Genomic DNA, 56,835 nt, shown 5'->3' with positions numbered 1-56,835 from the left:
GCACGGGGCTGGCGGGCCCGGTGGTGGAGGCGGGCGGGGCGCTGTGGGGATTCGTGGCGCCGGCGGTCGCGGGGGGTGTGTCGTTGCTGGTTTTGCTGGCCACGGGGCGGGTACTCGCAGTTCCCGCCGGGAGTGGGGTTGTTGCGGCTTCATCGGAAAATGATCCAAACCGTGCTGCCGAACCCCGTTTCAGTTCAGGGGATCGGGCGTAATGTTCAGTCATGGACCGCCGCATTTTCGGGCTGGAGAACGAGTACGGCGTCACATGTACGTTCAGGGGACAGCGCCGGCTGTCTCCCGACGAGGTGGCGCGGTACCTCTTCCGCCGTGTCGTGTCATGGGGCCGAAGCAGCAATGTCTTTCTGCGGAACGGCGCCCGCCTCTATCTCGACGTGGGTTCGCATCCGGAATACGCGACACCGGAATGTGACAACGTGACCGAGTTGGTCACCCACGACAAGGCCGGCGAGCGCATTCTCGAGGGACTCCTGGTGGACGCGGAGCGACGCCTGCACGAGGAAGGAATCGCGGGCGACGTCTACCTCTTCAAGAACAACACGGACTCGGCGGGCAACTCTTATGGTTGTCACGAGAACTATCTGGTCGCGCGGCACGGGGAGTTCTCCCGGCTCGCGGACATCCTGATTCCGTTCCTGGTGACCCGGCAGCTGCTGTGCGGCGCGGGCAAGGTGCTGCAGACGCCCCGTGGGGCGGTCTACTGCGTCAGCCAGCGGGCCGAGCACATCTGGGAGGGCGTGTCGTCGGCGACGACGCGTTCGCGGCCCATCATCAACACCCGCGACGAGCCGCACGCGGACGCCGAGCGCTATCGCCGTCTGCATGTCATCGTGGGCGACTCGAACATGTCCGAGACGACCATGCTGCTGAAGGTCGGGGCGACCGACCTGGTGCTGCGCATGATCGAGGCGGGCACGGTGATGCGGGACCTGACGCTGGAGAACCCGATCCGGGCGATCCGGGAGGTCAGCCACGACATCACGGGCCGCCGCAAGGTCCGTCTGGCCAGCGGCCGGGAGGCCTCCGCGCTGGAGGTGCAGCGGGAGTACTACGAGAAGGCCGTGGACTTCGTCGAGCGCCGGGGTGTCCGCACGGGCACCGTGGAGCAGGTCCTGGAACTGTGGGGCCGCACGCTGGACGCGATCGAGGCGGAGGACCTCGACCGGATCGGCACCGAGATCGACTGGGTCATGAAGTACAAGCTCATCGAGCGGTACCGGGCCAAGCACAACATGACGATGTCGCATCCGCGCGTGGCGCAGATAGACCTCGCCTACCACGACATCCACCGGCGTCGTGGGCTGTACTACCTGCTGGAGCGCAAGGGCCAGGCGGCGCGGATCTGCAACGACTTGAAGATCTTCGAGGGCAAGTCGGTGCCCCCGCAGACCACTCGGGCGCGGTTGCGCGGTGACTTCATCCGTCGTGCGCAGGAGCAGCGCCGGGACTTCACCGTGGACTGGGTGCACCTGAAGCTGAACGACCAGGCGCAGCGCACGGTGTTGTGCAAGGACCCGTTCCGTTCGGTGGACGACCGGGTGGAGAAGCTGATCGCCGGCATGTGAGGGATGCGTTCCGCGCGTGTTCCGCGCGCGGAACGGAACGCAACACGGGCACCGTACGTTTCCCGTACGGTGCCCGTCTCGCGTCGTAGAGTTGCGCGCACGCCATCAGAAGATCGACCGATTACGAGGCTTTCATCGTGCGCCGACGCTCCCTCATCCTTGCCGCCGTACCCGCGGGACTGGTCACGCTCGCCGGGTGCGGCGACGACAAGTCCGACACGAGCAAGGCGAGCGACAGCGCGTCGCCCTCCGCGGGAGCCACGTCCGCGGCTCCCCCGCCGAAGATCGTGGACGGTCCGCTGCCGGCCATCACGGCGGGGGTGAAGTTCGGTGAGAAGCCGACGGTCGCCAAGGGCACCGGTGAGCCCTCCAGCCAGCTGGCGGTGAAGACGGTGATCGCGGGCAGCGGGAAGACCGTCGCGGAGAACGACTACATCCAGGCCCACTGTCTCGGTCAGATCTGGGACAGCGGGAAGATTCTCCTCAACTCCTACGACTCCAAGAAGATGCAGTTCACCCGGCTCGCCAAGGGCGGCAACCTCGAGGGCTGGACGTATGCGCTGACGGGGAAGAAGACCGGCAGCCGGGTGCTGTTCTCGGTGCCGCCGGCCTGGGGTTTCGGCAAGGAGGGCAACACGCAGGCGGGCATCACGGGCACCGACACCCTGGTGTTCGTGTTCGACATCCAGAACACGTTCAACTCGACGGCCTCGGCCAAGGGCAAGGACGTGCCGCAGAACGACGCCGGGGTGCCCAAGGTCGGCACGAACACCGACGGCAAGGCGCCCTCGATCGAGATCCCCAAGTCGAAGGCGCCGACGAAGCTGGTGTCGAACTACGTGATCGAGGGGGACGGCGCGGAGCTCGCGGCGGGCGACACCGTGCTGGTGCAGTACAAGGGCGTCGTCTGGGACACGGGCAAGGAGTTCGACTCGACGTACCGCAGCAACGCGCTGACGTCGTTCTCGCTGCAGCAGGTGGTCCCGGGCTGGGCGCAGGGTCTGACGGGCAAGAAGGTGGGCAGCCGCGTCGTCATCGTCATTCCGCCGTTGCTGGGTTACGGCGACAACCCGCCGAGTGGCAGCGGCATCGAGAAGGACTCCACGATGGTCTTCTCGGTGGACGTCATCGCCAAGGCGTGAGGCCGCCGTCCAAGGTGTAAGACTGTCCGTGTTGTTGCTTTTCCGTGAGACGTGCAGGAGCCAGTGACGTGAGCATTGACAAGCCCGAGATCGACTTCCCCGGTGGCGAGCCCCCGGCGGACCTCGAGATCAAGGACATCTGGGAGGGCGACGGCGAGGTCGCGCAGGCCGGCCACAACGTCAGCGTCCACTACGTGGGCGTCGCCTTCAGCACCGGTGAGGAGTTCGACGCCAGCTGGAACCGCGGCACGCCGTTCCGGTTCCCGCTCGGCGGCGGTCGCGTCATCAAGGGCTGGGACCAGGGCGTGCAGGGCATGAAGGTCGGCGGCCGTCGTCAGCTGACGATCCCGGCCCACCTCGCCTACGGCAACCAGAGCCCGACCCCGGCGATCAAGCCGGGCGAGACGCTGATCTTCGTGGTGGACCTGCTCGGGGTCTGACCCCGGCGCGCGACCGGTCGGCGTCGATCATGGCGCGACCGGTGTCGATCATCCGGGGCCCATGCCTGCCCGGGCATGGGCCCTCGGCTTTTGTCCGGGCACCGCGGGGCGGTACGGTCGTCGATCGTAAGCACCATAGGGGAGGCGAAGGGCGTCGATGGCCATTGCCAAGGCCGAGCGGCTGATGAACCTCGCGCTGTGTCTGCTCGGGACGCGCAGGCCGCTCAGCAAGCGCGAGCTGCGCGACTCCATCGAGGCCTACGTCGAGACCTTCCGGTCGGGGCACGGCGGGCCGGCGTCGGAGGACTCCTTCAACCGGATGTTCGAGCGGGACAAGGACGATCTCCGTGAGCTCGGGCTGGTCATCGAGACCGTGGAGAGCCTGGACGGCGAGATCGGCTATCTGGCCCGCCGGGACAGCAACCGGCTGCCGCCGATCACCCTGGACGCCGAGGAGGCCGCGGCCCTGGGCCTGGCCGCCAAGGTGTGGCAGCAGGCCCGGCTCGCGGGGGCGGCCAGCGGCGCTCTGCAGAAGCTGCGCGCCGCGGGACTGCCCGAGGACGTCGACCCCTACGAGGCCCACAGCGCGCTGGAGCCCCGGATTCCCGTGCACGAGGCCGCGTTCGAGCCGCTGATGCTGGCCTGCCGCGACCGGCGGCCGGTGGCGTTCGACTACCGCAAGGCGACCGCGGCGCATCCGGAGCCGCGGCATGTCGAGCCGTGGGCGCTGGAGTGCTGGCGCGGGCACTGGTATCTGGCCGGCTTCGACCGTGACCGGGGGGCCGAGCGGGTCTTCCGGCTGTCGCGGATCACCGGCAAGGTGCGCTCGCGCGGGGCGCGTTTCACCGCGCAGGTCCCCGACGTGGTCACCGTGCGCGAGACCGTCGCCAGCTGGGCGGGGGAGACCGCCGACCGCAGCGCCCTGATCCGGCTGCGGACGGACGCCGGATATCCGTTGCGGGCCAAGGCCACCGCGGTGCGGGAACTCGGGGACGGCTGGGACGAGTTGGAGATTCCGTACGGGCACGGGCTGGACGCCTGGCTGGTGGAGTTCGGGCCGGACGTGGTGGTGCTGGAGCCGGCCGAGCTGCGGGCGGACGTCGTGGACCGGCTACGGGCCGTGGCCAAGGGCTGAGGGGGAGCGAGCAACACAGTGGCAGGCAAACCGGTCAGGCCCACGAACGCGATCGACCAGACCCGGCGGATGCTCTCCCTGGTGACGTACCTGCGGGAGCGCCCCGGCGCGCGCATCGAGGACGTGGCACGCGCCTTCGGCATCACCGAGGACGAGCTGGTCTCCGACCTGGACGTGCTGCCCATGTGCGGCACCAGCTTCCGGGGCGGCGACCTCCTCGACATCGACACCGACGGTGAGCGCATCTGGTGGCACAACCCGGCCGCCCTCGGCGCGGACGCCGCCGAGCCGCTGCGGCTGGCCGCCGACGAGGCGACCGCGCTGCTGGTGGCGGCGCGGGCGGTGGCGACGCTGCCCGGTCTGCGCGAGGGCGACCGGCAGGCCCTGCTGCGCGCCACGGCGAAGGTGGAGACCGCCGCGGGCGAGGCGGCCGGAGCCAGCTCCCGTCTGTCGGTGACGTTCGAGTCCGAGGGCGGGGTCTTCGCCGACGTCGACCGGGCGATCTCGGAGCGGCGCCGGCTGTGGATCCGCTACTACTCGCCCGCGCGTGACCAGGTCACCGAGCGTGAGATCGACCCGATCCGCCTGGTCAGCGTGGGGCACACGTACGTGGAGGCCTGGTGCCGCCGCTCGGAGGCGCGCCGCACCTTCCGGCTGGACCGGGTGGCCGAGATCAGGATTCTCGACGAGCCGTCGGCGCCGCCGGAGATCGAGCTGCGCGACCTGTCCGAGGGGCTGGTGCAGCCGTCCGCGGAGGACCCGGAAGTCGTCGTCGAGGTCGGCCCCGGGGGCCGCTGGGTCGCCGAGTACTACCCGCACGACAGCGCGGACGACCTTCCCGACGGCGGGCTGCGCATCACCCTGCGCACGCCCGACCCGGCCTCGCTGCGGCGGCTGGCCCTGCGGCTCGGGCGTGACGGGCGGATCGTGTCCCCGCCGGACCTCGCCGACAGCGCCCGCCGGGCCGCCCGAGAGGCGCTGGCGGCGTACGACGGGTTCGAGGCGGCGGGTGGGGCAGCCGCCCCGGCGGCCGCGCAGGGGGAGCGACAGCAGGGCGACGGTCTGGTCGACGGGCGGGAGCAGGGGCTTTGAGCGAGTCGGTGACGTCCGGGGTGCGGGCGCCGTCGGTGGCGTCCGCGTTCGCGGGGATGCGCAGTGTGGCGCCCGTCAGGTTCCGGGCCGGCTGCCCGGACTGCCGGGGCCTGTTCGAGCTGACCGCGAGCGCGCTGCGGCTCGCGATCGGCGCCTCCAGCCGTACCACCTTCTACTCGTTCACCTGCCCCGACTGCGGGGCGGCCGTGCGCAAGCCGGCCGGTGAGCGCATCGTCGAGCTGCTCACCGGCGGCGGGGTCAGGACCCTGCGCCTGCAGACCCCGTAGCGGGGTCTAGGCTCGGCCCCATGTTCTGGCCGATGTGCGCGGTTGCGTTGGGTTTTGCGGGTCTCGCCGTTCTGGCGGTGTTCGCCGTGCGGGTCTTTCTCGAGGCGCGGCGTCTGGGCCGGCAGGTCGCGGAGTCCGCCCGCCGTATCGACCGGGCCGCCCAGGACCTGGAGCGGGCGGCGGTGAGCGCGGCGCGCGCCGTGGACACCCTGTGACCCAGCGACCCGGCGCCCCTGTGACCCGGCGCCCCGGCGCCCCGGCGGCCCTGTGACCCAGCCGCCCGGTGACCGCGTGACGCATTTCCGCGCTGGTCGGCGCGGCGGGCTGTGGTCGTTCTGTGAGTCCCGGGGCGAATGCGTTTTGGGCCACTTCGCCCTCCCGCGCCGACGGGGGAGGCAGGTACGCTGCTGATCGCGGCTCGGATAACGAGGCCCGGACCGCGCACCGGGAGTAGGCACAGGGATTGCCTCACGTTTACCCCTGAGCGTTACGATCGCTGTCAACACGATCGTTCGGACAGTTGTCCGACCGGTCGGACGGCAACCACCCCCGCAGCCTCGGTGAGAAGGTAAAGACTTATGTTCGGAAGGCTCGGCGCCCCCGAGATCATTCTCATCCTCGTCGTCGTCATCCTGCTGTTCGGCGCCAAGAAGCTTCCCGACATGGCGCGGTCGCTCGGCAAGTCCGCTCGCATCCTCAAGAGCGAGGCCAAGGCGATGAAGGAAGACGGCAACAGCACGGCCACCCCGGCCGGCCCGCCCCACAACGACGAGCAGCCCCCGGCTCAGCGCACCATCCAGGCCTCTCCCGGTGACGTGACCAGCTCCCGTCCGGTCACCGAGCCGACGGACACGACCAAGCGCTGACGCAGGGCCGGTGACCTCCGGCCCGCCGCACGAGATGGGAACGTGGGTTGCTGAAGTCTGCCCGCAAAGAGGAGATGGACCCCGAGGGGCGGATGCCCCTCGCGGATCACCTTCGTGAGCTCCGCAACCGGCTCGCGAAGGCGATGCTGGCCATCGTCGTCGTGACGATCGTGGCCGCCTTCTTCTACAAGAACATCATCGAGTTCTTCACGAACCCGATCCTGCATGCCGTGGGGTGCGACTCCAGTTTCGCGGAGCTGGCGCACCAGCGCAGCGGCACCTGCGCCCGCATCGTGCTGAACGGTCTGCTCACGCCGTTCACGCTCGCCCTGAAGGTCTCCCTGATGGCCGGCGTGATCTTCGCTTCGCCGGTCTGGCTGTACCAGTTGTGGGCCTTCGTCGCGCCGGGCCTGCACAAGCACGAGCGCAAGTACGCCTACGCGTTCGTCGGCACGGGCGTTCCGCTGTTCCTCGGCGGAGCGTTCTTCGCGTACAAGACGCTGCCGACCATGGCCAAGGTGCTGCTCCAGTTCTCGCCCGCGGACCTGGACAACCAGCTGCCGCTGGACGACCTGCTCGATCTGATCGTGCGCATGGTGCTGGTCTTCGGCCTCTCGTTCGAGCTGCCGCTGCTCCTGGTGATGCTCAACCTGACCGGAGTGCTCACCGGCACGCGCATGCTCGGCTGGTGGCGCGGAATGATCATCGGCATCACGGTGTTCGCCGCGGTCGCCACGCCCAGCACCGACCCGCTGACCATGCTGGCGCTCGCCGGTCCGATCTGGGTCCTCTACTTCTGCGCGACCGCCTTCTCCCTGCTCAACGACCGCCGCAAGAGCCGTCGCGACGCCATGGGACCGGCCGACGACGAAGCCTCCGACCTGGACCTCACCCCCGAGGACCTCGGCGAGGTCGAGACGGTCACCGCGAGCCGGTCGCTGCCGGAGCAGTCGACCACGGACCGCGTCAACGGTTATGACGACGTGACCTGACAGGCGACGGAGAGCTCTTAGGGTCAAGCTCGTGACCAGCGAGATCACCCTCTTCGTCAACCCCGCGGCGGGCCGCGGCCGGGGCGCTCGCGCAGCGCGGCCGGCCGCTTCCGCGTTGCGGGCGGCCGGCTTCCGCGTGCGCACGGTCGTCGGCGAGGACGCCGGGGACGCCCTGGCCCGCGCGCGGGCCGCCGTCGCGGACGGCACCGGCGCCCTGATCGCCGTCGGCGGCGACGGACTGGCCCATCTCGCGCTCCAGGCCGTCGCCGGCACCCGCACGCCGTTGGGCCTGGTCGCCGCCGGCACCGGCAACGACTTCGCCCGCGTCCTCGGCCTGCCCGTGGGCGACCCGGCCGCCGCCGGACGACTGATCGCCGAGGCCCTCAAGGCGGACCGCATCCGCGACGTCGACCTCGGCCGGGCCGGTGAACGCTGGTTCGGCACCGTCCTCGCCTCCGGCTTCGACTCCCGCGTCAACGACCGCGGCAACCGCATGCGCTGGCCCACCGGACGCGCCCGGTACGACCTGGCGATGCTCGTCGAACTGGCCGCCCTGCGCCCCTTCCCGTACCGGATCACGCTCGACGACGGCCCGGTCCTGGAGGTCGAGGCGACCCTGGTCGCCGTCGGCAACGGTCCGTCCTACGGCGGCGGTATGCGGATCTGCCCCGGCGCCGACCTCGCCGACGGGCTGTTCGACGTCACCGTGGTCGGGGACTGCAGCCGCACGACGCTGCTGCGGGTCTTCCCGAAGGTGTACCGCGGCACGCACGTGGAACGCCCCGAGGTCACCGTGCACCGGGCGGCGAAGGTCGAGATCGCCGCCGAAGGGGTCTCGGGGTACGCGGACGGGGAGCGGCTCGGGCAGCTGCCGCTGACCGCGCGGTGCGTGCCGGGCGCGGTCCGGGTCGTCGGGCTCCGGAGCGGGCGAGCCGTGCCCCTGTGAGCTGGGCGTACCGAGGTTCGACGGCGGCCGATCCGGATAATGATCGTCCTGTTGTCGGTGTGGCCCGGTACGCTCGAAAGCACGATGACAGAGGATCTCTCCCCGGCCGAGCGGTACGAGGCAGCACGCAAGCGCGCTGTCGAGCAGGCCACCTCGCTCGCGTCCTTCCGCGAGATGTACGACTTCGGTCTCGACCCCTTCCAGATCGAGGCCTGCCAGGCGCTCGAGGCGGGCAAGGGCGTCCTGGTCGCCGCGCCCACCGGTTCCGGCAAGACGATCGTGGGCGAGTTCGCCGTCCACCTCGCTCTTCAGCAGGGCAAGAAGTGCTTCTACACGACGCCCATCAAGGCGCTGTCCAACCAGAAGTACTCCGACCTGTGCCGCCGCTACGGCAGTGACAAGGTCGGTCTGCTCACCGGCGACAACAGCGTCAACTCCGACGCCCCGGTGGTCGTGATGACCACCGAGGTGCTGCGGAACATGCTGTACGCCGGTTCGCAGACCCTGCTCGGCCTCGGGTACGTGGTGATGGACGAGGTGCACTACCTCTCCGACCGCTTCCGGGGCGCCGTGTGGGAGGAGGTGATCATCCACCTCCCCGAGTCGGTCACCCTGGTCTCCCTGTCGGCGACCGTGTCCAACGCGGAGGAGTTCGGCGACTGGCTGGACACCGTGCGCGGCGACACCGAGGTGATCGTCTCCGAGCACCGGCCCGTGCCGTTGTTCCAGCACGTCCTCGCCGGCCGGCGGATGTACGACCTGTTCGAGGAGGGCGAGGGACACCGCAGGGCGGTCAACCCCGACCTCGCCCGCCTGGCCCGGATGGAGGCCTCCAGACCGTCGTACCAGGACCGCAGGCGCGGCCGGAACGTGCGCGAGGCCGACCGCGAGCGGGAGCGCCGGCAGCGCTCGCGGGTGTGGACGCCGGGGCGGCCGGAGGTCATCGAGCGGCTCGACGCCGAAGGGCTGCTGCCCGCCATCACGTTCATCTTCAGCCGGGCCGCCTGCGAGGCCGCGGTCCAGCAGTGCCTGTACGCCGGGCTGCGGCTGAACGACGAGGAGTCGCGCGCCGAGGTCCGAGCCCTGGTCGAGGAGCGGACCTCCGCCATCCCCCACGAGGACCTGCACGTCCTCGGCTACTACGAATGGCTTGAGGGCCTGGAGCGGGGCATCGCCGCCCACCACGCGGGCATGCTTCCCTCCTTCAAGGAGGTCGTCGAGGAGCTGTTCGTGCGCGGCCTGGTCAAGGCCGTCTTCGCGACCGAGACGCTCGCCCTGGGCATCAACATGCCGGCCCGTTCGGTCGTCCTGGAGAAGCTCGTCAAGTGGAACGGTGAGCAGCACGCCGACATCACCCCCGGCGAGTACACCCAGCTCACCGGGCGCGCGGGCCGCCGTGGCATCGACGTCGAGGGCCACGCCGTCGTGCTGTGGCAGCGCGCCATGAACCCCGACCACCTGGCCGGGCTGGCGGGCACCCGCACCTATCCGCTGCGCTCCAGCTTCAAGCCGTCGTACAACATGGCGGTCAACCTCGTCGAGCAGTTCGGGCGGCACCGCTCGCGCGAGCTGCTGGAGACGTCGTTCGCGCAGTTCCAGGCCGACCGTTCGGTGGTCGGGATCTCCCGGCAGGTGCAGCGCAACGAGGAGGGCCTGGAGGGCTACCAGGCCTCCATGACCTGCCACCTCGGCGACTTCGAGGAGTATGCGCGGCTGCGCCGCGACCTCAAGGACCGCGAGACGGAGCTGGCCAAGCAGGGCGCGGCCCAGCGGCGCGCCGAGGCCGCCGTGGCCCTGGAGAAGCTCAAGCCGGGTGACGTCATCCACGTGCCCACCGGCAAGTACGCGGGGCTGGCGCTGGTGCTCGACCCGGGGCTTCCGGCCGGGCGGGCCAACGGCCATCGCGGCTTCGATCAGCACGACGGGCCGCGCCCGCTGGTCCTGACCGCCGAGCGGCAGGTCAAGCGGCTCGCGTCGATGGACTTCCCGGTGCCGGTCGAGGCGCTGGACCGGATGCGGATCCCCAAGACGTTCAACGCGCGCTCGCCGCAGTCCCGCCGCGACCTGGCTTCAGCGCTGCGCACCAAGGCCGGGCACATTCCGCCGGAGCGGGCCCGCAAGCAGCGCTCCCAGGCCGCCGACGACCGGGAGATCGCCCGACTGCGCACCGCGATCCGGGCGCACCCCTGCCACGGCTGCACCGACCGGGAGGACCACGCCCGCTGGGCCGAGCGCTACCACCGGCTGCTGCGCGACACCTCGCAGCTGGAGCGCCGCATCGAAGGGCGCACCAACACCATCGCCCGTACCTTCGACCGGATCGTGGCGCTGCTGACCGAGCTGGACTATCTGCGCGGCAACGAGGTCACCGAGCACGGCAAGCGGCTCGCCCGGCTCTACGGCGAACTCGATCTGCTCGCCAGCGAATGCCTGCGCGCCGGCGTGTGGGAGGGGCTGGCCCCCGCCGAACTCGCCGCCTGCGTCTCGGCGTTGGTCTACGAGTCGAGGGTCGCCGACGACGCGATGGCTCCGAAGCTGCCCTCCGGCAAGGCGAAGGCAGCGCTCGGCGAGATGGTCCGGATCTGGGGGCGGCTGGACGCGCTCGAGGAGGACTTCCGGATCAGCCAGACCGAGGGCGTGGGACAGCGCGAACCCGACCTCGGGTTCGCCTGGTCCGCCTACATGTGGGCTTCCGGCAAGGGCCTCGACGAGGTGCTGCGCGAGGCGGAGATGCCGGCCGGCGACTTCGTGCGCTGGTGCAAGCAGGTCATCGATGTGCTGGGGCAGATCTCGGCGGCTTCTCCTGCGGAGGGCTCTACCGTGGCGAAGGCGGCGCGCAAGGCTGTCGATCAGCTGCTGCGGGGAGTTGTGGCCTATTCGTCGGTGGGGTGAGCGGGGTCGGCGGGTGCGGGTAGTTTGTGGCTGGTCGCGCAGTTCCCCGCGCCCCTGAGGGTGTTTGCCCCGGGCCCTGGATGGTGGGGTGCCCGGGGTTTCGGAGTGCGCAGTTCCCCGCGCCCCTGAGGGCGTTGCGCTCGCGCCCCTTGAGGGCGCTGCCCTCCCGCGCCTGAGGGCGTTGCGCTCGCGCCCCTGAGGGGTACTGGCCGCGCGTCCCTGAGGGGGCTGGCGTCGCGTCCCTGGACGGCAGTGCCCTCGGCGGGTTCGGAGGCGGTGGGGGCTCAGTCCTGGTGCTGGTTCAGGTAGGCGCGCCAGCTGCCGTGTGGGGTGATGTCCTCGGCGTCTGTCAGTGCGCTCGGCTCGCACAGGAACCCGGGGACTCTGCTGCCGTCCGCCAGGTGCACGCTGCCCAGTGTCATCGGGCGGGGGAGTGAGGCCAGCAGGCGGCCCAGGCCTTCCGCGGGCAGGCGCCACACCTCGGCCTCGACGGCCGCGCCCCCCTCGCCCACGTGCTCGAGGCCGGGTTTCGGCGGTGAGGTGCGCAGGGCGTGCAGGCGGTAGACCGGGGCGGTCGTGGTCGTGACGTCGAGCCGGGCGCCCAGCGCCAGCAGCTGCGGGTTCAGCGGCTGGCCCGTCAGATGGGCGCCCACCACGGCCAGTCGGGTCTCCGGCTGGAGCAGGGCGGCGATCCGGGCCAGCCGCTCGTCCGTGTGCGCAGGCCCGACGAGCATCACACCGAACGGAAGGCCGTTCACCTCGCCGGCCGGCGCCGCCACCGCCGCCAGGTCGAAGAGGTTCGTGGAGTTGGTGAAACGGCCCAGCCGGGCGTTGGCGCCCAACGGGTCGGCGGCGACCTCCGCGAGGGTGGGGTGTCCGGGGGCGGTGGGCAGCAGCAGGGCGTCCGCGTCGGCCAGTTCGGCCAGGGCCCGGGTGCGCAGGGCCGCCAGCCGGTCCTGGTCGGCGAACAGCCGGTGGGCGGGAATGTCGCGGGCGCCGCCGATGATGGCGGCGACCGTGGGATCGAGGCCCGCCCCGCCCTCGGCCTTCGCCTTGTCGACGAAGGCGCCCACGGCGGTGTAGCGCTCGGCCACGAAGGCGCCCTCGTACAGCATGGCCGCGGCTGCGGTGAAGGGGGTCAGGTCCAGGGGGCGGAGTTCGGCGCCGGCCGCCGCCAGCTGCCGGGCCGCCGCCTCGTACGCCTCGCCCCAGCCCTCGTCCAGCTCGCCGAGCTGCGCGCGCGGCGGGACCGCGATCCGCCAGGGGCCGGGCGCCCGCCCGGGGAGGGCGGGCACGGGGCCGGCGACCATGTGCGCCAAGGCCTGCTCGGCCTCCGCGAGGGTGCGGGCGAACACCGTCACACAGTCCAGGGACGCGCAGGCCGGGACGACGCCCTTCGTCGGCACCAGGCCGCGGGTCGGCTTCAGTCCGACGATGCCGTTGAAGGCGGCCGGCACCCGGCCCGAGCCGGCGGTGTCCGTGCCGAGCGCGAGGTCGACGATGCCGAGGGCGACCGCGACGGCCGAGCCGGAGCTGGAGCCGCCGCTGATACGGGCCGGATCCCATGCGTTGCGGACCGCGCCGTACGGGGAGCGGGTCCCCACCAGACCGGTCGCGAACTGGTCCAGGTTCGTCGTGCCGAGCAGCAGCGCGCCGGCCGCGCGCAGACCGGCCACCGCCGGGGCGTCCTCGGCGGGCTCGTAGGCGTACGCCGGGCAGCCGGCGGTGGTGGGCAGGCCGGCCGCGTCGATGTTGCCCTTGACGGCGAAGAGCCGTCCGGCGAGGGGGAGCCGGTCTCCGGCGGCGACGCGTTCGTCGATCGCGCGGGCCTCCGCCTCGGCCTCCTCCCGGGGGCGCAGACCGATCCAGATCTCGGGTCGGTCCACGGCCTCCACGCGGTCGTAGGCGTCGCGGACCCGACGGAGCGTCGTCGACATGGGGGTTCCTCTCAGTTCGCGGCCGGGGCCAGGACGACCAGCGCCGTCCCCGCCTCCACCTGGTCGCCGGGCCGGGCCAGCACCTGCGCCACCACGGCGTCGACCGGCGCGTGCACCCTGGACTCCATCTTCATCGCCTCCAGGGCGAGCAGCGGCTGACCCGCGCTCACCTCGTCCCCGGGCGAGACGTTCACCTGCCACACGGACGCCGCGAACTCCGCCTCGACCAGCCGGCCGCCCGCGGGGACGGTCACCTCGGCGGGGGATGCGGGCGTCGTCGTCACCGCGTCCGCCCGGGCGAACTCGCCCGCCGCCTCCCACGCGTCGCGCTCGGTCGAGAACGCCGCCTGCTGCCCCGCTCTGAACGCGGCGATGGAGTCGGCGTGTTCGGCGAGGAACGACCGGTACGCGGCGAGCGAGAACGTGCCCTCCTCGATGCGCGGGACGAACCGGCCCGAGGTGATGTCGGCGCGCAGTTCCAGCAGTTCGTCCGCGTCGACCGGGTACCAGCGGATCCGGTCGAAGAAGCGCAGCAGCCAGGGCGAGCCGGGTGCGAACGCCCCGCGCTGCTGCCACGGCGACCACACCTGGGTCGTCCGGCCCACGAACTGGTAGCCGCCGGGACCCTCCATGCCGTAGACGCACAGGTACGCGCCGCCGATGCCCACCGAGTTCTCGGCCGTCCAGGTGCGCGCCGGGTTGTACTTCGTCGTCACCAGCCGGTGGCGGGGGTCGAGCGGGGTGGCCACGGGCGCGCCCAGGTAGACGTCGCCGAGGCCCAGGACGAGGTACTCCGCGGCGAAGACCGTGTCGTAGACGTCCGCAGGCGTGCCGAGGCCGTTGACGCGGCGGATGAACTCGATGTTCCAGGGGCACCAGGGGGCGTCGTCGCGGACGCCCGCCATGTAGCGCGCGATGGCCTCCCGGGTCGCCGGGTCGTCCCAGGAGAGCGGCAGGTGCACGGTGCGGGAGGGCACGACCAGCTCGTCCGTGGGCGGCAGCGCGGTCACCGTCCGCCTTACGGCCGCGAGGAGTTCGGGCAGTGGGAGACGGGCCGGGTCGGTCCGGATCTGCAGGGAGCGGATGCCCGGGGTGAGGTCGGTGACGCCGTCCGGGCCGGCCTGCGAAACCGCCTCCATCAGGGCGTGCACCCGCATCCGCAGGGCCAGGTCCAGCTGCATCGGGCCGAACTCGACCAGCAGGTTGTCGTCGCCGCTGCGCCGGTACGTCACGTCGCCGTCCCGGGCCAGTACACCGCCGTCGACGATCGTGGCGCGCGGTGCGCCGTGCACGTCCACCGGCCGGAAGCGGACCGTGTCGCCGGGGCGCAGCTGGCCGAGCTTCCAGCGCTCGGAGCTCAGGACCGTCGCCGGGCACACGAACCCGCCGAGCGAGGGCCCGTCCGGTCCGAGGAGCACCGGCATGTCGCCGGTGTAGTCGACGGCGCCGACGGAGTACGGCGTGTCGTGGATGTTGGACGGGTGCAGGCCGGCCTCGCCGCCGTCGGTGCGGGCCCACCGCGGCTTGGGTCCGATCAGACGCACGCCGGTGCGGGCCGAGTTGAAGTGGACCTTCCACTCGGCGGCGTAGAAGTCGCGGATGTCGTCCTCGGTGAAGAACTCCGGTGCGGCGTGGGGGCCTTCGACGGCGCCGACGTCCCAGACGGAGCCGAAGGACGGCCGGTCCGTGACCGGTGAGCCCTCGGCGGTCGTCCCGCCGTGCAGGACGTCCCCCGTCCGCAGCGCCCGTCCGCCGTGACCGCCGAACCCGCCCAGGGTGAAGGTGCTCGCGCTGCCCAGGAAGGCGGGGACGTCCAGGCCGCCCGCGAACAGGACGTAGGTGCGCAGCCCGTGTCCGTCCGGCGCGCCGACCTCCAGCAGGGAGCCGGCGGGCACGGTCACCGGTTCCCACTGGGAGACCGCGGCGCCGTCCACGGTGACGGTCGCGGGCGCGCCCGTCACACAGACGGTCGTGGCGTGGCTGAACCGCAGCGCCGGACCGTTCAGGGTGCACTCCAGGCCGGGGGCGCCCTCGGGGTTGCCGAGCGCCCGGTTGCCGAGGCGGAACGAACGGTCGTCCATCGGGCCGGACGGGGGGACGCCCACCTGCCAGTGACCGGTGCGGCCGGGCCAGTCCTGGACGGTGGTGAGGGTGCCGCCGGAGACCACCTCGACGCGCGGGGTGGGGTCGTGCACCTCGGCGAGGGTCGCCGTCGAGTGCGTGGCCGTGACCAGGCGGTCGTCGGCCAGCGCCGCCCGCACCAGCCCCAGGTTGGTCTCGATGCCGTCGACGCGGGTGCGGGCCAGGGCTGCGTCGAGGCGCCGAAGGGCCTGTGTGCGGTCCGGGCCGTGCACGACGACCTTCGCGAGCATCGGGTCGTACGACGTCGTCACCTCGGTGCCGGTCTCCACCCAGCCGTCGACGCGCACGCCCTCGGGGAACTCCACCCGGGTCAGCAGGCCGGCGCTGGGCCGGTGTCCGCGGCTCGGGTCCTCCGCGTAGAGGCGGGCCTCGACGGCGTGGCCGCGCGGCGGTCCGGGGTCACGGACGACGCCCTCCTCGCCGCGCGCCAGTCGCAGCATCCAGCCGACGAGGTCGACGCCGTAGATCTCCTCGGTGACCGGATGCTCCACCTGCAGACGGGTGTTGACCTCGAGGAAGTACGCCTCCTCGCGGGCCGCGTCGTAGACGTACTCGACGGTGCCGGCGGAGCGGTAGCGGACGGAGGCGCACAGGTCGCGGGCGCCGGCGGCGAGCCGTGCGCGCACGTGGTCCGGGATGCCCGGCGCCGGGGCCTCCTCCAGGACCTTCTGGTTGCGGCGCTGCAGTGAGCAGTCGCGGTCGCCGAGGACGACGACGCCGCCCTCGCCGTCGCCGAACACCTGGACCTCGACGTGGCGGGCGTCGCCGACGAGCCGTTCCAGGAAGACGCCGGCGGTGGAGAAGGAGGCCGCCGCGACGCGCTGGACGCGCTCCCAGGCATCGGCGAGCTCATCGGGACCGGAGCAGGCCGACATGCCGATCCCGCCGCCGCCCCCGGTCGCCTTCAGCATCACCGGATAGCCGATGACCTGGGCCTTCTCCTGTGCCTCGGTCAGCGAGGCGAGCAGTTCCGTGCCCGGCGCCAACGGCACCCCGGCCGCCTTCGCCGCCGCCCGGGCGGTGTGCTTGGCGCCGAACAGTTCCAGTTGCTCGGGCGTCGGGCCGACGAAGACGATGCCGGCGTCGGCGCAGCGGCGGGCGAAGGAGGCGTCCTCGGAGAGGAAGCCGTACCCCGGGTGGATGGCGCCGGCCCCGGTGTCCTTGGCGGCCCGCAGGACCAGGTCGGCGTCGAGGTAGGACTCCTTCGCGGGGGCCGGCCCGAGCCGCACCGCCTCGTCGGCGAGCCGGACGTGCGGCGCCGAGCGGTCGGGGTCGGAGTACACCGCGACCGTGCGCAGGCCGAGTTCGCGGGCGGTGCGGATGATGCGGACGGCTATCTCACCGCGGTTGGCGACCAGCACCGTGTCGAAGGTCATGCGCCGGCCGCCTCGGTGATCGTCATCTCCACCGCCGTCGGCTCGAAGCCGTTGCAGGGGTTGTTGATCTGCGGGCAGTTGGAGACCAGGACCAGCACGTCCCGTTCGGCGCGCAGCGAGAGGGACAGACCGGGCGCGGAGAGGCCGTCGACGATGCCGAGGGCGCCGTCCTTCTCGACGGGCACGTTCATGTACCAGTTGATGTTGGAGACCAGGTCCCGTTTGCCGAGGCCGTGCCGGGCGCCCTCGGCGAGGAAGTTGTCCACGCAGGCGTGCTGGGCGAAGGTGTGGTGGCCGTAGCGCAGGGTGTTGGACTCCTTGGAGCAGGCGCCGCCGACGGTGTCGTGGCGGCCCACCGCGTCGGCGGTCACCGTCATCAGCGGGGTGTGCTCGTTGGACATCAGCACGCTGCCCGTGGTGAGGAAGATGCCGCCCTGGGCGTGGATGGTGTCGGGGGCGCTGTAGCGCACGGAGGTGTCGTGGGCGTCGTACACGAGGAAGTCGACGGCCTGGTTGCCGTGCAGGTCGGTGATGGTGAGGCAGGCGCCGGCGGGGACGACGGACGACCAGGCGGCGCGGGCGGGAACGACGGTCTTCATGCGAGCCCCCGGGCGGTGAGGAATTCGGCGGTGTTGAGGAAGGCGCGGCGGCCCTCGGGGGTGGCGTCCCAGAGCGGGTCGCCCGGCCGCGTCGGGTCGGCCCGCCAGGCGAGGACCTCCAGCGCGGTGCTGACGTACCGCGGGCGTGGGTCGGACGGGTGCGGCACGTTGGCGATCAGGACCGTCACGTCCTGTTCGGCGCGCAGGGTGACGCTGCCGCCCGGGCCGGCCGAGCCGATGAAGTCGAGGGCGCCGTCCTCGCCGACCCGCACGCCCTGGAAGAAGGAGAGGGAGGGCGGCAGGTCGCGGGGCTCGAGGCCGTTCTTCGCGGCGGCCAGGGTGAACAGCTCCCGGCCGGCGGGGGAGGCGGACTGCGGGGCGCCGTCGCCGTAGCGCTCGGTGTTGCGCACGAGTGTGGAGGTGCCGCACAGGGCGTCGTGCCGGCCGGCCGTGTCCGCGACGACCGAGGCGAGGACGCGCCCCTGGTCGGACAGGAGCAGGACGCCCTCGCCGAGATAGGCGTTCCACTGCACCTTGACGGTGTCGGCGACGTTCAGCCGTTCCCAGGGGCGGTCGGCGGCGAACAGGAGCAGATGGGCGCAGGCGTCGCCGTGCAGGTCGGTCAGGCGCAGTTCGGTTCCGCGGGCCAGGACGCGGTGGGTGTAGTTGCCGCCCGCGACCGTCTCGGCCCACACCAGGAGTCCCGCCTCGCAGGGCGGGGCCGGCCAGTCCCGGGCCGGGACCACCGGCATGGCCTCGGCGTGTGCGCCCTCCTGGGCCCGGGCGTGGGCGCGTGCTCCGTACGTGGTCGCTGTCGCCGCCATGGCGGACCTCCGCAGCTCGGTTCCGTCACTGTCGCGTTGATTTCTGTCGCCCGACAGAAATTAGGTCCGGGGCGGGTCGCCGCCGTTGCCCTCCGGTTGCGGGCCGGTTACCGACTCCTCACCGGGGTCCGGTCGAAGATCGCCGGGTCGGGGCGTGTGCGAGGATCGAACGCATGGGGACCGACAGCGGACGTCGAGTGGGCCGGCCGCGTGCCGCGCAGCGTCCGGACAGCGGACTCTCGCCGCGCGCCGAACTTCTCGTGGCGGCCGCGGAGTTGTTCACCACGCGCGGCTACGCCGCCACCACGACCCGGGCCGTCGCCGAACGCGCGGGCATGCGCCAGGCCTCCATGTACCACTACGTCTCCGGCAAGGAGGAGCTGCTCGCGGACCTGCTGGAGTCGACGGTCGCGCCGTCGCTGACCTGCGCCCGTGAGCTGCTCGCCGACGCCGCGCGGCCGGCCGAGGAGCGGCTGTGGGAGCTGTGCCGCACCGACGTGGAGCTGCTGTGCGGAGGTCCCCACAACCTCGGCGGCCTCTATCTGCTTCCCGAGGTGCGTGCCGAACGGTTCGCCGGCTTCCATGCAGTGCGCGCCGAACTCAAGGACGCCTACCGTCGGCTGATCGCCGCGACGAAGGCGGGTGACGCGCTCGACGCGGACGAGCTCGACGTGCGCACCGACCTGGTCTTCGGGCTCATCGAGGGCGTCATCCTCGTCCGCCGGTCGGGTCCGGAGGGCTCCGCCCCGCGTTTCGCCCGCGCCACCGCGGACGCCGCCCTGCGCATCGTGCGCGACTGACGAAAGCCGTGCGCGACTGACCCTGCGGGGGGCCCGGCCTCCTCGCCCGGGCTCGCCCCGGCGCCGCGCGGCCTCGCCCGGTACCGCCCGAAGGGCGGTGCTCCCATCCGTCCCGGTGAACTGTTTCGCACGCCCGTGCGTCGCTACGCAGCGTGTTCCCATGATTGCACCGCGTGTAAATGGGCTGAGGTTACTCCACGTGCGGGAGCGGTTTCAGGCGGTTGCCGAATATGACACGGCGATGATCCGGTCGGACTAAGCTCGCCCGCGGCGCACCGAGTTGAGACGAATTCGTGCGCTTGTTCCCCGATATCCCGAAGATGACGACAGATCCCTACAGAGGGTGCCCACATGGTGAGTGTTCAGTCCCCACCCGGTCGCCGAGAACTTCCCCTTGCGCGCGTGCTGTTGCTGCCCGCGATACTGATGGCCGCGGCGACCGGTGCCGCCGTCGCCCTGGTGGCGGCGCAGGCCCGGTTCGCCGTCGGCGTCTGCGGAGGCCTCGCCACCCTTCTGGTGATCGCGGCGGGAGCCGAGTCGGTCCGTCGCGGCCGGCGACTGCGGGAACTGCGCGCGGAGCGGGACCAGCGCCTCGCGTACCTGGAACGACGCGTCGCCGACCACGCCGAGGAGAACCGCCGCCTCGCCCAGGAGCACGTGCCGAGCGCCGTGCAGTGGCTGCGCGCCGGCAATTCCCCCAGGGAGGTGATGCGCGACCTCAGCGAGAGTGATCCTTCGTTCCGTGAACTCGACGACGCCCAGCGTGCCGTGGTGCGCAGGATCCTCGACATCGTCGACCACGAGGAGTCCCTGCGCGACTCCGCCCAGCGCTCCTTCGTCAGCGTCGCCCGCCGGGTGCAGGCCATCGTCCACCAACAGGCCGCGGAGCTGCGGGAGATGGAGGAGGACCACGGCCGCAACCCCGAGGTCTTCGACGACCTGCTGCGCATCGACCACGGCACCGCGCTGATCGGGCGCCTCGCCGACTCCATCGGCGTGCTCGGCGGCGGCCGGCCCGGCCGCAACTGGCCCCAGCCGGTCCCGCTGTACAGCGTGCTGCGCGGCGCCATGTCCCGCATCCTCGAATACCGGCGTATCCAGCTGGACTCCATCGCCAAGGTCAACATCCGCGGGCTGTCCGTCGAACCGCTCATCCACGCGCTCGCCGAGCTCCTCGACAACGCCACCCGCTATTCGCCCCCGCAGAGCAAGGTGCACGTCAACGCGGTCGAGGTGCAGACCGGCATCGCCATCGAGATCGAGGACGCCGGCGTCAGCCTCAGCGAAGAGGCCCGCGCCAAGGCCGAACGCATGCTGGAGCAGGCCAAGGCGGGCGTCGACATCCAGGACGTCGGCGGCACCCCGCGCCTGGGCCTCGCGGTCGTCGGCCGTCTGTGCACCTCGTTCAACCTCCAGGTCTCGCTGCGCACCTCGGCCTACGGCGGCGTCCGGGCCGTCCTCATCGTGCCGAGCGAGATGCAGACCTCCGATCCGGCCCCCGGGTTCGCGCACGGCATCGGCGCCACCGCCGTACCGCAGATCGACCTGAGCACGATCGGCGAGGGCCCCAAGCGCCCGCCCAAGAAGCGCCGCCCCACCAACGCGCGCATCCCGGCCGGAGTCTCCCTGACCGACGACGTGCCCGAGGTCACCGAGTGGACCGAGCAGGGACTGCCCCAGCGCCGCAGCAAGACCACCATCCCGATCACCCAGCGCTACGCCGAGGCGTACGCCGCCCAGGAGGCCGCCCGCGAGGGCAAGCCCGACCCGTTCGCACGGCCCGAGCCGGAGCCGCAGCCCGCTCCGGAGAAGCGCGAGCCCGGACTGGCCTTCGAGGCCTTCTGGGAGGGCCTGAAGAAAGTCGCTCCGCCCGGCGTGCACCCCACGGACTTCACCCGCAATCCGACCGCCTACCTGCACCTGCTCGAAGACAAGGCCAAGACCGAGGCCGACGATGAAGGGGACACCACGTGATCCAGCAGCGCCAAAACTTCGACTGGCTGCTCAAGGAGCTCTACGACGGCGTTCCGGGCATCGAGATGATCGTGGTGCTGTCGGCCGACGGACTGCGCATCGCCCGCTACGCCGGTGACCCCGACGCCGCCGACCGGGTCGCCGCGGCCTGCGCCGGCCTGCAGAGCCTCGCCACCGCCGTCGGACAGGAGATCCACTCCAGCAACGGCGAGATGGACATGGTCGTCATCGACCTGAGCGGCGGCTACTTCTACATGATGTCGGCCGGCGCCAACGCCTACCTCGCGGTCCTCGCCGACGTGCGCTGCGAGGCGGGCCGGATGAGCGGCATGATGCGCGACCTGGTCGTCCGCATCGGCGCCCACCTGACCAGTCCTCCCCGGCGCGACGGGCAGAACGTATGACCCCTCCGCAACGCCGGCGGCGACAACCCCTGCCCGTACCTCCCCCGCAGCCCCTGCCGTCCCCGCAAGGCGCGGAGGCCCCGCAGGAGGGGGAGGGCAAGAACCCCGAACGGCTGTACATCATCACGGGAGCGGACGGCGAGCGAGCGCCCCTCGACCTCGTCACGCTGATCGTGGCGCGCGCCGAGACGCCGTCGTCGGCCCCGCCGGAGCAGACCGCTGTGCTGCGGATGTGCGCCGCCCCGCTCTCGGTGGCCGAGGTGTCGGCCTATCTGGGCCTGCCGTTCAGCGTGGTGACGGTGCTGCTGACCGAGATGCTGGCGGCCGAGCTCGTCCAGGCACGCGCCCCCATCGTCCGGCAGCAGCTCCCCGACCGTTCCCTTCTCGAAGCGGTGATGCATGGACTTCAACGGCTCTGACACGCTCCCCGGCCCACGGGCCGAGGACCACCTGCCGCACACCACCACCGCCGCGGCGAAGATCGTCATCGTGGGCGGCTTCGGCGTCGGCAAGACCACCATGGTCGGTTCCGTCAGCGAGATCAGGCCGCTGACCACCGAGGAGACCATGACCCAGGCGGGCATCGGGATCGACGACAACTACGGTTCCGAGACCAAGACCGCCACCACCGTGGCCATGGACTTCGGCCGCATCCGCATCACCGACCAGGTCGTGCTCTACCTCTTCGGCACCCCCGGCCAGGAGCGCTTCTGGTTCCTGTGGAACGGGCTCTTCGAAGGGGCGCTGGGCGCGGTCGTCCTGGTCGACACCCGCCGCCTCGAGGTCAGCTTCGAGGTCATGGGCCGGCTGGAGGAGGGCGGCGTGCCGTTCGTCGTCGCCGTCAACACCTTCCCCGACGGGCCCCGTTACCCCCTCGACGACCTGAGGGCCGCGCTCGATCTGCCGCCCGAGATCCCGATCGTGGAGTGCGACGTCCGACGCCGCGCCTCCAGCCGCGACGTCCTGATGACCCTCATGCGCTTCCTGCACTCCCTGGCGCTCAGCCGCAGCCTCACCTGACCCGCACGGCACCCCATCCACCGACACCGGATTCAGCACAGTTTCGGAGCGACCCCCTGTGACTCCCGAACACCCCACTCCCGCCGGCACCCCCACCGGCCCGCACGACCTCGCCCTCGACCCGCCGACCGGCTGCCCCGCGCACGTGCGCGGTCCCGGCGGACTGGCCCGCCTCTACGGCCCCGGGGCGGAGGACCTGAACGAACTGTACGAGCGACTGCGCGAGGAACACGGCCCCGTGGCGCCCGTCCTGATCCACGACGACCTGCCGATGTGGATGGTCCTCGGCCACGCCGAGAACCTGCGCATGGTGCGCACGCCCTCGCAGTTCACCAAGGACAGCCGCATCTGGTCGCAGCTGATGGACGGCAGGGTCAGGCCCGACCACCCGTTGATGCCGCACATCGCCTGGCAGCCCATCTGCGCCCACGCCGAGGGCGACGAGCACAAGCGGCTGCGGGGCGCGGTCACCGCGGCCCTGGCCACCATCGACGACCGCAGCGTGCGCCGCCACATCAACCGCTCCAGCCAGCGCCTGGTCAACCGCTTCTGCGAGAAGGGCGGGGCGGACCTGGTCGGCGACTTCGCCGAGCACCTCCCGATGGCCGTGATGTGCCACGTTCTGGGCATGCCCGACGAGTACAACGACACGATGGTGCACGCCGCCCGCGACGCCCTCAAGGGCACGGAGACCGCGGTCGCGAGCCATGAGTACGTCGTGGGGGCGCTCGGCCGGCTCACCGCCCGCCGCCGCGCCGAGCCCGAGGACGACTTCACCAGCCACCTCATCGGCCACCCCGCCGGACTCACCGACGACGAGATCAGGGAGCATCTGCGCCTGGTCCTCTTCGCGGCCTACGAGGCCACCGTCAACCTGCTCTCCAACGTGCTGCGCATGGTCCTCACCGACCCGCGTTTCCTCGCCCAGCTCAACGGCGGCCAGATGACGGTGGCGGAGGCGGTCGAGCAGTCCCTGTGGGACGAGCCCCCGTTCAGCACGATCTTCGGCTACTTCGCCAAGCAGGACACGGAGCTGGGCGGCCAGCGCATCCGCCGGGGCGACGGCCTCTTCTTCTCGCCGGCGCCCGGCAACGTGGACCCCCGGGTACGCCCCGACCTGTCCGCCCACATGCAGGGCAACCGCTCCCATCTCGCCTTCGGCAGCGGCCCGCACGAGTGCCCCGGCCAGGACATCGGCCGCGCCATCGCCGACGTCGGCGTCGACGCGCTGCTGATGCGGCTGCCGGACATCCAACTCGACTGCGACGAGGACGAGTTGCGCTGGACGACGTCCATCGCCTCGCGCCACCTGGTGGAGCTGCCGGTCCGGTTCGAGCCGAAGCCGCAGCAGGACGTCAAGCACAAGCCGAGCCACGCCCCGGTCCCGCCGCAGCGGACCATGCGTCCGGTGGGCGCCCCGCCGCCGGCCATGCCCGCGCCGGAGCCCGTCGCCGAACCGGCCGCCGCGCCAAGGCCCGCACCGCCCGCGCCGCCCGCACAGCCCGTCCCGGCCTCCCCTCAGCCGGCCGCGGCGGCCCGCAGGCCGAACGCCTGGCGCCGCTTCCTTGCCTGGTGGCGCGGCTACTGAGCCGGTCTCCCGTAACCGCCTACCGAGCGGTTTCCGGCTGTGCGGCGTCGGCCCAGCGGTCGTACGACGCCCAGGCCTGCAGCATGCGTCCGCTGCGCAGCCGGTGCTCCGTCCCCGTGACCGGATCGGTGAACTCCAGTTCCCGCGCGAGCAGTTGGAGCGGGCGCCGGAAGTCGCCGGCCGGCACGGGGGCGGCCACCTCGGGGTAGAGCGGATCCCCGAGGATCGGCACGCCGAGGGCGTTCAGATGGACGCGCAGCTGGTGCGTCTGCCCCGTCGCGGGCAGCAGTCGGTAGCGGCCGAGCTCCCGGGCGGCGCTGTGCTCGAGCAGTTCCACGCGGGTCACCGCGTTCGGCTCGCCCGCCACCTCGTAGGCGGCCAGGACCCCGCGCTCCTTGACGATCCGGCTGCGCACCGTGCGGGGCAGGACGAGAGCGGGGTCGTACGGCGCGACGGCCTCGTACACCTTGCGCACCCGGCGCTCACGGAACAGCCCCTGATAGGCGCCCCGTTCCTGCGGCCGCACCGTGAACAGCACCAGTCCGGCCGTGAGCCGGTCCAGGCGGTGCGCGGCGCCGAGCGCGGGAAGGCCCAGCTCCCGCCGCAGCCGGGCCAGCGCGGTCTCCGTGACATGGCTGCCGCGCGGGGTGGTGGCCAGGAAGTGCGGCTTGTCGACGACGACGATGTGCTCGTCGCGGTACACGATCTCCAGCGGGAACGGCACGGGCGTCTCGGCCGGCAGCTCGCGGTGGAACCACACGAACATGCCCGGCACGTACGGCGCGTCGGGGGCGATCGGCGTCCCGTCGGCGCCGACCACCAGGCCGGCCGCGAGCATTCCGTCCACGATCGGCGCGCGCGCCTCGCCGAGCCGCTCCACCAGGTGCTCCCGGACGGTGGCCCAGGCGCCCTCGCCGGGCAGCCGCACCCGCACCGGGTCGATCCCGTCGCGCTGCGGCAGGGGGGAGGGCGGGGGAGGGGTGCGGCGTCTCATCGGGGTCCAGCGTACGGCGCGGGGAGGGGCCCTGCGGGAGCCCGGGTCCGGCGCCGTGCGGTGACGGGGAAATCCGGTTGACGTCCAGCGGCTTCTTGGCAGGATGCCGATCATGCCCTACACCGCCGACCCCGTCCTGCCCGCCGGTACCCTCGCGGACGCCCCGCAGCCCGAGCTCCGCACCGGCGACGGCCTGCTGCTGCGCCCCTGGCGGGCCGGCGACGCGCCGGCCGTCCACGCCGCCTTCCAGGACCCGGCGATGCACCAGTGGCACATCCGGGCCGCCGACTCCGAGGAGGAGGTGGCGGGCTGGATCGAGGAGTGGCGGGCGTGCTGGCAGCAGGAGCGCAACGCCCAGTGGGCCGTCGTCGACGCGCACACCGACGACCTGCTGGGCCGCGTGGCGCTGCGCGGCGTCCAGCTGGCCGAGGGCGTGGCCGAGGTCGCCTACTGGACGACCAGGACGGCCCGCGGCAGGGGGGTCGCGCCACGCGCCACGACCGCCCTCACCCGGTGGGCCTTCGACGAGATCGGCTTCCACCGCCTGGAGCTGATGCACGCCACCGCCAACGAGGCCTCCTGCCGGGTCGCCGGCAAGGCGGGCTTCGCCCTGGAGGGCACCAGGCGCAGTGCGGCACTCCACCAGGACGGCTGGCACGACATGCACCTGCACGCGCGCGTACAGGGCGACTGACTCTCGGCCGCCCCGCACGCACGCGTGCACGCCCTGGGGGCGTCCTCGGGCTAAGCGTGTCCTCGGACCGCCTCCGTCTCCGGGAGCGCGGTCGCCGGGCCGGTCGTGCGGCCGCGGTACGCGCGGAAGGCGACGCCCGCCGCGACCGTCGCGGTCAGGAAGAGCACGGTGAACCACTGGAAGTACCAGTGCCCGCCCGCCGGGTCGTACACCGCGGCCCGCGGCCAGGCCAGATTGACCGTCATCAGCAGGCCGTACAGGAGCGCGAGGGCGTTCACCGGGACGCCCCAGCGGCCCAGGGAGAACAGCGGGGCGCCCGTCTCGTCCGTGCCGGCCGAGGAGAATCCGCCCCGCAGTCTGCGGACCAGCAGCGGCCCGGTGACCATCGCGTACGCCAGGTACAGCATCACGATGCAGGTGGTGCCGATGGCCAGGAAGGCGTCCGGAGACGCGAAGTTGAGCAGCAGCAGGGCGGCGGCGAGGACGCCGACGACCAGGGCGGGGGCGCTCGGCATGCCGGTGCGGGGGTTCACGCGCGAGAGGCGGGCGGAGAGAGGCAGTTGGCCGTCGCGGGCCATGGAGAACAGCATGCGGCAGGCCGCGGTCTGGATGGCGAGCGTGGCCACCGCGATCGCCACCACCACGTCGGCCAGCAGCACCTTGCCGACGCCGTCGCCGAGGCTGCTGGTGAGGACGTAGCTGAGCCCGTCGACGCCGAGGCGGCCGTCGCTGAGGCTGGGCGCGGCCAGCAGTCCGCCGAGCACGATGAGTCCGCCGAGCAGTCCTGCCGCGCCGAGTGCGGTGAGGATCGTGCGGGGCGCGGTACGCCGGGGGTGGTGGGTCTCCTCGCTCATCTCGCCCGCGCTGTCGAAGCCGATCATCACGTAGGCGGCCGTGAACGAGCCCACCGCGAGCGCCCCGAACAGCCCGGACTGGGCCGCGCCCGTGGTGTGGAAGGTGATGCCGGGGGTCCGCTCGGAGTGGGTCAGCAGCAGGACGACGATGAGGACCGCGCCGATGATCTCTGCGGTCACGCCGACCCGGTTGACCAGGGACATCACCCGGTTGTCCAGGACGTTGACGAGCGTGGTCAGCACCAGCAGGACCACGCCGAGCAGGGCGGCGTTGGCCGCGCCGTCGGGGGAGGTGGGCGCCGGGTCGTCGCCGATCAGCTGGAAACCGGACCAGATCGCGGGCAGGACCATCTGCAGCGCGAGGGCCGCAGCCGCGACCACCACGATCTGGCCGATCACCATGATCCAGCCCGCGAACCAGCCGAACGACGGCGTCGACAGCCGTGACGACCACTGGTAGATCGCGCCGGAGATCGGGTAGCGCGCCGCCAGTTCCGCGAAGCACGCGGCGACCAGCAGCTGTCCGGCCAGCACGACCGGCCACGCCCAGAAGAAGACCGGGCCGCCGAAGGCGTACCCGAAGGCGAAGAACTGGAAGACGGTCGTCAGGACGGAGATGAAGGAGAACCCGGCGGCGAACGAGGCGTACCGGCCCAGGCTGCGATGCAGTTCCTGGCGGTAGCCGAACTCGGCGAGCGATCCGTCGCCCACGTCGGGGTGGTGCGGCGGGTCGGGACGTACGTCGGTGGAAGTCGGGGTCGTCGTCACGGCGGAACCTGCCTTGGGCCCAGGGAACGGAATTCCTGTCGGGCGACAGAAATTAGGGACGGGCTGTTTCGTGCGCGTCACGCGGGCGTGTCCGGAGCGGGCCCAAGTCCTCACGTCGCTCCGGCCTCACTCGATCGCGTTACATCGCGTCTCTTGTGGGCCTGCCCGAAACACGATATGTTCGGCTACGGATATTCGTGGTCGAGGGTCATGGCCGATGCCGTGACCGCGTGGCCGAAGCCGTGAGCGAAGGCCCGAGGCCGATCGGCCGGGGGAGAGGGAGGTGATCGCCGTGGCGGGCAGGCGCCGCAAGCTCGGCAACCCGTTGGCGCTCGCCGTGCTGACGACGCTTCTGCAGAAGCCGATGCACCCCTACGAGATCGCCCAGACCCTGCGCAGTCAGGGCAAGGACACCAGCACGAAGACCAACTACGGCTCGCTCTACACGGTCGTGCAGAACCTCGAGAAGCACGGCCTCGTCGAGGTGACCGGCGTCGAGCGCCAGGGCAACCGCCCCGAGCGCACGGTGTACGGACTCACCGGGGCCGGGCGGGAGGAGATGGCCGAGTGGCTGTCCGACCTGCTCGCCGTCCCCGCCAAGGAGTACCCGATCTTCGAGACGGCCCTGTCGCTGATGGCGGCGCTGCCGCCGGACGAGGTGGAGAGGCTGCTGAAGACCCGGCTGAGCTCGCTCGAGGTGCAGTTGGCGAGCGGACGCGGCGCGCTGGCGAAGGTGTCGGAGACGGTGCCGCGGCTCTTCCTCGTGGAGGTCGAGTACCAGCTGCACATGATCCAGGCGCAGGCGGAGTGGGTCGGCGGCTTCCTCGAGGAGCTGAGCAAGGGTTCGCTGCCCGGCGTCGACGAGTGGCGGCGGTTCCACGAAACGGAGGAGCCGACCGAGTCCAGACCATGAGAGAGCAGACCCCGGAAGGCCTGTTGCAGCAGGCCCGCCGGGGTCTCGAACCCCGAGCTGAACCCGCCGAGAGGCAGTTCCAGGCGATCGAGGTGCGGCACACCCAGGATAGCCCGGCGCTTCTCCGGCGGATCAGCGAGCCATGTCCGCTCACATCCGCTCACCCAGGAGAGCATCGTCATGAGTGCTACCCGTGCGCCCGCAGTGCAGGCGCGTCGACTCGTCAAGACCTACCCGGGCGGTGTCACCGCGCTGGACGGCCTCGACGTCACCGTGGAGTCCGGCACCGTCTTCGGGCTGCTCGGCCCCAACGGCGCCGGCAAGTCCACCACCGTCAAGATCCTCACCACGCTCGCCCGCCCCGACTCGGGCTCGGCCACCGTGGCCGGCCACGACGTGCTGCGCCACCCGGACCGGGTGCGCCGGGCGATCGGCGTGGTCGCGCAGAACTCCGGCGCCGACCCGGTCGCCGGCGGCCGCGACAACCTCCGCCTCCAAGGGAGGCTCTACGGGCTGAAGGGCGCCGCCCTGGACCGCCGGGTCGACGAACTGCTCGAGCGGTTCGCGCTCACCGACGCCGCCCGTCGCCCGGTCAAGGGCTACTCCGGCGGCATGCGGCGCCGGCTCGACGTGGCCCTCGGCCTGGTGCACCGGCCCGAGGTGCTGTTCCTCGACGAGCCGACCACCGGCCTGGACCCGGAGTCCCGCGGCGCCATGTGGGACGAGATCGGCCGGCTGGCCGGCGAGGAGGGGCTGACCATCCTGCTCACCACCCACTACCTGGAGGAGGCCGACCGGCTCGCCGAACGGGTCGCGATCGTCGACCGCGGCCGGATCGTCGTCACGGGCGCCCCGGAGGCCCTCAAGGGTGAACTCCGCGGCGACGCCGTGCACGTGCGGTTGCGCGGCGAACTCGGGGACGGCGGTCGCGCGCTGCTGCAGGGCGCCCTCGGCGGACTGCCCGGCGTACATGAGGTGGTGTGCGAGGGAAGGACGGTGAGCGTGCGCGCGCAGGACGGCGCCGCGGCGGTGCCCGTGCTGCTCGGTGCGCTGGAGCGGGCCGGGGTCGCCGTCGTCGGCGCGACCGTGTCCCGCCCGTCCCTCGACGACGTCTACCTGCGCTACGCGGGCCGCCGTTACGCCGAGGCGCAAGCCGGCGGCGACGCCGGCTCGGCCGACCCGCTCGTCCTGGCCGGGGGCGCCCGATGAGCACGACGATCGTGCAGACCTGGTGGATGACGCAACGTCAGCTGATGGTGTTCGCCCGTCAGCCCGCGTACGCCGTGATCACGCTGATCCAGCCGGTGATCTGGCTGTTCCTCTTCGGCAGTCTCTTCAGGAACGTCGTCGAGCTGGGTGGTTTCGGCACCGGCTCCTATCTGGACTACCTGGTGCCGGGCGTCGTGGTGATGAGCGCGCTCGCCTCCAACCTGTGGGCGGGCATGGGCACGTTGGAGGAGATCCAGCGCGGCACGCTCAACCGCTTCCTGACCACCCCGGCCAGCCGGGCCGCGTTGATGAACGGCAACGTCGTCCACAACGGCATCGTCACCGCGCTCCAGTCGGTCGTCATCGTGCTGCTCGGTCTGGCGGGCGGAGCGGACTACCCGGGCGGCTTCGTGGGCGTCGTCGTCCTGGTCGTCGCCTCGGTGCTGCTGGGCACGGTCTTCGGGGCGCTGTCCAACGCGCTGGGCATGCTGGTGCGGGAGCGGGAGTCGATCATCGGCGTCAACACGTTCCTGCTGCTGCCGCTGACCTTCCTCTCCAGCGCGTTCATGGCGCCGGACCGGATGCCCGGCTGGATCCGGGAGGCCGCCCGCTTCAACCCCTTGGACTGGGCGATGGTCGCGGGCCGTTCGGCGCTGTCCGCCGATCCCGACCTGGGCGCGGTGCTCGTCCGCGTCGGGGGGCTGCTCGCGCTCGCGGTGGCGGCCGTGTGGCTGTCCATACGGACGTTCAGGTCGTACCAGCGGTCGGTATAGCGACGGGCCGGCGGGCGGGCGCCGGAGCGCGGCGGCCACGAGGTGTCGGGCGGCCCGCTCCAGCGGGCGGGCCGTGTCCGCCCGGTCCGTGCGGCCGGGCACGCTCGCGCCGGTTCACGCGGCCGGGTTCGCGCCCTCCTGCTCCGCCTCCACGCGCGCGTTCCACTCGCGCTTCGCGGCCTGCCAGCCGTCCTCGTTGTGACCGAGCCGCCAGTAGCCGGAGATCGACAGGTCCTCACGCGGGAGCTGCAACTCGACGCGCAGCAGCCTGCGCAGCTCCTTCACGCCGGCCGCCTCGCCGTGCACGAACACATGCGGGCGGCCCGCGGGGAACTCGAGCGCCCGCACGGCCTCGACGAGTTTCTCGCCGACCGGCCGCTCGCCGCGGTGCAGCCAGACGACCTCGACGTCGGAGTCGATCTTCTGCTCCTCCTCGGGGCCGGTCACCTCGATGAAGGCGTGGGCGACGGCGCCGGCGGGCAGCGACTCCAGGGCGGCCGCGATGGCGGGCAGGGCGCTCTCGTCGCCGGCCAGCAGATGCCAGTCGGCGGAGGGGTCGGGGGCGTACGCGCCGCCGGGGCCCAGGAACCGGACGGTCTCGCCGGGCTGCACGCGCGCGGCCCACGGCCCGGCCAGGCCCTCGTCGCCGTGGAGGACGAAGTCGAGGGTCAGCTCGCGGTGTTCGGCGTTCCAGTGGCGCACCGTGTACGTGCGGGTCACGGGCCACTGGTCGCGGGGGAACTCGGCCCGGACGCGCTCCAGGTCGAAGGGCTCCGGGTAGTCGACGCCCTCGGGGCCGAAGAGGAGTTTGACGTAATGGTCGGTGCAGGCGCCCGTGGCGAACTCCGCGAGCCCCTCGCCGCCCAGCACGACGCGCTGCATGTGCGGGGTGAGCCGTTCGGTGCGGACGACCTGCGCGGAGTGGGGCTTCCGCGGCTTCCGTGCCGGACGTTCTGCCATGACGGCCTCCCAGTCATCCTTGCTTAGGTAAACCTAAGTTAGCATCTCTCCTCTGGGGACGCCGTCAGGTCGGGTGTCCTCTCGGCGCCTCTTCCGCGAGCGGGCCCGTCGGACCGGGCAGGGCGTGCCCCGGTGCGGAGGCGACGCCTACGCGTGCCGTGCGCCCAACGTCGTCAGCAGCCGCTGCAGCGACCCGCCGAGACCCCAGCGTGCCGCCAGCGCCTCCAGCGTCTCCCCGTCCCGAGGCGCGTGGGGGAGAGCGGTGCTCACCTCGGGCAGCGGCACGTCGTCGGCGACCTTGACCACCTTGGGCGCGACGGCGACGTACGGCCGCGACTCGTCCAGCCGCCTGCGCTGCGACGGCGTCAGCTTCGCCTTCGGGTCGTCGACCGCCGCCATGATCCCGGCCAGATCGCCGAACTCCGTCAGCAGCTTGGCCGCGGTCTTCTCCCCGATGCCCGGCACACCCGGCAGGCCGTCGCTGGGGTCGCCGCGCAGCAGGGCCAGGTCCGCGTACCCGCGCCCGTCGACCCCGTACTTCTCGCGCAGCCACGCCTCGTCCGTCAGCTGCAGCGAGCCGACGCCCTTCAGCGGGTACAGGACCCGCACCCCGCGTGCGTCGTCCACGAGTTGGTAGAGGTCGCGGTCGCCGGTGACGATGTCGACCGGGCCCTTCGCCCGCCCGGTGAACGTGCCGATCACGTCGTCCGCCTCGTACCCCGCGACGCCCACGCGCGCGATGCCGAGCGCGTCCAGGACGGCCTCGATGATCGGTACCTGGGGCGAGAGGGTGTCCGGCACCTCCTCCTCGTCCGGTCCGCTCTCGCGGACCTCGGCGACGCGGTGCGCCTTGTAGGACGGGATGAGGTCGACCCGCCACTGGGGCCGCCAGTCGGCGTCCATGCAGGCGACGAGGTCGTCGGGCCGGTGGTCCTTCACCAGCCGGTCGATGAACTCCAGCAGTCCGCGCACCGCGTTCACGGGGGTGCCGTCAGGCGCCCGCACAGAGTCCGGGACGCCGAAGTAGGCGCGGAAGTACAGCGAGGCGGTGTCGAGAAGCATCAGTCGTCCGGTCACGCCACGCATCATGCCGCACGGACGCCCCACCGACCGCCGACGACCGGGGCGAGGCCGCCGCCGCGTGGCAGGACGCGGCAGCCACCCGGCCGCAGAGGAATCGCGGCCCGGCCGACGCGTGGGTACCGACGGCCGATCCGGGGCAGGAAAGCCGGGCGGCGCGGTGACCTGACAGCACCGCGACCGCCCTGCGAGGGGCGGGCCGACGTACGCCCTCCACGGCGGCCGGCCGGGCCCGCCCCTCGTGTCGTGGTGGAGGCGCGGACGATACTCGTCCACAGCATGGATCCGGCCAACCACAGAGCGCTACGCTCAGACCCGGACCGGGCTCTCCCGAGGGCCGGGGACGAGCGGGAACACGGGCGGCCGTCCGCGCATTGAACCGGTAGGCCGTGGGGCGCGCCTCCCGCCGGGGTCTGCGCGGTCCCGTCGGCTGGCGTGAACTGTGAGGTCCGACGTCACGCCGGGTGTCGTCGATGTGACAGGCCCGTGAAACGGTTTGCCGAACATGCGTAGGGTGCAGAGAACTCATCAGAGGACGTGTCCGAGGACACACGGCACCGACGAGCGAAGGAGGGAGCCGGAGCGATGGGCGACCACAAAGAACAGCCCCTGCGGGTGGGCGCGGCCGTGCGGCGCCGGCGCCGCTCCCTGGAGCTCACCCTCGCCGTCGTGGCCGAGCGCAGCGGCCTCTCCGTCCCGTTCCTGAGCCAGATCGAGAACGACCGGGCGCGGCCCAGCACCAGCTCCCTGGAGAAGGTCGCCGACGCCCTGCGCACCACCGCCGTGGAACTCCTGGCCGCCGCCGACCCCGCCTGCAGCGTCGACGTGGTCCGCGCCGAGATCGCCGAGCCGGACACGGGCGCCGGGCCCGGTCCGGAGCCGCGCTCGCGTTCCCTGGTCCGCGGGCACCACCAGATGCACGCCTCCGAGTTCACCGGCGACCATGACGCGGGCCGCGAGTTCCAGTACCGCAACGACCAGCTGATGTACGTCGCCGACGGCGCGGTGGAGATCGAGGCGGAGGGGCGTGCCTACCGGCTGGGCCGCGGCGACACCCTGTACCTCACCGGCGGGGTCCGCCACCGCTGGCGGGCCACGGTGCCGGACACCCGGGTGGTCGTCGTCGCGGTGGCCGAGCACATCGAGGCCGTACGGGACCGGGACCGGGGCCGGAAACGCTAGTGCGGGTCGTCTCACTGGTGCCGTCGCTGACCGAGGCGGTGGCCGCGTCCGCGCCCGGCGTCCTGGTCGGCGCCACGAACTGGTGCTCCCACCCGGCCGGCCTGGACGTCGCCCGGATCGGCGGCACCAAGAACCCCGACGTGGGACGCGTCGTCGCGCTCGCCCCCGACCTCGTGATCGCCAACGAGGAGGAGAACCGCGCGCCCGACATCGCGGCGCTGCGCGCGGCGGGTCTCGACGTGCTGGTGACGGAGGTCCGCGACGTCGCGCAGGCCTTCCGGGAGCTGTCACGGGTGCTCCGGGCATGCGGAGCACCCGCGCGGCCGCAGTGGCTCGCCGAGGCGGAGGAGGCGTGGGCGGCTCCCGCGTCGCCCGCCCGCCGGACGGCCGTCGTGCCGGTCTGGCGCCGCCCGTGGACGGTCCTGGGCCGCGACACCTTCGCCGGGGACGTGCTGGCCCGTCTGGGCGTCCACCAGGTGTACTCCGGGCACGCCGAGCGCTACCCGCGGATGGCGGTCGAGGACCTGCTCGCCGTCGGCCCGGACCTGGTCGTCCTGCCGGACGAGCCCTACCGCTTCACCGCCGACGACGGCCCGGAGGCCTTTCCCGGCCTGCCCTGCGCGCTGGTCAGCGGACGGCACCTGACGTGGTACGGGCCGTCACTGGCCGAGGCGCCGCGGGTGCTGGGCGGGGCGCTGCGAGCAGCCGGCCGCTGAGCAGCCCGCGGACGGTGTGCGACGCGGCCACCCCCCAGGCGGCCGCCAGGGCGACGTACAGCGCGCAGGCGAGCAGGTCGTAGACGACGAGCCCGGTGTGCCGGGCCAGCGCCGCGGCCCCGGTCACACATGTGCCGACCGGGAAGGTGAACGCCCACCACGTCATCGCGAAGCCCATCCCGTGCCGGCGGGCGCGCACCACGTGCGTCGCGGCCAGGCAGAGCCAGAGCAGCGCGAACCCCATGACGGGCGCCCCGTACAGCACGGCGAGCGCGGCGAGACCGCGGCCTTCCGGGCCGGGCAGGACCCCTGGAGCGATCTCCGCGAACCGTGCGACGGCCGTGGTGGACTGTCCGAGGGGGCCGAGGACCAGGAACAGGGTCGGGGTCGAGGCGAGCGGCAGCGGCCCGCCGGTCACCAGCCGCGCGAACACCAGCGGCAGCATGACGAACGTGCCGAGCAGACTCAGTCCGAACAGCGCGACGCATGCGAGCAGCAGCGTCTCCCGCGGCTGCCCGGCGGGCAGGTGGGGCGCCAGCGACGGGCCCACCGCGGCGGACACCATGGGCGCGACCAGCGGCAGCAGCCACACCGGCGTGGCCTGGGAGGTCTCCACCCGGTGGCGTACGGCCATCAGGTACGGGACGGCCACGGCGGCGGCGAGCGCGACGGCCGTGCCCACGGTGAAGAGCACGGCGTCGAGGGCGACCGCGGCCGGCGTGCCGATCCAGTGCCGGCCGACGGTGAGCGCGCCGCCCCCGACGGCGAGCAGCGCCATCGCGAGACAGCCGTAGAACGGCGCCGTCGCCGGGTCGAGGAGATGGGCGCGGGCCTGGTCGCGGTGGTGCCGCCAGTGCAGCGCGCGGGCGGCGAGCAGGACCAGCAGGAGCACCAGGGAGAGCGCCCAGAACGCCGTGCAGAGCGGCCGCAGCCCGGGCGGCCGGACGGGAAGCGCGGCGCCCGCCGTGCCGAGGATCGCGGTGCCCATGACCGTGGCGTACCACTGAGGTCCGAGGTGACGGACGGCTCGGGCGCGCGGACGGGAGAGGGCGAACAGGGGCTGGGCGGCGGTGACCATGACTCCACGGTCGCCCGGCCGGGCATCCGCCACCAGGGACGATGACTCTATGGGGGCATAAGCTGGGCTTATGGGGAGTGCGGCGGGAGCGCGGGACGCGCAGCAACGGGACACGCAGGAACAGGGGCCGGGCGGCGGTTCGATCGCGCACCGCGTTCCGGACCTGGGCGCGTTGGAGCTGCTTCTGGCGGTGGCCCGGCTGGGCAGCCTCGGCGCGGCCGCGCGTGAGCTCGGCATCACCCAGCCCGCCGCGAGCAGCCGGATCCGCTCCATGGAACGTCAGTTGGGCGTGGCCCTGGTGGACCGGTCGCCCCGCGGCTCCCGCCTGACGGACGCGGGCGCGCTGGTGACGGACTGGGCGCGACGGATCGTCGAGGCGGCGGAGGCCTTCGACGCGGGCGCGCAGGCGCTGCGCGACCGCCGTGACTCACGGCTGCGGGTGGCCGCCAGCATGACCATCGCCGAGTATCTGCTGCCCGGCTGGCTGCTCGCCCTGCGCGCCGGCCGGCCGGACACCGCGGTGTCCCTGCTCGCGGGCAACTCGGCTGCCGTCGCCGAACGGCTGCTGGCCGGGGAGGCGGATCTGGGTTTCGTGGAGGGCCTCACCGTCCCGCCCGGTCTGGACTCCGCCGTGATAGCCCATGACCGCCTCATCGTGGTCGTGGCGCCCGCGCACCCGTGGGCCCGCCGCCGGCGCCCGCTTCCCGCCGCCGAACTGGCGTCGACGCCGCTGATCCAGCGGGAGAAGGGCTCCGGGACCCGTCAGGTCCTCGACACGGCCCTCGGCGGTCTGGCCCGCCCGCTGATCGAGCTGTCCTCGACGACGGCGGTGAAGGCGGCCGTGGTGAGCGGGGCGGGGCCGGCGGTCCTCTCCGAGCTGGCGGTCGGCGAGGAGCTGGCGCTGCGCCGGCTCGTCGGCATCCCGGTCGAGGGAGTCTCCCTGGCCCGGGACCTCAGGGCCGTCTGGCCGACGGGCCACCGCCCCACCGGCCCGGCCCGCGAACTGCTGTCCCTCACGCGAGGCTGACGGCCCGGCGACGGGACGTCCACGTGTGAGGCCGTCGTGGGCGGGGACGTCCGCGTGCGGGGGCGGGGACGCCTGCGTGCGGGGCGTTCGCATGCGGGGCGTTCGTGTGCTCGTGGCGGGGACGCCTGCGTGCGGGGCGTTCGCATGCGGGGGCGGGGGAGACATCTGCGTGCCGGGCGTTCGTCGGCGGGAGCGACGCGTGAGCCGTCGCCGGGGATGCGCGGGCGTCCGCCGGGCGGGAGGAGGGAGGGGCGGGCCGGGGGCTCCCCGTGGGGCGGGAGCGCGGGCTCAGGCCGCGGGGCGGGACGCCGCCTTCACGAGGGCGCGTACGACCCGCACGTCCTCGCCCATCTCCGGATGCCACTGCACCCCGAGGACCCATCCGGCGCAGGGCAGTTCGACGGCCTCCACGGTGCCGTCGGCCGCGTGGGCCGACGGCACGAGGCCCGCGCCCAGGCGGTCCACCGCCTGATGGTGGTAGGTCGGCACCAGAGCCCGCGCGTCGACGATCCCGCCGTACAGGCTCCCCGGCACCGCCTCGACCGGGTGACCGCCGAAGACGCCCTCGGCCTCGGCGTGCCCGTCGAGGTGCTGGATCAGCGTGCCGCCGAGCGCGACGTTGAGCAGTTGCATGCCGCGGCAGATGCCCAGCAGCGGGAGGTCCGCCGCCAGCGCCGCCTCGATCAGGGCCAGCTCCCACGCGTCCCGTTCGGGAGCCGGCGGACCGGTGCGGGGATCGCGCTCGGCCCCGTAACGGGCCGGGTCGACGTCCGGGCCGCCGGCGATGACCAGGCCGTCGAGGCGGGCCACGGCCGCCGCCGCGTGTTCGGGCGCGTCCGGCGGGAGCATCACGGCCAGCCCGCCGGCCCGCTGGACGAGCCTCGGATACGCCGCGGGCAGCAGCGCCGCCTCCAGCTCCCACACACGCCAGCGCGTGCCGGGCTCCAGATACGTGCTGACGCCGATCAACGGCCTGCCGCCCGACCCGCCCGACGTGCTCGACGTGCTCGGCGCGTCAGACCCGCCCGACCCGTCCGGCGACTCCGCGCCGTGACCCGTCACCGTCATCTGTCCTCCCGGCCGACCTTCAATGGACATCGCTCGAACCTTTGCTGACCGTCCGTCGCGCTTCAGGTCAGGAAGCCCCTGAGCAGGGCCGCCGTCCCCGCGCAGTGCTCCCGCATGATCGCCCGCGCGCCGTCCGCGTCCCTGTCCAGCACCGCCGCCACCAGCGCGGTGTGCTGTCGCTGCGAGTGTTCCAGGTTGCGCACGAGCAGCGGGATGCAGTCGAGCAGGTCGTTCACCGTGGCCCGCACGGCCGCGTACCGCGCCGTCAGCGAGGGTGAGCCGCACAGCTCGGCGAGGGTCAGATGGAGCATCGTGTCGAGTCGGCGGTAGTCGGCCGGCGGAGCGTTCCCGGTGGCGGCGAGGGCCTCGCGCAGCCGGTGCCCCTGCTCGTCCGTCAGACCGTGCGACGCGCACAGACCCGCCGCGCCCGCCTCCAGCACCTCCCGGAACCGCAGCACGTCCTCCACGTCGGTCTCCGCGATCCGCCGCCTCAGCTCGTCCTCGCCGCCGGCGTCCGTGCGCGGCAGGACGAACGTTCCGCCGTACCGGCCCCGACGGGACTCGACCAGCCCCTGGTCCTGCAGGACCTTCAGCACCTCGCGCAGCGTCACCCGGCTGATCCCGAGCCGCTCCGCGAGATCGCGCTCGGCCGGCAGCCGCTCGCCCCCGGGGACCAGACCCAGTCGTACGACCTGCAGGATCTGCTCCAGCGCCTCCTCGAAGCCGTTTCCGGCCCGCACCGGCCGCAGCACCGGCGTCAGCCGGTCGTCCGGTACACCGTCAGCGTTCACCGACATCAGGCCGCGCCCCCTTCCCAAGCAATGGTTCTCCGCAATACCTTATGGCTCCCGGCCCGCCCGAAGAAGACGAGGGAGCCGGGGAAGCCGAAGGAGGCCCTTCCCGTGGCAGACCGCACACCCCCGCTCGGCGTCGAGGAGCTGCGCGCCCTCGTGGCGAGCGGTGAGATCGACACCGTCGTCCTCGCCTTCCCCGACATGCAGGGGCGCCTGCAGGGCAAACGGTTCGCCGCCGGCTTCTTCCTCGACGAGGTGCTCCGGCACGGCACCGAGGGCTGCAACTACCTCCTCGCCGTCGACACGGAGATGAACACCGTCGACGGATACGCCATGTCGTCCTGGGAGCGCGGCTACGGCGACTTCGCGATGCACCCGGACCTGGCCACCCTGCGCCGCGTGCCCTGGAACGCCGGCACCGCCATGCTGATCGCCGACCTCGCCTGGAACGACGGCTCGCCGGTGGTCGCCGCCCCGCGCCAGATCCTGCGCCGCCAGCTGGAACGTCTCGCCGAGCACGGCTTCACCGCCCAGGTCGGCACCGAGCTGGAGTTCATCGTCTTCAAGGACAGCTACGAGGCCGCCTGGGACGCGAACTACCGCGGGCTCACCCCGGCCAACCAGTACAACATCGACTACTCGGTCCTCGGCACCGGTCGCATCGAGCCGCTGCTGCGCCGCATCCGCAACGAGATGGCCGGCGCCGGCCTCACCGTCGAGTCCGCCAAGGGCGAGTGCAATCCCGGCCAGCACGAGATCGCGTTCCGCTACGACGAGGCCCTGATCACCTGCGACCAGCACGCCGTCTACAAGACCGGCGCCAAGGAGATCGCCGCCCAGGAGGGCGTGTCCCTCACCTTCATGGCCAAGTACAACGAGCGCGAGGGCAACTCCTGCCACATCCATCTCTCGCTCACCGACGCGGACGGCGTCAACGTGATGGCGGGCACGGCCGACGACCCGGACGGCATGTCCGCGGTCATGCGGCACTTCCTCGCCGGACAGCTGGCCGCCCTGCGCGACTTCTCCCTGCTCTACGCCCCCAACATCAACTCCTACAAGCGGTTCCAGCCGGGCTCCTTCGCCCCGACCGCCGTCGCCTGGGGGCACGACAACCGCACCTGCGCGCTGCGGGTCGTCGGCCACGGCCGCTCGACGCGCTTCGAGAACCGCCTGCCCGGCGGCGACGTGAACCCGCACCTCGCCGTCGCCGGTCTGGTGGCGGCCGGGCTGTACGGCATCGAGCACAAGCTGGAGCTGCCCGAGGCCTGCGCGGGCAACGCCTACGCCGGCGACTACGCGCACGTCCCCACCACGCTCCGCGAGGCCGCCGAGCTCTGGTCGGCCAGCCCGATCGCGCTGGCCGCCTTCGGCGAGGAGGTCGTCGCCCACTACCGCAACATGGCACGCGTCGAGCTCGAGGCCTTCGACGCCGCCGTCACCGACTGGGAGCTGCGCCGCTCCTTCGAACGTCTGTGAAAGGTCCCGCCTTGTCCCACCCGCACGAGCTGTCCCCGCACGAGCAGTCCCCGCACGAGCTGTCCCCGCACGAGCTGATCGTGCTCAACCCGGCCACCGAGGAGGTCGTCGCCGCCGTCCCGGCCGCCGACGCGGCGGACGTGGACCGCGCGGTGGCCCGGGCCGCGGCCGCGCAGACCGCCTGGGCCGCGGCGGCCCCCGCCGACCGCGCCCGACTGCTGCGCCGCTTCGCCGACGTGGTCGACGCGCACGTCGAGGAACTGGCGCTGCTCGAGGTCCGCGAGGCCGGCCACCTCCTCGGCAACGCCCGCTGGGAGGCCGGCAACGCCCGCGACCTGCTCCTCTACGCGGCGGGCGGCGTCGAACGGCTCCTGGGCAGCCAGATCCCCGTGTCCGGCGGCTGGAACGTCACCTTCCACGAGCCGCTCGGCGTGGTCGGCGTGATCGCCCCGTGGAACTTCCCCATGCCGATCGCTGCCTGGGGCGCCTTCCCGGCCCTCGCGGCGGGCAACGCGGTCGTCCTCAAGCCCGCCGAGACCACCCCGCTCACCGCCCTGCGGCTGGCCGAACTAGCCCTGGAGGCAGGCCTGCCCGAGCATCTCTTCCAGGTGCTTCCGGGCTACGGCGCGGTCGCCGGACGGGCGCTCGTCGACCACCCGGACGTCGCGAAGATCGTGTTCACCGGCTCCACCCGCACCGGCCGCGAGGTCATGGAGCGCTGCGCCCGGCAGGTCAAGCCGGTCACCCTGGAACTCGGCGGCAAGAGCCCGAACATCGTCTTCGCCGACGCCGATCTGAAGACCGCCGTCGACCCGTACTCCTTCCTGGACAACTCCGGCCAGGACTGCTGTGCCCGCACCCGGATCCTCGTCCAGGAGTCGGTGTACGACGAGGTGGCCGACCACCTGGCACGGGAGCTGGCCGCTGTGGTGGTCGGCGACCCGGCCGACGAGGCGACCCGGATGGGGCCGCTGATCTCCCGTCAGCAGGTGGACCGCGTACGGTCGTTCGTGCCGGACGACGCGCAGGCGCTGCGCGGCAGCGCACCCGACGGCCCCGGGTTCTGGTTCCCGCCGACCGTGCTCACCGGCGAACGGCCCGACTCCGCGGCCGCCCGCGAGGAGATCTTCGGACCCGTCGCCGTGCTGCTCCCCTTCACCGACGAGGCGGACGCGGTCCGGCTCGCCAACGACACCCCCTACGGCCTGTCCGGCTCCGTCTGGACCCGGGACGTCGGCCGCGCGCTGCGCGTCTCGCGGGCCGTGCGCGCCGGGAACCTGTCCGTCAACTCCCACTCCAGCGTCCGCTACTGGACCCCGTTCGGCGGCTACAAGCAGTCCGGCGTCGGCCGTGAGCTGGGCCCGGACGCCCTGACCGCCTTCACCGAGACCAAGAACGTCTTCATCAGCACGGAGGGCCCCGCACAGTGACGTCATCCACCCCCCTGCCCGACGAGAACATCTGCCGCCGCCTGGTGGGCCGCACGGCCGTCGTCACCGGCGCCGGCAGCGGCATCGGCCTCGCCTCCGCGCGCCGGCTCGCCTCCGAGGGCGCGCACGTCGTCTGCGGCGACGTCGACGAGACCCGCGGCAAGGCCGCCGCCGAGGAGGTCGGCGGGATCTTCGTGAAGGTCGACGTCACCGACCCGGAGCAGGTCGAGGCGCTGTTCCGGACGGCGTACGAGACCTACGGCAGCGTGGACGTCGCCTTCAACAACGCGGGCATCTCCCCGCCCGACGACGACTCCATCCTGGAGACCGGCCTGGAGGCCTGGCGGCGCGTCCAGGAGGTCAACCTCACCTCCGTCTACCTGTGCTGCAAGGCCGCCATCCCCTACATGCGCAGGCAGGGCCGCGGCTCCATCATCAACACGGCGTCCTTCGTGGCGCGGATGGGCGCGGCGACCTCGCAGATCTCGTACACGGCGTCCAAGGGCGGTGTCCTCGCCATGTCCCGCGAACTCGGCGTGCAGTTCGCCCGGGAGGGCATCCGCGTGAACGCGCTGTGCCCCGGGCCGGTCAACACCCCGTTGCTGCAGGAGCTGTTCGCCAAGGATCCCGAGCGGGCCGCCCGCCGCCTCGTCCACATCCCCGTCGGCCGGTTCGCCGAGGCCGAGGAGATCGCCGCCGCCGTCGCCTTCCTGGCCAGCGACGACTCCTCGTTCGTCAACGCCAGCGACTTCCTGGTGGACGGCGGGATCTCCGGGGCGTACGTGACCCCGCTGTAGAACCCGGCGGTCCGGGGCGGCGGTCGGCGGCGGTCAGAGGAAGGTGTGACCCTCGCCCCGGTAGGTCGGCACGGTCGCCGTCACGGCGTCCCCCTCGACGAGATGCAGCATCTCGAACCGTTCGCACAGCTCGCCGGCCTTCGCGTGCCGGAACCACACCTTGTCGCCGATCAGCAGATCGTCGGCGGGGGAGCCGAGCAGCGGCGTCTGCACCTCACCGGGACCCTCCTGGGGGTCGTAACGCAGACCCTCGGGGAGGTAGGGCGCCGGGAGCCGGTCGGGCCCGGCCGCACCGGAGGCCGGGTAGCCGCCGCCGAGGACGGTCACCACCCCGACGCCCGGCCTGCGTACGACGGGCATGGCGAACAACGCGGCCGGACGGCCGCTGAACGACGTGTAGTTGTCGAAGAGCCGCGGCACGTACAGCCCGGACCCGGCCGCGATCTCGGTGACCGCGTCCTCGGCGGCGGTGTGCTGCACACTGCCGGTGCCGCCGCCGTTGACGTACTCGAGGTCCGGCACGACGGCCCGCACCGCGCGCACCACGGCGGCGCGCCGCTCCGCGAGCTCCCGCCGGGCGGTGGCCTGCATCAGCCGGATCGCCCGCGACCGCAGGGGCCGTCCGGCGACGGCGTCGCCGACCCCGGCGATGTGCCCCTCGTACGCCATGATCCCCACCAGCCGGAAACCGGGCCGCCGGGCCACCGCCCGCGCCACGTCGGCGACCTGGGCGGGGGTGTGCAGCGGCGAGCGCAGCGCGCCCACCCGGAACCGACCGCCGAGCAGCTTCAGCGAGGTGTCCAACTCCAGGCAGACGCGGACGACTTCGGTGCCGCCGGCCCGCGCAGCGTCGATGAGGTCGAGCTGGGCGACGTCGTCGACCATGACGGTGACGGCGGCGGCGAGCTTGGGATCGGAGGCCAGCTCGGCATAGGAGCCGCGGTCGGCCGACGGGTACGCGAGGAGGATGTCCTCGAAGCCCGAGCGGGCCAGCCACAGCGACTCGGCGAGGGTGAACGACATGATCCCCGCGAAGCCGTCCTTCGCCAGGACGCGTTCCAGCAGCGTCCGGCAGCGCACGGATTTGCTCGCGAGCCGGATCGGCTTGCCGCCGGCCCGGCGGACCAGATCCTCGGCGTTCGCGTCGAAGGCGTCCAGGTCCACAAGGGCGAGCGGGGCGTCGAGATGGGCGGTGGCCCGGTCGTACCGGGCCCGGTCGGCGGCGCGCGCAGTCATGAAGGAAGCCTGCCAGACAGGATTACCGCAGGGTAGGGGGACGTTCCGGGCTAATGCCCCCGGGGCCGCCGACTGGTTCCCGCTCGACCGGCGACAAGCCGTAGAGTGACGCGCACGTACGGAGGAACGGCTCCGCCCGGGACAGCCGCGTCGGGATGCCGGTCCGCCCGCGCGGGTATGCCTGCCCGCGACGGACGACCGGGTCGCGCCGGCTCGCCCGGGCGAACCGACGGCCCGCGTACGAGAACGACGGCCCGGGGACGAGGAAACGGGGGGTGCATGAGCACGGAAGCACGCCGCGCCTCGGTCCCCTCGCAACCGGACGTCCCCCCGCAACCGGACGTCCCTCCCCACCCCGGCGTCCCGCCGCGTCCGAGCGCCCCGCCCCGTCCCGCCCGGCCGCCCGCCCCCGTCCCGGCGGACGCCCCCGACGCGTCGGACACCGCGGCCGCCCGCGCGAGGACCGTCCGACCGGCCGGCCCCGGCCGGTCGCCGCAGGAGCCCCCGCAGCGCCCGGCACCCCACCGTGAGGAACGCGAAGCCGCGCCACAGGCGACGACCGACGCGGCCGGACGACGGTCCGCGCACCGGACGGCGCCCGCTCCGGGGGCGCCGGAGACCCGGGACGCCGGCACGGCCGGGGACGGCGGCATGCCCGCCTCCGCGGACACCGCTCCCTCCAGCCCCGGCACCGCCCCCCGCTTCACCACCCTGCGGGCCCAGCACACGGACGCCATGACCCCGCCCCCGCCCCCCGCGTCGGCCCGTTTCCCGGACACCCCGCCTCCGCCGAGCCGTCCCGCGCACCCCCCACGTCCTGACGACACCGCGAGGCCCGCGGCGACCGACGAGCGCCCGCCCGCCGTCCCGCGTCCCGCCCCGCCCCACGACTTCCGTCGCGCCCCGCGCCCTGAGAGGCCGGCGTCCCGCCTCACGGACGGCCAGGACGCCGCCGGCACAGCCGCCCCGCGCCCCTTCACCACGGGCTTCTTCCGCCCCTCGGACCCGCCGCCCCGCTCCACGCACCCGGCCGCCCCGACCCCCAAAGCCGCCGAGTCTCCGCACCCCGCGCCCGGTGTGTCCCGGCCTTCCACGGCCGGTGAGGTCCCGCACCCCGCGCCCGACGGGTCCCGGCCTTCCACGGCTGCCGGGCCTCCGTTCGCCGCGGCCGGTGGGCCCCAGCACCCTCCGGCCGGTGGCACCCGGTCTCCGGCGACCGCCGAGCCTCCGCACCCCGCGCCCGACGGGTCCCGGCCTTCCACGGCCGGTGAGGTCCCGCGCCCCGCGCCCGACGGGTCCCGGCCTCCCACGGCTGCCGGGCCTCCGTTCGCCGCGGCCGGGGACGCTCGGCGGCCCTCGCCCGTCGAGGCCACGCGTCCTCAGGCCGGTGACACCACGCCCGCCGCTCCCGCCGACGGGCCGGACGCCCACAGCGGGCCGTCCGGTCGGACCGCCGGCCGCGCAGCCGGCCAAGGACCCTTCCGGCCTTTCGACCCTGCCCCTCGGCCCACCCGGCCGGACACCTCTGGGACCACCCCGGCCGCCCCGCGCCCCGCCGACGGTGACGACCCATGCACCTCGGACCGGCAGGGTCCGCGGCCCGCCCCCGCCGACCGTGACGGCCCGCGAGCCCCGGACGGGCAGGGTCCGCGCCCCGCCCCCGCCGGCTGGGACGACCCACGGCCCGCTGGCGCCGAGAGCGTCCGTTCCGCCGGCGCCGGGAGTGTGCACACCTCGGACCGCGCCTGGACGCCGCTGCCGCGTGACTGGGTGCCCGCGCCGGAGGCGTCCGGCGCCGCCGAGCGCGCCGGCTTCCGGAGGGTCCCGCAGCCGGACGACGGACCGGCGTGGAGTCCCGCCGCGGCCTTGCAGCAACCCGACTTCGCTGTGCCGCCCCCGTCCGCGCCCCCCGCGCCGCAGGCTCCGCGGCGGCCCGACACCGCCCCCGACGCGGCGAGCGGACCCGACCCGTCGCTCTCCTGGAGCGCTCCGATGTCCCCGGGCGGCGGCCACGGCGCCCGGCGGCCCGTGGTGACGTTCGGGCGGCCCGAGGGATACCGGGACACGCCCTGGACCCTCGGCCGACGGGGACGCACCGCCGCGGCCGCCGTCTGCGTCGTCCTCGGGCTCGGCCTCATCGGCGGTGCCCTGACCGGCAGTTGGCTCGTAGGAGGCTCGGGGGACGGCGCCGATCGCAGTGCCTACGTCACCGCCGGCGGCCTGTGGCACAACGTGCCCGTGGACCGGCTGTTCCCGCCCACGGTGGACGGGCAGGGCGCCGGCCCCGGCGGCGCCGACCGCGCCTGGACGCGGATCGCCGTCGCCCCGGACGGCGGCTGCGCCGACGCCTTCGACCCGCTGCTGCTGAAGGTCCTCGCGCCGGTCGGCTGCGAGCGGCTGCTGCGGGCCACCTACACCGACGCCACCCAGAGCTATGTGACCACCGTCGGCCTGCTGTTCACCAAGGCCGACGCGCCCGCCATGCGCTCCCTCGACGCCCGCGTCACGAAGGAGGGCCTGGCGAGGCGGGCGGATCTGATGCCCCGTCCGTACGCCGCGAAGGGCACCGTGGCCGCCGCCTTCGGCGACAAGCAGCGCGCCGCGTGGACCCTCTCCGTGCTGACGGACGCGCCGGTCGTGGTGTACGCCGTCTCCGGCTGGGCCGACGGCCGCACCGTGGACACCCCGCAGCCCGCTCCCGTCGCCACCGCGACCGGCGCCACGACCGCCCCCGCCCAGGCGGGTCTCGGCAACGAGGCACAGGGCCTCGCCGACCGCATCGAACGCGGACTGCGCAAGACCGTCGTCACGCCGCCCTCGGAGCAGCCCTCATGAGCCGACGCACCACCGCCCGCCGGGCGGGCCTCCTCAGCTGCCTGCTCGCCTGCTCCGTCGCGTTCCTGCCGGCCGCCCAGGCCCACGCCGACGGCATCCGTGCCCAGCAGTGGGCCCTGACCGCCCTGCACACCGAGCAGGCCTGGCAGACGACCAAGGGGAAGGGCGTGACGGTCGCGGTCCTCGACACCGGCGTCGAGGCCGACCACCCGGACCTCCTCGGCAACGTCCTCACCGGAAAGGACCTGGTCGGCTTCGGCGCCGCGCGCGGCGATCGCGCCTGGGCCCGGCACGGCACCGCCATGGCCAGCATCATCGCCGGTCACGGCCACGGCTACGGCGACGACGACGGTGTGCTCGGCATCGCGCCGGAGGCGAAGATCCTCCCCGTCCGCGTGATCCTCGAGGACGGCGACCCGCAGCGCACCAAAGCCCGCAACACCCGCGGCAACGCCCTCGCCGAGGGCATCCGATGGGCCGCCGACCAGGGCGCCGACGTCATCAACCTCTCCCTCGGCGACGACTCCGCCTCCGCGCATCCCGAACCCGCCGAGGACGAGGCCGTCCAGTACGCGCTGAAGAAGGGGTCGGTCGTCGTCGCCTCGGCCGGCAACGGCGGCGAGAAGGGCGACCACATCTCCTACCCGGCCGCCTACCCGGGCGTCATCGCCGCGACCGCCGTCGACCGCTACGGCACCCGCGCGTCCTTCTCCACCCGCCGCTGGTACGCCACGGTCAGCGCGCCCGGCGTCGACGTCGTCATCGCCGATCCGGACCACAAGTACTACCAGGGCTGGGGGACCAGCGCGGCCTCCGCGTTCGTCTCGGGGGCGGTGGCACTGGTCAAGGCCGCCCATCCCGGTCTGACCCCGGCGCAGATCAAGAAGCTGCTGGAGGACACCGCCCGCAACGCCCCCGACGGCGGCCGCGACGACTCCCGCGGCTACGGCTTCATCGACCCGGCCGCAGCGATCAGGACCGCCGGCCGCCTCGCGCCCGAGGGCCTGCAGTCCGCGGCCTACGGCGAGCGGTACTTCGGCTCCGGACCGGACGAGCCGAAGGCGGACGACGCCACGTCGAGCTGGGCCGGGCTGCTCGCGGGCGGAGCCGGAGGCGTGCTGCTGGTGACGGCGGTCCTGCTGTGGCGCGGCCGTCACCGGCGCGACCCGCACGAGCCCTACGAGGCCCTCTAGCCGTCCCCGAGGCAGCACGGCAGCGGGGCGACCGGCCCCGACCCGGCACGGCTACCCGGCGGGGGAAGCGGAGCCGGACACCGCCGTCGGCGTCGGCGTCGGCGTCGGTGACCCGGACGCCGATCCCGCGCCGTGGCCGCCCGCGACGACCGCCACCGCCGCCTTCGCCGCCGTCTCCACGAGGGAGATCCCCGCGGCCTGCGTGGCGTTGCCGTTCGACAGCACGGACACCAGGTAGTCGCGGCCGCCGGCGGTCACCCGCCCGATGCTGTCGACGTCCCACAGCCCGGTCGTGCTGCGCGGCAGCCAGCCGTTCTTCAGCGCCCACCTGGAGCCCTCGGCCGCGGCCGAGACGCCCCACCGCTGCCCCGGGGCGATCCGTCCCATCAGGCCCTGCAGATACGACCGCGACGCCTCGCTGAGTTCCGACGAGTCGCCGAACACCTGCTGCAGCAGCTTGAGTTGGTCGGCGGCCGTGGTCTGGGTCAGTCCCCACAGCATGCCCTCGCCGCCCGCGGTGTCCGTCAGCCCGAACCGCTCGTTCGCGGCGTCGAGTCCCTGGGCCTGCCCGATGCTCCGCCACAGGGCCGACGCCGAGTCGTTGTCGCTGTTCTCGATCATCGCGGCGGCGTACGCCTTCTCGGCCGCCGTGAGGTGACGGTCGGCGTCCTGCGCCTGCAGCAGCAGAGCCGCCAGGATGTCCACCTTCACGATGCTCGCCGTGTCGAAGGCGCCCTCGCCGTACACGGCGGTCTTGCCGGAACCCACGGCGAGCACCGCCACGGACACGGCGGCCCGGCGCGGCACGGCCACCGACTCCATCGCCGACGCCAGCAGCGCGTCGTGGTCCTTCCCGGGTACCGCCACTTGCTCCACCGCCACCTCCCCGCCTCCTTCGACGGACGCCGAGCCGGACGGCGTCGTCGCAGTGGACGACGATACGGCTCCCGCACGCGGCAGCGACCGCGTCTTCACGTAGACGCTTCCGCCCGCCGTCGCCCCGAGGACGGCTGCCACGGCGAGCGCGACCGGGAGGAACGGACGGCGCCGGGAGGGGCGAGCGCGGCGACTGCGACGTGCTCCGGAGGACTCCATGCACGCGAGGGTGGAGAAGGTGACTGTGCGGACCGTTGGGCCGGCGTGAGAGCTGCCTCAGCGGGGACTGAGAATCCCGTGAAAGCGGTCACCGCCGTGTTTCCGGCCCGGCACGAGACCGGCGGCGTCCCCCCGATAGGGTCGACGACCGTGGCGAACAAGAACATTCCCGACCCCGGATTCTCCGACGACGACGGCTCGGCCGACCCCCGGCTGAGCGCGGCGCTCGCCGCCTGGGCCGAGGACCGCACCGCCGTGGGACCGGTGCTGGAGGCCCTCAGGGGCGCCCGGCTCCTGGTGCCCGTGGTGGCCGTCCTCGGCGAGGTGGAGGAGGACGAGAACGGGCTGCGCCGCGAGAAGACCAGCGACATGGCGGTTCCGACCCTGAAGGCCGGCGCCCGCACCGCCCTGCCCGCCTTCAGCTCCACCGACACCCTCGCCCGGTGGGACCCCGAGGCACGCCCGGTGGCCGTCCCCCTGCACCAGGCGCTGCAGGCGGCCGCGCACGAGAAGGCGGACACCCTCGTCCTCGACCTGGCAGGACCGGTGCCGTTCGAACTGACCGGGCCGGCGCTCCTGGCGCTCGCGGAGGGCCGCACCTCCACCGACCCGCTCGCCGACCCGGCGGTCGTCGCCGCGGTCCGGGCCGCCGTCGCCGCCGGACCGGAGGTCGTCCGCGCCCACCTCGGGCCGGGCGGGGCGGACGGCATCCTCGCCCTCGTGCTCGACCCGTCGGCCGATCCGGCCGAGGCCGCCCGGGCGGTGGCCCGGCGGCTGGCCGCCGACGAGACGCTGAGGGCCCGCCTGGTGCGCGGCCTCGACCTGGCACTGCTGCCGGCCGGGTCCACGCCCCCGGGCGAGCCCCTGTACGTCCGCGGATGAACACCGTCCGCGGATGAACCGTCCGCTGCGGAGCGTCCGGTGTGAAGCGTCGGCGGATCGAGCCGTCCGCGGACGGTCTCCCGGACGAACCGTCCGCGGATCAGCCGTAGACCGGGCCCGTGTACTTCTCGCCCGGGCCCTGCCCCGGCTCGTCCGGCACGACCGACGCCTCGCGGAACGCCAGCTGCAGCGACTTCAGGCCGTCGCGCAGCGGCGCGGCGTGGAAGGAGCTGATCTCGGTCGTGCTCGCGTCCAGCAGCCCGGCGAGGGCGGTGACCAGCTTGCGGGCCTCGTCCAGGTCCTTGTACTTGTCGCCCTCGTCGGTCAGCCCGAGTTTCACCGCGGCGGCGCTCATCAGGTTCACGGCGACCGTCACGATCACCTCGACGGCGGGGACCTCGGCGATGTCGCGGGTCATCTCGTCGAAGTCGGGGGAGCCGGCCGCATCGCCGGGAGAGGTGTCACTCATGCCCCACACGATAGGACCCGCCGCACGCCCTCTTGACAGCAGGAGGCGGGCGACGGCTGATTAGCGCCCGCCTGTCCGAGCTGCTAATCTCGTGTAACGACCGGTCGGACACGCGTGCCATCCAGCAGGCGGACCCGGCCCACAAGTGGAGGCTCCGAACTCCCACCCGATCGTCCCCCGAGGACGGCGGGTCACCCCGGTCAGGCGGTCGCCATCGTTCCGTACGGACGATGGAATCGCCCGGTAGTGCGCCCCGCGATCCTCGCGGCGGTGCTCCGGTAGTGCTTGGAGCCCCGCATGTGATCGTTCGGGGCATTTTTTGTGCGTCGACGTGGTTGAAAACATATCGAACACAGACGTTACGTGGCTGTCCGCCAGACTGCCGTGTGGTGCTACCGAGGAGGATCCATCAGCACCGAGCCCCGCATCAACGACCGGATTCGCGTTCCCGAAGTGCGACTTGTCGGTCCCAGTGGCGAGCAGGTCGGCATCGTGCCGCTTGCCAAGGCACTGGAGCTTGCGCAGGAGTACGACCTCGACCTGGTCGAGGTGGCCGCGAGCGCACGCCCGCCGGTCTGCAAGCTCATGGACTACGGGAAGTTCAAGTACGAGTCGGCCATGAAGGCCCGTGAGGCGCGCAAGAACCAGGCGCACACGGTCATCAAGGAAATGAAGCTCCGGCCGAAGATCGACCCGCACGACTACGACACCAAAAAGGGTCACGTCGTCCGGTTCCTCAAGCAGGGCGACAAGGTCAAGATCACGATCATGTTCCGCGGCCGCGAGCAGTCCCGCCCCGAGCTGGGCTACCGACTGCTGCAGCGTCTCGCGGAGGACGTCCAGGACCTCGGGTTCATCGAGTCGAACCCGAAGCAGGACGGCCGCAACATGATCATGGTCCTCGGTCCGCACAAGAAGAAGACCGAGGCCATGGCCGAGGCCCGTCAGGCGCAGGAGGCCCGCAAGGCCGAGGCGAAGGCCAACCCGGGCCGTTCGCAGAACGCCGCGGACGCCGACGCCGTGAACGCCGAGGCAGACGTCGAAGCAGACGTCGAGGCCCCTGCCGAGGCTTCCGCCGAGGCGTGATCCACGGGGCGCGAGTCCCGAGGGCGTATCCGATACAAGCGCGTTCCACCGTGCCCGGTTTCCCGACCGGGCACCGGAACGCCACCGACGAGGAGAGAACGGCGCTATGCCGAAGAACAAGTCGCACAGCGGTGCCAGTAAGCGCTTCAAGATCACCGGCTCCGGCAAGGTGCTCCGTGAGCGCGCCGGCAAGCGCCACCTGCTCGAGCACAAGTCGTCCCGCGTGACGCGTCGCCTCACCGGCAACGCCGAGATGGCCCCGGGCGACGCCGCGAAGATCAAGAAGCTTCTCGGCAAGTGACGTCAGGCGCAACCATCGCGCCTGATCCCTGACCGGGACCCAATCGTTTCCGGGTCGTGTGAGTCCAACCGCGGCCCCGCTACAAGGAGTTAACAAGTGGCACGCGTCAAGCGGGCAGTCAACGCCCACAAGAAGCGCCGGGCGATCCTCGAGGCGGCCTCCGGCTACCGCGGTCAGCGTTCGCGCCTGTACCGCAAGGCCAAGGAGCAGGTCACCCACTCGCTGGTCTACAACTACAACGACCGCAAGAAGCGCAAGGGCGACTTCCGTCAGCTGTGGATCCAGCGCATCAACGCTGCGGCCCGCCAGAACGGCATGACGTACAACCGCCTCATCCAGGGTCTGAAGGCCGCGAACATCGAGGTCGACCGCAAGATCCTGGCCGAGCTGGCCGTGAACGACGCCACCGCGTTCGCCGCGCTGGTCGAGGTCGCGCAGAAGGCCCTCCCCGCGGACGTGAACGCGCCCAAGGCCGCGTGACGCTGCGCCGGCTTTGAGTCGACGTGACTGGACCCGCAGGTTTTCCTGACCTGCGGGTCCTTTGCTGCTCACGTCACGGCCGTCGTTCGGGTGCGGACGTGGGCGGACCGTGGTGGGCTGATCGCGCCCACGCGGCGGGGCCGCACGTCGATGCCTCCCGCGCCCCTGAAAGCCCCTTACCGAAGGTGAACGAGTACATGTCCTCCGCCAGCCCCGAGCTGATCTCCCCCCGCTCCCCGCGCGTCTCCGCGGCGCGGCGGCTCGCCAAGCGGAACTTCCGGGGCAAGGAGCGGCTCTTCCTCGCGGAGGGGCCGCAGGCCGTGCGGGAGGCCGCGGCCCACGGCGGCGACACCCTCACCGAACTGTTCGCCACCGTCGAGGCCGCCGAACGCTACGCCGACATCATCGCCGAGGCCCGCGCCGTCGGCGCCCGGGTGCACCTGGCCGCCGAGCAGGTCATCGAGGACGTCTCCACCACCGTCACCCCGCAGGGTCTCGTCGGGATCTGCCGGTTCGTGGACACGCCCTTCGAGGACGTCCTCGCCGCCCGGCCGAAGCTCGTCGCCGTCCTGGCCCATGTGCGCGACCCCGGCAACGCCGGCACCGTGCTGCGCTGCGCGGACGCCGCGGGCGCCGACGCCGTCGTGCTGACCGACGCCTCCGTGGACCTCTACAACCCCAAGGCCGTCCGGGCCTCCGTCGGCTCCCTCTTCCATCTGCCCGTCGCCGTCGGCGTCCCCGTCGAGCAGGCCGTGGCCGGACTGAAGTCGGCCGGGGTGCGGGTCCTCGCCGCCGACGGAGCGGGCGACCACGACCTCGACGACGAGCTCGACCGGCGGACCATGGGCGGGCCCACCGCCTGGGTCTTCGGCAACGAGGCATGGGGGCTGCCGGAGGAGACGCGGGCCCTCGCGGACGCCGTCGTGCGGGTTCCGATCCACGGAAAGGCCGAGAGCCTGAACCTCGCGACCGCGGCCGCCGTATGTCTCTACGCATCGGCGCGTGCACAGCGCGCCTCCGGAGGGTGCCGCTCCGTCACCGCCAGCTAGTAGGGTGACGTGCTCGGAGCTCCTCGTCTGGGAGGTGGGGTACGGGGATGAGTGTCGGCACGAACAGCGCACCGGGAGCGGCTCGATCCGCCGGTGACCTGGCCGAACTCGGCATAGACCCCGACGACCTGCCCGACGGGCTAGTCGTCGCCGACGAGCACGGGCACGTCGTCTGCTTCAACGCCGCCGCCCAGCGGATCACCGCCGTCGCCGCCGCGGACGCCCTCGGACAGCGCCTCGACAAGGCCCTGCCGCTGGAGGACCTCGAAGGCCGCCGCTGGTGGCAGCTCACCGACCCCTACGGCGGCCTCGCCATCCGCGTCGGCCAGCCCGAGCGCAACCTGCTCCTGCCGGGCGGGCGCGAGGTGCTCGTCTCGGTGCGCTACGTCCGCACCGAACCCACCGGACCCGTCCGCCGGGTCGTCGTCTCGATCCGCGACACCGAGGCCCGCCGCCGCACCGAACGCAGCCACGCCGAGCTGATCGCCACCGTCGCCCACGAGCTGCGTTCACCCCTGACCTCGGTCAAGGGCTTCACCGCCACCCTGCTCGCCAAGTGGTCGCGGTTCACCGACGACCAGAAGCGGCTCATGCTGGAGACCGTCGACGCCGACGCCGACCGGGTCACCCGTCTCATCGCCGAACTGCTCGACATCTCGCGCATCGACTCGGGGCGGCTGGAGGTACGCCGCCAGCCCGTCGACATGGGCGCCGCCGTGGGACGCCACATCCAGGCCTACGTGGCCGCCGGACAGCCCGCCGACCGGTTCCTGCTGCGCCTCGAACAGCCGCTGCCCGCCCTGTGGGCCGACCCCGACAAGGTCGACCAGGTCCTGAGCAACCTCATCGAAAATGCCGTGCGCCACGGCGAGGGAACCGTCACCATTGACGTCACGCCCGCCGCCTCGCCCCGTGAGGGGGAGGAGACCGGTACCTCGGTCACCGTGAGCGACGAGGGCGCAGGCATCCCGGAGGACTCCATGAACCGCGTGTTCACCCGCTTCTGGCGGGGCAGCAAGCGCGGCGGCACGGGTCTCGGGCTGTACATCGTCAAGGGCATCGTCGAAGCCCACGGCGGCGTCATCACGGTCGGCCGCGCCGCGGGCGGCGGCGCGGAGTTCCGATTTACGTTGCCCGTGAGCACCCCGGCGTACCTCACCTGAGAACGGCCGGGCGGCCCACGGGCGCGTTCGCACACCGCCACCCCGTTAGACTCGGCCATTGGCACCTTTGTGTCCCAGGGACGGCCCTCTGACCTCTGCATGAGTCGGTGACGGGGACCTTCAGCCAGCCAATCGGAAGACACGGGAAGAGATGTCGGCACCGAATAAGTCGTACGACCCGGTAGAGGTCGAGGCCTTGAAACCGGAAGAGATCGAGCGCATGCGGGACGAGGCGCTCGCCGCCTTCGCCGCCGCGGACTCCCTCGACGCGCTCCAGGAGGCCAAGGTCGCCCACACCGGCGGCGCCTCCCCGCTGGCCCTGGCCAACCGCGAGATCGGCGCGCTGCCGCCGCACGCCAAGGCCGCCGCCGGCAAGCTGGTCGGCCAGGCCAGGGGCGCCGTGAACAAGGCTCTCGCCACGCGTCAGGAGGAGCTGGAGGCCGAGCGTGACCAGCGTGTCCTGGTCGAGGAGGCGGTGGACGTCACACTGCCCTACGACCGCGTGCCGGCCGGCGCCCGCCACCCGCTCACCACGCTGTCGGAGCGCATCGAGGACGTCTTCGTCGCCATGGGCTACGAGGTCGCCGAGGGCCCGCAGGTCGAGGCCGAGTGGTTCAACTTCGACGCCCTCAACATCGGGCCGGACCACCCGGCCCGCGGCGAGGCCGACACCTTCTTCGTGCAGGGCCCCGACGGCGGCACCGAGTCCGGCGTCGTGCTGCGCACCCACACCTCGCCCGTGCAGATCCGCTCACTGCTGTCGCGCGAGCTGCCGGTGTACGTGATCTGCCCCGGCCGCGTGTACCGCACCGACGAGCTGGACGCCACCCACACCCCGGTCTTCCACCAGGTGGAGCTGCTCGCCGTCGACGAGGGCCTCACCATGGCCGACCTCAAGGGCACCCTGGACCACATGGTCCAGTCGCTGTTCGGCGAGGGCATGAAGACCCGGCTGCGGCCGAACTTCTTCCCCTTCACCGAGCCGTCCGCCGAGATGGACATGGTCTGCTACGTCTGCCGCGGCGAGTCCGTCGGCAACCCCGACCGGCCCTGCCGCACCTGCTCCAGCGAGGGCTGGATCGAGCTGGGCGGCTGCGGCATGGTCAACCCCAAGGTGCTGGCCGCCTGCGGCGTCGACCCGGAGAAGTACAGCGGGTTCGCGTTCGGGTTCGGCATCGAGCGGATGCTGATGTTCCGCCACAACGTCGAAGACATGCGAGACATGGTCGAGGGTGACGTCCGGTTCACCCGGCCGTTCGGGATGGAGATCTGATGCGGGTCCCGCTTTCCTGGCTGCGGGAGTACGTCGACCTGCCGGCCACCGAGACCGGCCGTGACGTGCAGGCCAAGCTCGTGTCGGCGGGCCTCGAGGTAGAGACCGTCGAGCCTCTCGGAGCCGACCTCAAGGGTCCCCTCGTCGTGGGCCAGGTGCTCACCGTCGAGGAGCTCGAGGGCTTCAAGAAGCCGATCCGCTTCTGCACCGTCGACGTCGGCACCGCCAACGGCACGGGCGAGCCGCAGGAGATCGTCTGCGGCGCCCGCAACTTCGCCGTCGGCGACAAGGTCGTCGTGGTCCTCCCGGGCGCCGTCCTGCCCGGCGGCTTCGCGATCGCCGCGCGCAAGACGTACGGCAAGACCTCCCACGGCATGATCTGCTCCGGCGACGAGCTGGGCATGGGCGACGACGGCAGCCACGGCATCATCGTGCTGCCGCCGGAGACCGAGGTCGGCAAGGACGCCATCGAGCTCCTCGAACTGGTCGACGAGGTGCTGGACATCGCCGTCACCGCCAACCGCGGCGACTGCCTGTCCATCCGCGGCGTCGCGCGCGAGGCGGCGATCGCCTACGGTCTGCCGCTGCGCGACCCCGCCCTGATCGACGTGCCGGCCCCGAACGCGTTCGGCTACCCGGTGCAGGTCTCCGACCCGATGGGCTGCGACCGCTTCACCGCCCGCACCGTCACCGGTCTGAGCCCCGAGGCGCGCTCCCCGATCTGGCTGAAGCGCCGGCTGCAGAAGGTCGGCATGCGCCCGATCTCGCTCGCCGTCGACGTCACCAACTACGTGATGATGGAGCTCGGCCAGCCGCTGCACGCCTACGACCGCTCGCTGGTCCAGGGCACGATCGGGGTGCGCCGCGCCGGGGAGGGCGAGAGAATCGTCACCCTCGACGGAGTGACCCGCAAGCTGCACGCCGAGGACCTGGTCATCACCGACGACCGGGGCCCCATCGGCCTGGCGGGCGTCATGGGCGGCGCCGACACCGAGATCGCCGATCACGACGCCGCGGAGAACGGGGGCGCCTCCACGACCGACGTGGTCATCGAGGCCGCCCACTTCAACGCCGTGTCGATCGCGCGTGCGGCGCGTCGGCACAAGCTGTCCTCGGAGGCGTCCCGGCGCTTCGAGCGAGGCGTCGACCCGCTGGCCGCCGCTGCCGCCGCGCAGCGCACGGTGGACCTGCTGGTGCTGCTCGCGGGCGGCACCGCCGACGCGGGCGTCACGGAGATCATCGCCCCGTCCGCGCCGCACACGATCAGCGTTCCGGCCGACCACCCGGACAAGGTCGCGGGCGTGGTGTACGGCCGTGAGATCGTCGTCCGCCGGCTGCAGGAGATCGGCTGCGACGTCTACGGGCAGGACGAGCTGATCGTCACCGTCCCGTCCTGGCGGCCCGACCTCGCCGAGGCCAACGACCTGGCGGAGGAGGTCATCCGGCTGGAGGGCTACGAGAACCTGCCGTCCACGCTGCCCAAGCCGCCGTCGGGCCGCGGTCTCACCCACCGGCAGCGGCTGCACCGTCGCGTCGGACGGGCGCTGGCCGGCGCCGGCTACGTCGAGGCGCCGAACTACCCGTTCGTGGGCGAGCAGGTCTTCGACCAGCTCGGCCTCGACGCCGACGACCCGGCCCGCCGGGTCGTGCGGCTCACCAACCCGCTCAACGACGAGGAGCCCGCGCTCCGCACGTCGCTGCTGCCGGGGCTGCTGGCCGCCCTGCGGCGCAACGACGGCCGGGGCTCGCACGACCTGGCCCTCTTCGAGACGGGTCTGGTCTTCCTCCCGCGCGAGGAGAAGGGCGTCGCCGGGCACCTGCCCGTCGGCCGCCGTCCCACCGACGAGGAGCTGGCGTCCCTGGACGCCGTGCTGCCCGAGCAGCCGCGCCATGTCGCCGTCGTCCTTGGGGGGGGGGG

Annotated in this window: 52 protein-coding genes (1 of these 52 only partly in view); 38 read left to right on the top strand and 14 right to left on the bottom strand. The window is 72.8% G+C overall.

Annotated elements, in window-relative coordinates; all coding sequences use genetic code 11:
* The 12 genes from ACN6LD_RS23715 to ACN6LD_RS23660 form a co-directional block, all read left to right on the top strand.
* Positions 1-212: the final stretch of an MFS transporter gene (locus ACN6LD_RS23715; protein WP_445044190.1), read on the top strand. Its footprint begins 1,048 nt before the window's first position; 212 of the gene's 1,260 nt are visible here — the last part of the coding sequence; its start codon lies off the left edge, out of view; it ends in the stop codon at positions 210-212.
* A 9-nt stretch (positions 213-221) separates the two neighbouring features.
* Entirely contained in the window at positions 222-1,583 is a 1,362-nt protein-coding gene (pafA, locus tag ACN6LD_RS23710; RefSeq protein WP_057579606.1) for a Pup--protein ligase, read from the top strand.
* Positions 1,584-1,720: 137 nt separating this feature from the next.
* Positions 1,721-2,725 carry an FKBP-type peptidyl-prolyl cis-trans isomerase gene (locus tag ACN6LD_RS23705; RefSeq protein ID WP_445044189.1) on the top strand — a complete coding sequence of 335 codons (1,005 nt, stop codon included), beginning with the start codon at positions 1,721-1,723 and terminating at the stop codon, positions 2,723-2,725.
* 68 nt (positions 2,726-2,793) lie between these two features.
* Positions 2,794-3,165 (top strand): FKBP-type peptidyl-prolyl cis-trans isomerase, encoded by a 372-nt coding sequence (locus ACN6LD_RS23700; RefSeq protein WP_020128331.1) that lies wholly within the window; start codon positions 2,794-2,796, stop codon positions 3,163-3,165.
* Positions 3,166-3,322: 157 nt separating this feature from the next.
* A complete protein-coding gene (locus tag ACN6LD_RS23695; RefSeq protein ID WP_319191157.1) occupies positions 3,323-4,300 on the top strand; it encodes a helix-turn-helix transcriptional regulator in 978 nt (325 codons plus the stop codon).
* An 18-nt stretch (positions 4,301-4,318) separates the two neighbouring features.
* Positions 4,319-5,392 (top strand): helix-turn-helix transcriptional regulator, encoded by a 1,074-nt coding sequence (locus ACN6LD_RS23690; protein WP_319191155.1) that lies wholly within the window; start codon positions 4,319-4,321, stop codon positions 5,390-5,392.
* Positions 5,389-5,679 (top strand): hypothetical protein, encoded by a 291-nt coding sequence (locus tag ACN6LD_RS23685; protein ID WP_319191153.1) that lies wholly within the window; start codon positions 5,389-5,391, stop codon positions 5,677-5,679. The genes ACN6LD_RS23690 and ACN6LD_RS23685 overlap by 4 nt, the downstream gene beginning before the upstream one ends.
* 20 nt (positions 5,680-5,699) lie before the next feature.
* Positions 5,700-5,894: a hypothetical protein gene (locus tag ACN6LD_RS23680; RefSeq protein ID WP_057579598.1), complete on the top strand. Its 195-nt coding sequence runs from the start codon at positions 5,700-5,702 to the stop codon at positions 5,892-5,894.
* 363 nt (positions 5,895-6,257) lie between these two features.
* Positions 6,258-6,545: a Sec-independent protein translocase subunit TatA gene (gene tatA / locus ACN6LD_RS23675; RefSeq protein ID WP_319191151.1), complete on the top strand. Its 288-nt coding sequence runs from the start codon at positions 6,258-6,260 to the stop codon at positions 6,543-6,545.
* 47 nt (positions 6,546-6,592) lie between these two features.
* Entirely contained in the window at positions 6,593-7,537 is a 945-nt protein-coding gene (tatC, locus tag ACN6LD_RS23670; RefSeq protein ID WP_319191149.1) for a twin-arginine translocase subunit TatC, read from the top strand.
* Positions 7,538-7,568: 31 nt separating this feature from the next.
* Complete coding sequence (locus ACN6LD_RS23665) at positions 7,569-8,483, top strand: diacylglycerol kinase (RefSeq protein WP_445044188.1); 915 nt, start codon at positions 7,569-7,571, stop codon at positions 8,481-8,483.
* A gap of 39 nt (positions 8,484-8,522) precedes the next feature.
* Complete coding sequence (locus ACN6LD_RS23660; protein ID WP_319191145.1) at positions 8,523-11,375, top strand: DEAD/DEAH box helicase; 2,853 nt, start codon at positions 8,523-8,525, stop codon at positions 11,373-11,375.
* A 284-nt stretch (positions 11,376-11,659) separates the two neighbouring features.
* On the opposite strand, the gene atzF is transcribed toward ACN6LD_RS23660, so the two are convergent.
* From atzF to ACN6LD_RS23640, 4 genes are read right to left on the bottom strand one after another with little or no spacing between them, the layout of a single operon-like run.
* A complete protein-coding gene (gene atzF, locus ACN6LD_RS23655; protein ID WP_319191143.1) occupies positions 11,660-13,312 on the bottom strand; it encodes an allophanate hydrolase in 1,653 nt (550 codons plus the stop codon).
* A gap of 11 nt (positions 13,313-13,323) precedes the next feature.
* Positions 13,324-16,830, bottom strand: a complete 3,507-nt coding sequence (locus ACN6LD_RS23650; RefSeq protein ID WP_445044187.1) for a 5-oxoprolinase/urea amidolyase family protein — start codon at positions 16,828-16,830, stop codon at positions 13,324-13,326.
* Positions 16,827-17,429 carry an urea amidolyase associated protein UAAP2 gene (locus ACN6LD_RS23645; RefSeq protein WP_319191140.1) on the bottom strand — a complete coding sequence of 201 codons (603 nt, stop codon included), beginning with the start codon at positions 17,427-17,429 and terminating at the stop codon, positions 16,827-16,829. The genes ACN6LD_RS23650 and ACN6LD_RS23645 overlap by 4 nt, the downstream gene beginning before the upstream one ends.
* Entirely contained in the window at positions 17,426-18,253 is an 828-nt protein-coding gene (locus ACN6LD_RS23640; protein WP_445044186.1) for an urea amidolyase associated protein UAAP1, read from the bottom strand. Before ACN6LD_RS23640 ends, ACN6LD_RS23645 begins: the two co-directional genes overlap by 4 nt.
* A 173-nt stretch (positions 18,254-18,426) precedes the next feature.
* Here ACN6LD_RS23640 and ACN6LD_RS23635 point away from each other — a divergent pair, with 173 nt between their 5' ends.
* The 6 genes from ACN6LD_RS23635 (at position 18,427) to ACN6LD_RS23610 (ending at position 24,039) form a co-directional block, all read left to right on the top strand.
* Positions 18,427-19,053 (top strand): TetR/AcrR family transcriptional regulator, encoded by a 627-nt coding sequence (locus ACN6LD_RS23635; RefSeq protein WP_319191137.1) that lies wholly within the window; start codon positions 18,427-18,429, stop codon positions 19,051-19,053.
* 351 nt (positions 19,054-19,404) lie between these two features.
* A complete protein-coding gene (locus ACN6LD_RS23630; protein ID WP_319191136.1) occupies positions 19,405-21,027 on the top strand; it encodes a sensor histidine kinase in 1,623 nt (540 codons plus the stop codon).
* Positions 21,024-21,431 (top strand): roadblock/LC7 domain-containing protein, encoded by a 408-nt coding sequence (locus ACN6LD_RS23625; RefSeq protein WP_319191134.1) that lies wholly within the window; start codon positions 21,024-21,026, stop codon positions 21,429-21,431. Before ACN6LD_RS23630 ends, ACN6LD_RS23625 begins: the two co-directional genes overlap by 4 nt.
* The gene (locus tag ACN6LD_RS23620) at positions 21,428-21,850 is read left to right on the top strand and encodes a DUF742 domain-containing protein (protein WP_445044185.1); all 423 of its coding nucleotides are present in this window, start codon (positions 21,428-21,430) and stop codon (positions 21,848-21,850) included. The genes ACN6LD_RS23625 and ACN6LD_RS23620 overlap by 4 nt, the downstream gene beginning before the upstream one ends.
* The gene (locus ACN6LD_RS23615; protein ID WP_319166164.1) at positions 21,831-22,451 is read left to right on the top strand and encodes a GTP-binding protein; all 621 of its coding nucleotides are present in this window, start codon (positions 21,831-21,833) and stop codon (positions 22,449-22,451) included. The genes ACN6LD_RS23620 and ACN6LD_RS23615 overlap by 20 nt, the downstream gene beginning before the upstream one ends.
* 58 nt (positions 22,452-22,509) lie before the next feature.
* Positions 22,510-24,039, top strand: coding sequence for a cytochrome P450 (locus ACN6LD_RS23610; protein ID WP_445044184.1), 1,530 nt, complete (start codon positions 22,510-22,512; stop codon positions 24,037-24,039).
* 19 nt (positions 24,040-24,058) lie between these two features.
* Here the strand turns inward: ACN6LD_RS23610 and ACN6LD_RS23605 are convergent, their stop codons facing one another.
* A complete protein-coding gene (locus ACN6LD_RS23605; protein ID WP_445044183.1) occupies positions 24,059-25,033 on the bottom strand; it encodes an RluA family pseudouridine synthase in 975 nt (324 codons plus the stop codon).
* Between the two features lie 112 nt (positions 25,034-25,145).
* On the opposite strand from ACN6LD_RS23605, the gene ACN6LD_RS23600 reads away from it, so the two are divergent.
* A complete protein-coding gene (locus tag ACN6LD_RS23600) occupies positions 25,146-25,727 on the top strand; it encodes a GNAT family N-acetyltransferase (protein ID WP_319195196.1) in 582 nt (193 codons plus the stop codon).
* A gap of 50 nt (positions 25,728-25,777) precedes the next feature.
* On the opposite strand, the gene ACN6LD_RS23595 is transcribed toward ACN6LD_RS23600, so the two are convergent.
* A complete protein-coding gene (locus ACN6LD_RS23595) occupies positions 25,778-27,349 on the bottom strand; it encodes an amino acid permease (RefSeq protein WP_319195194.1) in 1,572 nt (523 codons plus the stop codon).
* Between the two features lie 292 nt (positions 27,350-27,641).
* On the opposite strand from ACN6LD_RS23595, the gene ACN6LD_RS23590 reads away from it, so the two are divergent.
* The 3 genes from ACN6LD_RS23590 (at position 27,642) to ACN6LD_RS23580 (ending at position 30,244) form a co-directional block, all read left to right on the top strand.
* A complete protein-coding gene (locus tag ACN6LD_RS23590; RefSeq protein WP_319195203.1) occupies positions 27,642-28,262 on the top strand; it encodes a PadR family transcriptional regulator in 621 nt (206 codons plus the stop codon).
* Positions 28,263-28,442: 180 nt separating this feature from the next.
* On the top strand, positions 28,443-29,471 hold the full coding sequence (locus ACN6LD_RS23585; protein WP_445044182.1) for an ATP-binding cassette domain-containing protein: 1,029 nt from the start codon (positions 28,443-28,445) through the stop codon (positions 29,469-29,471).
* The gene (locus ACN6LD_RS23580) at positions 29,468-30,244 is read left to right on the top strand and encodes an ABC transporter permease (RefSeq protein ID WP_319195191.1); all 777 of its coding nucleotides are present in this window, start codon (positions 29,468-29,470) and stop codon (positions 30,242-30,244) included. The genes ACN6LD_RS23585 and ACN6LD_RS23580 overlap by 4 nt, the downstream gene beginning before the upstream one ends.
* 114 nt (positions 30,245-30,358) lie before the next feature.
* Here the strand turns inward: ACN6LD_RS23580 and ACN6LD_RS23575 are convergent, their stop codons facing one another.
* Positions 30,359-31,204 (bottom strand): siderophore-interacting protein, encoded by an 846-nt coding sequence (locus ACN6LD_RS23575; RefSeq protein WP_319195190.1) that lies wholly within the window; start codon positions 31,202-31,204, stop codon positions 30,359-30,361.
* A 147-nt stretch (positions 31,205-31,351) separates the two neighbouring features.
* Positions 31,352-32,290, bottom strand: a complete 939-nt coding sequence (locus ACN6LD_RS23570; RefSeq protein ID WP_445044197.1) for a 5'-3' exonuclease — start codon at positions 32,288-32,290, stop codon at positions 31,352-31,354.
* Positions 32,291-32,869: 579 nt separating this feature from the next.
* Between ACN6LD_RS23570 and ACN6LD_RS23565 the strand changes: the two genes are divergently transcribed.
* Both ACN6LD_RS23565 and ACN6LD_RS23560 read left to right on the top strand, forming a co-directional pair.
* On the top strand, positions 32,870-33,466 hold the full coding sequence (locus ACN6LD_RS23565) for a helix-turn-helix domain-containing protein (RefSeq protein ID WP_319195188.1): 597 nt from the start codon (positions 32,870-32,872) through the stop codon (positions 33,464-33,466).
* A complete protein-coding gene (locus ACN6LD_RS23560) occupies positions 33,466-34,182 on the top strand; it encodes a helical backbone metal receptor (RefSeq protein ID WP_445044181.1) in 717 nt (238 codons plus the stop codon). Before ACN6LD_RS23565 ends, ACN6LD_RS23560 begins: the two co-directional genes overlap by 1 nt.
* Here the strand turns inward: ACN6LD_RS23560 and ACN6LD_RS23555 are convergent.
* Positions 34,094-35,260 (bottom strand): TDT family transporter, encoded by a 1,167-nt coding sequence (locus ACN6LD_RS23555; RefSeq protein ID WP_445044180.1) that lies wholly within the window; start codon positions 35,258-35,260, stop codon positions 34,094-34,096. The two genes, ACN6LD_RS23560 and ACN6LD_RS23555, sit on opposite strands and share 89 nt — an antisense overlap.
* Positions 35,261-35,330: 70 nt before the next feature.
* On the opposite strand from ACN6LD_RS23555, the gene ACN6LD_RS23550 reads away from it, so the two are divergent.
* Positions 35,331-36,287: a LysR family transcriptional regulator gene (locus ACN6LD_RS23550; RefSeq protein ID WP_319195184.1), complete on the top strand. Its 957-nt coding sequence runs from the start codon at positions 35,331-35,333 to the stop codon at positions 36,285-36,287.
* Between the two features lie 288 nt (positions 36,288-36,575).
* Here ACN6LD_RS23550 and ACN6LD_RS23545 read toward each other — a convergent pair whose 3' ends face one another.
* Complete coding sequence (locus ACN6LD_RS23545) at positions 36,576-37,355, bottom strand: gamma-glutamyl-gamma-aminobutyrate hydrolase family protein (protein ID WP_319197335.1); 780 nt, start codon at positions 37,353-37,355, stop codon at positions 36,576-36,578.
* Positions 37,356-37,417: 62 nt separating this feature from the next.
* Positions 37,418-38,152, bottom strand: a complete 735-nt coding sequence (locus ACN6LD_RS23540) for a FadR/GntR family transcriptional regulator (RefSeq protein WP_445044179.1) — start codon at positions 38,150-38,152, stop codon at positions 37,418-37,420.
* Positions 38,153-38,257: 105 nt separating this feature from the next.
* On the opposite strand from ACN6LD_RS23540, the gene ACN6LD_RS23535 reads away from it, so the two are divergent.
* The 3 genes from ACN6LD_RS23535 to ACN6LD_RS23525 are packed head-to-tail and all read left to right on the top strand — an operon-like array spanning position 38,258 to position 41,855.
* Positions 38,258-39,628: a glutamine synthetase family protein gene (locus tag ACN6LD_RS23535; protein ID WP_319197337.1), complete on the top strand. Its 1,371-nt coding sequence runs from the start codon at positions 38,258-38,260 to the stop codon at positions 39,626-39,628.
* Between the two features lie 59 nt (positions 39,629-39,687).
* Entirely contained in the window at positions 39,688-41,058 is a 1,371-nt protein-coding gene (locus ACN6LD_RS23530; RefSeq protein ID WP_445044196.1) for an aldehyde dehydrogenase family protein, read from the top strand.
* Positions 41,059-41,072: 14 nt separating this feature from the next.
* On the top strand, positions 41,073-41,855 hold the full coding sequence (locus ACN6LD_RS23525; RefSeq protein WP_415925017.1) for a 3-oxoacyl-ACP reductase: 783 nt from the start codon (positions 41,073-41,075) through the stop codon (positions 41,853-41,855).
* A gap of 33 nt (positions 41,856-41,888) precedes the next feature.
* Here ACN6LD_RS23525 and ACN6LD_RS23520 read toward each other — a convergent pair whose 3' ends face one another.
* Complete coding sequence (locus ACN6LD_RS23520) at positions 41,889-43,091, bottom strand: amino acid deaminase/aldolase (protein WP_319197342.1); 1,203 nt, start codon at positions 43,089-43,091, stop codon at positions 41,889-41,891.
* 1,725 nt (positions 43,092-44,816) lie between these two features.
* On the opposite strand from ACN6LD_RS23520, the gene ACN6LD_RS23515 reads away from it, so the two are divergent.
* Together ACN6LD_RS23515 and mycP are read left to right on the top strand one after the other, a co-directional pair.
* Positions 44,817-45,926 carry a hypothetical protein gene (locus ACN6LD_RS23515; protein WP_445044178.1) on the top strand — a complete coding sequence of 370 codons (1,110 nt, stop codon included), beginning with the start codon at positions 44,817-44,819 and terminating at the stop codon, positions 45,924-45,926.
* Complete coding sequence (gene mycP / locus ACN6LD_RS23510; protein WP_319187546.1) at positions 45,923-47,119, top strand: type VII secretion-associated serine protease mycosin; 1,197 nt, start codon at positions 45,923-45,925, stop codon at positions 47,117-47,119. The genes ACN6LD_RS23515 and mycP overlap by 4 nt, the downstream gene beginning before the upstream one ends.
* A 51-nt stretch (positions 47,120-47,170) precedes the next feature.
* Here the strand turns inward: mycP and ACN6LD_RS23505 are convergent, their stop codons facing one another.
* A complete protein-coding gene (locus ACN6LD_RS23505) occupies positions 47,171-48,214 on the bottom strand; it encodes a serine hydrolase (protein WP_445044177.1) in 1,044 nt (347 codons plus the stop codon).
* Between the two features lie 150 nt (positions 48,215-48,364).
* On the opposite strand from ACN6LD_RS23505, the gene ACN6LD_RS23500 reads away from it, so the two are divergent.
* Complete coding sequence (locus ACN6LD_RS23500) at positions 48,365-49,096, top strand: SseB family protein (RefSeq protein WP_445044176.1); 732 nt, start codon at positions 48,365-48,367, stop codon at positions 49,094-49,096.
* Positions 49,097-49,196: 100 nt separating this feature from the next.
* Here the strand turns inward: ACN6LD_RS23500 and ACN6LD_RS23495 are convergent, their stop codons facing one another.
* Positions 49,197-49,565: a DUF1844 domain-containing protein gene (locus ACN6LD_RS23495; RefSeq protein ID WP_319187540.1), complete on the bottom strand. Its 369-nt coding sequence runs from the start codon at positions 49,563-49,565 to the stop codon at positions 49,197-49,199.
* Positions 49,566-49,949: 384 nt separating this feature from the next.
* Here ACN6LD_RS23495 and infC point away from each other — a divergent pair, with 384 nt between their 5' ends.
* From infC to pheT, 7 genes are all read left to right on the top strand, one after another.
* Positions 49,950-50,651, top strand: coding sequence for a translation initiation factor IF-3 (gene infC / locus ACN6LD_RS23490; protein WP_079041356.1), 702 nt, complete (start codon positions 49,950-49,952; stop codon positions 50,649-50,651).
* A 106-nt stretch (positions 50,652-50,757) separates the two neighbouring features.
* Entirely contained in the window at positions 50,758-50,952 is a 195-nt protein-coding gene (rpmI, locus tag ACN6LD_RS23485) for a 50S ribosomal protein L35 (protein WP_003977225.1), read from the top strand.
* A 96-nt stretch (positions 50,953-51,048) separates the two neighbouring features.
* Positions 51,049-51,432, top strand: coding sequence for a 50S ribosomal protein L20 (rplT, locus tag ACN6LD_RS23480; protein WP_057580434.1), 384 nt, complete (start codon positions 51,049-51,051; stop codon positions 51,430-51,432).
* Positions 51,433-51,629: 197 nt separating this feature from the next.
* The gene (locus ACN6LD_RS23475) at positions 51,630-52,481 is read left to right on the top strand and encodes a TrmH family RNA methyltransferase (protein WP_319187537.1); all 852 of its coding nucleotides are present in this window, start codon (positions 51,630-51,632) and stop codon (positions 52,479-52,481) included.
* Positions 52,482-52,528: 47 nt separating this feature from the next.
* Complete coding sequence (locus ACN6LD_RS23470; protein WP_319187535.1) at positions 52,529-53,644, top strand: sensor histidine kinase; 1,116 nt, start codon at positions 52,529-52,531, stop codon at positions 53,642-53,644.
* A 151-nt stretch (positions 53,645-53,795) separates the two neighbouring features.
* Positions 53,796-54,917 (top strand): phenylalanine--tRNA ligase subunit alpha, encoded by a 1,122-nt coding sequence (gene pheS / locus ACN6LD_RS23465; protein WP_057580432.1) that lies wholly within the window; start codon positions 53,796-53,798, stop codon positions 54,915-54,917.
* On the top strand, positions 54,917-56,835 hold a 1,919-nt coding region (pheT, locus tag ACN6LD_RS23460; protein WP_445044175.1), incomplete at its 3' end, for a phenylalanine--tRNA ligase subunit beta. The genes pheS and pheT, both read left to right, overlap by 1 nt.

The organism is Streptomyces sp. SAS_272 (assembly GCF_052543235.1).
The sequence above is the reverse complement of the archived record's forward strand: the minus strand, read 5'-3'. Positions and strand labels throughout refer to the sequence as shown.

Excerpts from the sequence above, each read along its gene's own strand:
- pafA (WP_057579606.1), top strand. The coding sequence starts at position 222 with ATGGACCGCCGCATTTTCGGGCTGGAGAACGAGTACGGCGTCACATGT.
- ACN6LD_RS23695 (WP_319191157.1), top strand. The coding sequence starts at position 3,323 with ATGGCCATTGCCAAGGCCGAGCGGCTGATGAACCTCGCGCTGTGTCTG.
- ACN6LD_RS23680 (WP_057579598.1), top strand. The coding sequence starts at position 5,700 with ATGTTCTGGCCGATGTGCGCGGTTGCGTTGGGTTTTGCGGGTCTCGCC.
- tatA (WP_319191151.1), top strand. The coding sequence starts at position 6,258 with ATGTTCGGAAGGCTCGGCGCCCCCGAGATCATTCTCATCCTCGTCGTC.
- ACN6LD_RS23660 (WP_319191145.1), top strand. The coding sequence starts at position 8,523 with ATGATCGTCCTGTTGTCGGTGTGGCCCGGTACGCTCGAAAGCACGATG.
- atzF (WP_319191143.1), bottom strand. The coding sequence starts at position 13,312 with ATGTCGACGACGCTCCGTCGGGTCCGCGACGCCTACGACCGCGTGGAG.
- ACN6LD_RS23650 (WP_445044187.1), bottom strand. The coding sequence starts at position 16,830 with ATGACCTTCGACACGGTGCTGGTCGCCAACCGCGGTGAGATAGCCGTC.
- ACN6LD_RS23645 (WP_319191140.1), bottom strand. The coding sequence starts at position 17,429 with ATGAAGACCGTCGTTCCCGCCCGCGCCGCCTGGTCGTCCGTCGTCCCC.
- ACN6LD_RS23640 (WP_445044186.1), bottom strand. The coding sequence starts at position 18,253 with ATGGCGGCGACAGCGACCACGTACGGAGCACGCGCCCACGCCCGGGCC.
- ACN6LD_RS23635 (WP_319191137.1), top strand. The coding sequence starts at position 18,427 with ATGGGGACCGACAGCGGACGTCGAGTGGGCCGGCCGCGTGCCGCGCAG.
- ACN6LD_RS23630 (WP_319191136.1), top strand. The coding sequence starts at position 19,405 with ATGGTGAGTGTTCAGTCCCCACCCGGTCGCCGAGAACTTCCCCTTGCG.
- ACN6LD_RS23620 (WP_445044185.1), top strand. The coding sequence starts at position 21,428 with ATGACCCCTCCGCAACGCCGGCGGCGACAACCCCTGCCCGTACCTCCC.
- ACN6LD_RS23615 (WP_319166164.1), top strand. The coding sequence starts at position 21,831 with ATGGACTTCAACGGCTCTGACACGCTCCCCGGCCCACGGGCCGAGGAC.
- ACN6LD_RS23605 (WP_445044183.1), bottom strand. The coding sequence starts at position 25,033 with ATGAGACGCCGCACCCCTCCCCCGCCCTCCCCCCTGCCGCAGCGCGAC.
- ACN6LD_RS23600 (WP_319195196.1), top strand. The coding sequence starts at position 25,146 with ATGCCCTACACCGCCGACCCCGTCCTGCCCGCCGGTACCCTCGCGGAC.
- ACN6LD_RS23585 (WP_445044182.1), top strand. The coding sequence starts at position 28,443 with ATGAGTGCTACCCGTGCGCCCGCAGTGCAGGCGCGTCGACTCGTCAAG.
- ACN6LD_RS23580 (WP_319195191.1), top strand. The coding sequence starts at position 29,468 with ATGAGCACGACGATCGTGCAGACCTGGTGGATGACGCAACGTCAGCTG.
- ACN6LD_RS23575 (WP_319195190.1), bottom strand. The coding sequence starts at position 31,204 with ATGGCAGAACGTCCGGCACGGAAGCCGCGGAAGCCCCACTCCGCGCAG.
- ACN6LD_RS23570 (WP_445044197.1), bottom strand. The coding sequence starts at position 32,290 with ATGCGTGGCGTGACCGGACGACTGATGCTTCTCGACACCGCCTCGCTG.
- ACN6LD_RS23565 (WP_319195188.1), top strand. The coding sequence starts at position 32,870 with ATGGGCGACCACAAAGAACAGCCCCTGCGGGTGGGCGCGGCCGTGCGG.
- ACN6LD_RS23555 (WP_445044180.1), bottom strand. The coding sequence starts at position 35,260 with ATGGTCACCGCCGCCCAGCCCCTGTTCGCCCTCTCCCGTCCGCGCGCC.
- ACN6LD_RS23550 (WP_319195184.1), top strand. The coding sequence starts at position 35,331 with ATGGGGAGTGCGGCGGGAGCGCGGGACGCGCAGCAACGGGACACGCAG.
- ACN6LD_RS23545 (WP_319197335.1), bottom strand. The coding sequence starts at position 37,355 with ATGACGGTGACGGGTCACGGCGCGGAGTCGCCGGACGGGTCGGGCGGG.
- ACN6LD_RS23540 (WP_445044179.1), bottom strand. The coding sequence starts at position 38,152 with ATGTCGGTGAACGCTGACGGTGTACCGGACGACCGGCTGACGCCGGTG.
- ACN6LD_RS23520 (WP_319197342.1), bottom strand. The coding sequence starts at position 43,091 with ATGACTGCGCGCGCCGCCGACCGGGCCCGGTACGACCGGGCCACCGCC.
- mycP (WP_319187546.1), top strand. The coding sequence starts at position 45,923 with ATGAGCCGACGCACCACCGCCCGCCGGGCGGGCCTCCTCAGCTGCCTG.
- ACN6LD_RS23505 (WP_445044177.1), bottom strand. The coding sequence starts at position 48,214 with ATGGAGTCCTCCGGAGCACGTCGCAGTCGCCGCGCTCGCCCCTCCCGG.
- ACN6LD_RS23495 (WP_319187540.1), bottom strand. The coding sequence starts at position 49,565 with ATGAGTGACACCTCTCCCGGCGATGCGGCCGGCTCCCCCGACTTCGAC.
- rpmI (WP_003977225.1), top strand. The coding sequence starts at position 50,758 with ATGCCGAAGAACAAGTCGCACAGCGGTGCCAGTAAGCGCTTCAAGATC.
- ACN6LD_RS23475 (WP_319187537.1), top strand. The coding sequence starts at position 51,630 with ATGTCCTCCGCCAGCCCCGAGCTGATCTCCCCCCGCTCCCCGCGCGTC.
- ACN6LD_RS23470 (WP_319187535.1), top strand. The coding sequence starts at position 52,529 with ATGAGTGTCGGCACGAACAGCGCACCGGGAGCGGCTCGATCCGCCGGT.
- pheS (WP_057580432.1), top strand. The coding sequence starts at position 53,796 with ATGTCGGCACCGAATAAGTCGTACGACCCGGTAGAGGTCGAGGCCTTG.